Origin of the sequence: Allosphingosinicella deserti (assembly GCF_003012735.1) — a bacterium.
Classification (GTDB): Bacteria; Pseudomonadota; Alphaproteobacteria; order Sphingomonadales; family Sphingomonadaceae; genus Allosphingosinicella; species Allosphingosinicella deserti.
Window position 1 is genome coordinate 57,672 of record NZ_PXYI01000006.1, and the last position, 56,729, is coordinate 114,400.

Sequence of the window (56,729 nt, forward strand, 5' to 3'; positions counted from 1 at the left end):
GGCCAGGTTCGCGGCACCCTGTCGGGCAGCAATTACCGGCAGGCCAAGGCGGCCCTGCTCGAAGACGTCCTCGCCAGCTATGGTCGCCTTCAGGCGCGCTGCGACCTCGTCGTCGTCGAAGGCGCCGGGTCCCCCGCCGAGATCAATCTTCGCTCCAGCGACATCGCGAACATGGGCTTTGCCCGCGCCGCCGACGTGCCGGTGCTGCTGGTCGGCGACATCGACCGCGGCGGGGTGATCGCCGCCATCGTCGGCACGGCGGCCGTGATCCACCCGGAGGATGCGCGCATGATCCGCGGCTTCCTGATCAACAAGTTTCGCGGCGATCCCGCCCTGTTCCAGGACGGCTATGCGGAGATCGAGCGGCGCTCCGGCTGGCGCGGCTTCGGCATCGTCCCCTGGCTCTCCGCCACCGCGCGCCTGCCGAGCGAGGATGCGGTCGCGCTCGAGCACGGGCTTGCCCGGCCGTCCGGCGAGCGTCCGATCGTCGCCTGCCCGGTGCTGCCGCGCATCTCCAATTTCGACGATCTCGATCCGCTGAAGCTCGAGCCCGGGATCGATCTGGTGATGGTGCCGCGCGGCCGGCCGATTCCCGCCGAGGCGCGGCTGATCGTCCTCGCCGGCTCCAAGGCGACGATCGCCGATCTGGCGGTGCTCCGTGAAGAAGGGTGGGACATCGACATCCGCGCCCATCATCGCCGCGGCGGCCACATTCTCGGCCTGTGCGGCGGCTATCAGATGCTCGGGCGCAGCATCGCCGATCCCGCCGGCATCGAAGGCCCGCCGGCCACGGTTCCGGGTCTCGGCCTGCTCGACGTCGACACAATCCTCAGCCCCGGCAAACGCTTGGAGCGGGTTTCAGGCAAGATGCTCGGCGCGCCGTTCGAAGGCTATGAGATGCACATGGGCGAAACCGGCGGGCCCGACGCCACGCGCCCGCTCGGCCGCTTCGCCGGCAGGGTCGACGGCGCCCTCTCGCCCGATGGCCAAGTCGCCGGTTGCTACATTCACGGCCTCTTCGCCCGCGCCGAGCAGCGCGCCGCCTGGTTGCAGCGGATCGGCGTCGCCGCCTCGGGCGGGGACTACGGGGCTTCGGTCGACGCTGCCCTCGACGAGATCGCCGCGATGCTGGAGGCCGAACTCGACGTGGAGGGGATCATCGCGCTTTCACGCGAGGCACACAGCCGCGAGTAGCAAGGCGCTTTCGCACAGCTCGATCCCGGCGCCATGGCCGTCGCCGGAAATGCCGCCGATGCGGCTTTTGAGCCACCAGCCCCACAGCAGCATCGGCACCGGCGCGGTCCAAAGGGCCGGTGCCGCGAGGCCGGCGCCCAAGAGCAAAACCGCCCACAGGCAGAGATCGCGCAGGCGGACGATGCCGGCGAAGCGCAACGCCAGGCCGTTGCCGAGCGGCGGCAGCCCATATTGCCAGGCGAGGATCCCGGTTCGCGCCGCGAGCGGGATGAGCAGGATCGCAGTCCAGGCGCCGGCTTCGACGAGCAGAGCGAGCAGCACGAGCTTGGCGGCAAGCTGCAGGACGAGGGCGACGACGCCGAAGCTGCCGACATGCGGATCGGCGAGGACCCGCAGCAACGTCTCGCGGTCGCGGTGCGCCGCGCCCGCTGCGTCGCTGATGTCGGCAAGGCCGTCGAGGTGCAGCGCGCCGGTCACCGCCGCCCAGGCGATCGTACCGGCGAGCGCGGCAAGCATCGGGCTGTGCTGCGATCCGGTCCACGCGGCTGCCGCGACGATCGCGCCGACGGGCAGGCCTGCGATCGGGAACCAGCGCATCGATGCGGCGAAGTCTTGGGCGCTGACGGTGCCGCGCCACGGCACCGGCAGGCGGGTCATGAACTGGATCGCGAGTACGATCCCCTTCATGTGCGCAGACCGACGATCTGCGCGATGGCCGGCGCGCCCGGATGGATGCGGAGCGACAGCAAGGCGGCGTATGGCAGGTCGAATGCCCAGACCTGGCGGCGATCGAATCCGCACAGGCCCGCAAGCGCCGCGCGCATCGGCCCGCTGTGGGTGACGACGAGCGTCGCGCGTGCGTCCAGCCGCGCGATCGCGCCCGCGACCCGCCGCGCCAGCGCGGTCCAGCGCTCGCCGCCGGGCGGGGGATGGGCGTCCGGATCGTCGTAGAAGGGGCGGAGGTTCGCCTCGTCGATATCGGCGGCGGTGCGGCCCTCCCAGGCACCGAAATCCAGCTCCATCCACGCCGCGTCTTCCTCGACGGCCAGAGCGCGCGCCGCAGCGATGCCGTTCGCCACCTCCGACGCGCGCACCAGCGGCGAGCTGACGATCCGCTCGAATTCGCAATCGGCGACTCGCGCCAGGCAGGCGGCACGCCCGCCTTCGGTACAGGGTTCGTCGGTCCGCCCGAGATAGAGCCCCGGCCGCTCGACCGCGGCATGGCGGAGGAGGTGGAGGATCTGACCGCTCACGAAGCGGTCGCGACCATTGCTTCCTCGAACGTCGCCATTCCCTCATGCGCGGCCAAGGCGGAGCGGACGAGGTTCACCGCCACGGCGGCACCGCTGCCTTCGCCGAGCCGCATGCCGAGATCGAGCAGCGGCGAGAGGCCGAGCGCGCCGAGCAATCGCCGGTGTCCCGGTTCGGCCGAGACATGTCCGGCCAGGCAGTGGGCCGTGATATCCGGCGCGTGCCGTGCGAGCGGTGCGAGCGCCGAGCAGGCGATGAACCCGTCGAGCATCACCGGGATCCGGCGCTGCCGTGCGGCGAGAACGGCTCCGGCGATCGCTGCAATCTCCCGCCCGCCGAGCCTGCGGAGGAGTTCGAACGCGGAGGTCGCGTGCCCTGCGTGCCGAGCGATCCCTTCTGAGACCACCGCGATCTTGCGCTGCAAGGTCGTGTCATCGACGCCGGTGCCGCGACCCGTCCAGTCGCCGGCGGAACCGCCGTAGCTCGCGCCGCTGAGGGCGGCGGCGGCTGTGCTGTTGGCGATCCCCATTTCGCCGACGACGAGGAGATCGATATTGCCGGCCGCGGCCCGGGCTCCGGCCTGCAGCGCGCGAAGGCATTCTTCCGGGGTCATCGCCGGCCCCTGGGTGAAGTCGGCGGTCGGCCGCTCCAGCTCCAGCGCGACGATCTCGAGTTCCAGCCCGGCTGCGGCCGCGAGCGCGTTGATCGCGGCGCCGCCGCGCCGGAAATTCGCGACCATCTGAGCGGTCACCTCGGGCGGGAAGGCGCTGACCCCGCGTGCGGCGACCCCGTGGTTGCCGGCGAAGATGGCGACGCGGCCACGGGCTAGGGCAGGGCGCGCCGTCCGCTGCCAGCCGGCGAAGAACAAGGCGAGGTCCTCGAGCCGGCCGAGCGAACCGGCCGGCTTGGTCAGGCTCGCCTGCCGTGCCGCCGCCTCGGCAATGCTGGCCGCGTCGGCCTTGGGCAAAGAAGACAAAGCGGCCTCGAAATCCGCGACGCTGGCGAACATGGTCATGCGACCACCTGGCCCTCGGGCGGAACGCGAACGATGAAGTGGCCCTTCACGCCGTCCGGCCATAAACGGTATGGCACCTGCCCGTGCTCGCTTTCCGCGTAGAGGCGGGTGAATTCCAGGATCGATGCTGCGCTCGCTTCGTCGGCCGCGAACTTCCCGAGCACATAGCCGACCTTGCCGGGCGCCCGCAGGTAGATCGTGCAGAAGGATGTGCAGGCGAACAGGCACGGCATTTCCTCGACGGCGATCTCCCGGAAGCGATCGTCCGTTGCCGCCACGTCGCGCAGGGCCGCCGCGAGCAGCGCACCGCCGCGGACACCGTCGCCATCCTCCCGCGCGTCGGCGGAATGGCGGCAGGTGTTGCAGGCGATCACAGAGGCCCGCGGCGGTACCGCCCGGAACATCACGCGTGCGCCGGCCGCGCGGCAGGCAGGCCGATCGTACCGAGGCCGCGCTGCAGCACGACGAGTCCGGCGAAGATCAGCCCGTTGCGAACGAACTGCCTGGCCAGCACATCGGCCGCGAATGCGCCGTGGCCGCTGTCCAGCAGCAGGGTGGTGACCAGGACGACCGCCTTGAAGCCGACGAAGGCGCCGGCGAAGGTGGCGCTCGCCCGAACGATCGTGCCGGTCCTGTGAAGGCCCTGCGCGATGGCGTGCGCGGCCAGAACGGAGATCATGCCGCCGGCGAGCAGGGTCGCGCCCCAGATCGCCTTTTCGGCATCCAGGGTCTGACCCTGGATGCAGATCCCGATCGCTTGCGCAGCGACCCAGGCCGCGCCGACCAGCAGCAAGCCGTCGAGCTTGCGCCGCGATCCGGCGGCGAGCGCCGCCAGCGCCGGGAAGGGGGTGGCGCAGGCGAGCACCAGGCTGATGATCGTGCTCGCCGCAGCGATGATCGCGATCCACACACTGCTTCCGGATAGGGAGGATTTCGTCATGTCATTCTCCTTGCTGTCAGAACCGGGCGCGGATGCCGGCATAGGCGCTTCGTCCAAGCGCGCCGTAGCGGCGCGCCGTCTCGTAATGATCGTCGAACAGATTCTCGACCCGGGCGTAGACGCTGACGCGGGCGGAGGCCGGCAGCTCGATCCGCGCATCGACGATCGTGTAGGCATCGTTGCGGAACGGCGTGACGGTGGCGCTGGTCCGCGCCGTGTCCCATGTCCCGCCGGCGTGGCGCACGGCGAGGCTCGCCTCGGCCCCCGGCCGCCATCCATAAGCGATGCTGCCGTTGGCGAGATGCCGCGGCTGGCGCGCCAGCTGGTTGCCGTCGTTGAGCCCGCCCGATCGGTCTTCGGCCGCGATCCAGCTATAGTTCGCGTCGGCACGGAAGCCGCCGAGCCGCAGCGCGCCGCTCAGTTCGACGCCCTCCGCCGCGCTCTTCTGGACATTGGCATAATAGCCCGCCCGCGGCGTGGTCGTGCCGGGGGTGAAGCAGAGCGGCGGGCGGTTGGCGGTCGGGCAGCCGGAATAGACGATCAGATTGCGCGTCGTTCGGTCGAACCAGGTCGCGCTCAGGGTTACAAGCTCGCCGAGAAGGCGCTGTTCGATGCCCGCCTCCCAGCCGCGCGCTTTCTCCGGCTGCAGCGCGTCATTCCCATATTCGCTGTAGAGCTGGTACAGGGTCGGCGCCTTGAATCCCTCGCCGTAATTGGCGCGGATTCGGGTGCCGCGATCGCCGATCGACCAGGCGCCGCCGATGCCGAACACGGTGCTGCCGCCGAACCGGTCATGATCGTCGTGGCGCACGCCGCCGGTGACGGTGAGACCGCGAAGCAGTTCGGCGTTCACCTGCGCATACAGGCTGTCGATCCTCGCTTCGGCACGGATCGTCTTGTAGGCGGCATTGCTGTTCGGCGGGGAGGCGGAGCGCATATTCTGCTCCTCCCGCTCGGCGCCGAACACGGCCCCGATCTGCTCCGAGAGGGTCAGACTACCCTGATATTCGTAGCGCCGGCTGCGCCCTTTGGCATCGAAGCTGGTCGGCCGAACGAGCCGTGTCGGATTGACGTTGGTCCGCGCGATCTCCGCCTGACTGAAGGCGATGCGATTGGCGAGGCGGCCGTCGAGCAGCGCGATGTTGGCTGCGCCGTAGCCGGTCCATTCCTCGCTCTCCGAACGCTCCGGACTGTCCGGAACGGTGCCGGCGCTGTCGATCCCCACCCGGCTGCGCCCGTAGGAGCCGCGCAGATCGAGCGACACCGCATCGCTGACCCGCAGGCCGAGCCGACCCGTTCCGCCGGAATTGCGGTAGGGATCGGACTCGTTCCCGCCGTAGCGCGGGCTGATCGCCGAAATGCCCGCGGTGGTGAAGGTGCGTCCGGCGATCCGCCAGTCGAGCGGACCGGTACGGCCGCCGACCGCCGCGCGCGCCTGTGCGGTCTCGCGCGAGCCCCCGGAGACGTCGATCGTCGCCTCCAGCGGACGTTCCGGCGCCGCGGTGGTGACGTTGATCACGCCGCCGATGGCATTGCTGCCCCACAGGATCGATTGCGGCCCGCGCAGGATCTCGACCCGATCGATATCGCCGGTCAGAAGATTGGCCCAATTGTAGCCGCCGCCGGTCGACGAAGCATCGGCGAGCTTGACCCCGTCGACGACGAGGACGCTCTGATCGCTGTCGGCGCCGCGGATGCGGATCGATGTCGACGTGCCATAGCCGCCGTTGCGGACGATGCTGATGCCGGGCGTGCGAACCAGGATGTCGGAGACGATCGGCGCCTGCGTCCGGTCGATCTCCTCGCGGGTCAGCACGGTGACCGAGGCGGCAACGCGCTCGGCCGCCACCGGCGCGCGCAGGGCAGTGACGACGATTCCGTCTGCTGCCGCCTCGGCTGCAGCGTCGATGTCCGCGCCAAACGCCGGCGCGGAGATGATGGCAATGGTGGAAACGAAAACGTGAAGCTTCATCCTTGGACCCCCGATCGTGACGACGACCGCAGGCACGGCAGCGAGGATGAACTCGGACGAGCGCGACCTCGCCACCATGACGGCGGCTCTCTGTCGTCGCGCGAGAGATCTCGATCGTCCGGAACACCCTGTCCGGTCGAAGGACGACTGCGACGGGCAGGTCTCCTGGCTCGCGGGTCAGTGCCGGTCCGGACCGCCTTCTCGGGATCTTTCGATCCCAATGGCATGTGGCCCAGTGGCTCGCCGCTCACAGTTGCAGGGGCAGCCGGGGTCTTGAACCCCGTTCCCTTTTCATCCCCTCGCGGGGAACCTGTCGCACGCGGGTCTCTACGGGCGGTGGGTCAGGCGATCAAGTGAAAGAAGCTGCCGGTGACCAGGCCGACACGATGGCCGGCCGCGCCGAGCGCGGTGCCGGCCGCGTCGGCAATGTCGGCGAACGGCTCCGCGTCCCCATCGGCCGCCCTCTCGGTCGCATAATGATATTCGTGGCCGAACAAGGTCCGCCCGGCCTCGGCGAAGGTCGTGTCACGCCGCAGGACGGCGCGGCGATAGCCGAGCGAGAGCTTGCGGGTGGCGAAGCTGGTGTCGACCGGAAGCAGGCCGGCCATCTCGTGATGGACGCCGTCTGCATCCTCGAGGCTGCGCCCGAGTACCATGTAGCCGCCGCATTCGCCATGGACCGGGCGGGTTGCGGAGAAGCGTGTCAGCCCGTCGAGGAAGCGCCGATTGGCCGCGAGACGGCCGGCATGAAGCTCGGGATATCCGCCTGGCAGCCAGCAACTGTCGCACTCCGCGTCCGGCGCTTCGTCGGCCAACGGCGAGAAGAACCGGATCTCCGCTCCTCCGTCCCGCCACCACCGCAGCATGTGCGGATAGAAGAAGGCGAACGCCTCGTCACGCGCGACGGCGATGCGCTGGCCGGGCGGACGGAGCCTCGCAGCCGGCAGCGGCGCCGTCGCCGTCGCTCCGGCGGCGGCGAAGATCGCGTCGAGATCGCATTGCGCCGCGATCCGCTCCGCCACGACGTCGATGCGGGCGTCGAGATCGGCTTGTTCGCCCGCCTGCACCAGCCCGAGATGGCGCGAGGGCAGGCTGAACCTTTCGTCCGGCGCCAATGCGCCGAGAAGCGGAAGGCCGATCCGCGCGAGCCCGTCCTCGATCATCGACTTGTGCCTGGCGCTCGCGACGCGGTTGGCGATAATTCCGGCGATGCGCGGCGCGCCGGGGAAGGTCGCGCAGCCATGCGCCACCGCGGCGATGGTCTGGGCGGCGCCCGACGCGTCGATCACCAGCAGTACCGGCCAGCCGAGGGCGTTGGCGACATCGGCCGAGGCGCCGGATCGTCCTTCCGCCCGGGCGCCGTCATACAGGCCCATCGCCCCTTCGCCGATGACCAGATCGGCTCCGGACGCGATCCCGGCACCAAGGCCGCGGAGCAGATCGGGGGTCATGGCAAAGCCGTCGAGATTGATCGACTGGCGCCCGGTCGCGACGGCGTGGAAGGCCGGATCGATATAGTCCGGCCCGCTCTTGGCGCCGTGGACGACCCGTCCGCGATGCGCGAAGGCGCGTTGCAGGCCGATGGTGAGGATCGTTTTGCCCGATCCGGACCGCGGCGCCGCGACGATCAGCCCGCGGCCGAGCGCCGGCGCTACGTTCAAAATTCGATGCCCTTCTGCGCCTTCACGCCCGATCGGAACGGATGCTTCACCTGCACCATCTCGGTGACCAAGTCGGCCGCCTCGATCAGCGCATCCGGCGCGTTGCGGCCGGTGACGATGACGTGCTTCATCGCCGGCCGGTCGACGAGTCCGGCGACAACTTCCTCGACCGGCAGATATTCGTAGCGCAGCACGATGTTGAGCTCGTCGGCGAGCACCATGTCGTAGGCGGGGTCGCGGACCATGCGCAGCACTTCCTCCCAGCCCTGCCGCGCCCATTCGATGTCGCGGGCCCGGTCCTGGGTGTCCCAGGTGAAGCCCTCGCCCATCACCTTGTGCTCCACCTGCCCGGGGAACGCGGCGTAGACCGCCTTCTCGCCGGTTGCCCAGCTGCCCTTGATGAATTGGACGATGCCGATCTTCATCCCGTGCCCGATCGCCCGCGCCACCAGCCCGAAGGCGGCCGTCGACTTGCCCTTGCCCTTGCCGGTGTGGACGATCAGCAGGCCTTTTTCCTGCGTCTTGTCGGCCATGATCTTGGCCTTCGCCGCCTGGCGCTTCTTCGCTTTCTCGTTGTGCCGCGCATTGAGCGCCTCGTCCGAACTCGTCACATGTCGCTTTCTGGCTGGAGCTGGCCGGAGGCCGGGGAGGCGGCGTATAGCGACGCCGCGCGCGGGCTCAAGGTGGGGCGGGGGCGCCGGACTCGCCTGGTTCGATCCCTTCTTCCTGTTCACTCCCCCTCGATCGTGGGCGGCTGGGTGGGGGTGGACTCAAGACCTTGGCGGGACGCCGGGTCGCCCTTAGTGATCGGGACCCGGGATCGAGCCGGTGCGGGAGCCGAGGGAGGGATGGTGTTCGAAGCAGGGAGCGGCGTCCCGGGTCCGCCGGGTCTGAACCGAACCGCAGGGTGATGAAGTCCGTCCCGGCCGCTCGTGCCCGGCCCAGCCGCCTCCTAATCGCCACCTGGGACGGTGCCGGCAATCTGCCGCCCGAACGCACGCTCGTTCGCGAACTCGTCCGCCGCGGGCACGAAGTGCATGTCGTGAGCCACGATTCGGCGGTCGACCGCTTCCGATGCGACGGCGCGATCGTCCATCGCTACGAGAATGCGGACCAGGTGACCGCCGCGCAGCCTTTCCCGCGCGACCGCGAGTTCGCGATGCTGAGCGCGCAGGTTTTCGAATCCGAGGCGCTCGCCGCCGATCTCGTCGCTGTGACGCATGCCATCGAGCCGGATGCGTGCCTCGTCGATTTCATGCTGCTGCGCGGCCTGGCGCGGCTGCTGGAAGAAGACGTTCCGGTCGGCGTCCTGTATCACAGCATGTTCCTGGATGCGCTGCTCGGGCGGCTCGACTCGGCCTGGCGCCGGTCCGGCGGCGCGTTTGCCGGCCGCTCGCTCGCCGAAACCTTCGATCGGCTGCCGCTCGTTCTGGTGTTCAGCTATCGGCAGCTTGCCGATCGCGCGCCGGCGGAGACCGTGCAATTCGTCGGTCCGATCCGCGCGCCCGCGACCGAGCAATCGGGCGCGAGAGGGGACGGCGAGCCCTTCATTCTCACCAGCCTCAGCACCGGGTTCATGGATCAGGCGGATCTGCTGCAGACGATCGTCGACGCGGCGGCGGAACTCCCTGCCCGCATGCTGGTGACGACCGGGCCGAGTCTCGATCCGTCCGCTTTCCGGGTCTCGCCCAATGTCGAGTTGCGGACGTTCGTGGCGCATGACGAGGTCCTGCCGGGCGCCGATCTCGTCATCACCCATGGCGGGCATGGAACGATTGCCGCGGCGGTCGGGGCGGGTGTGCCCCTTCTCTGCATCCCCTGCGGCCGCGATCAGCCTTTGGTCGCCGCACAGCTGGCGCAACTGGGCCTTGCGGTCGTGCTGCCGCGCGAAGCCGGGCCGGCGCAGATCCGTTCGGCAATCGAGCGCCTGCTTGGCGATGCCGATGCGAAGCTCAGGTCCCGATCTTTCGCCGCCGGTCTCGATCCATTCGGCGACGTCGGGCAGGCTGCAGACCTGGTGGAGCGGCTGGCCGTTCGCGGCTGACGACCATCGACGGCCCTTTGCCACCGCTGCCGCCGCTGATCCTGGATGTTGCGCAATCGCGCGTAGGCCTTCTACAAATCGCAGGACAGTCATTCGCTACCACGGGGGGAAACGATGCGGATTTGGTCGATCGCTGGCGCAATCATTCTGGCGATGGCGGGCACGATGCCGGCCCGCGCGCAAAGCGATTTCGAGAGCGAGGTGCTGCGCCGGCTGGAACGGCTGGAGCGCCGGATGGACGATCTCGAGCGCGGCAATCGCCGCGGTTCAGGCGGCGATTATTCGCGCCGGGAGCAAGAAGGCCCACGGAATGAAGTCGTCGCAGCGGTGAGCCTGCTGTGCGGCGCCAATTGCGGGATGGCCGCGCAGAGCTATTGCCGCTCCACCGGCTTCCGCAACGGAGTCGCGGTCACGATCGAGAAGCGCGGCGCGTTCGATCACGTCACCCGGGCTCGCTGCTTCAACTGAGGCGGGAGGGAGGCCGACCCTCGGCCCGATCAGCGCTTCGCGCGCGGGCCGGGACTCGCCAGCGCTTCGCACAGGCGATCGGTCGCAAGCGCTACCCGGGATTCCGTGGTGGTGCGGTTGGCCGGGCTGTTCTGTACCTCGCGCGTTTCCGTGTTGAAGGCGAGCAGGGTTCCTGCGCGCTGGTCCGGACAGAGGCTGAGATAGGCACGGAAACCGTTCTGGTCGCCATTGTGCCCGATGAGCCGAACAGGGCCGGACTGGTCCACGAAGAACGACAGGCCGCTCTGCGTCGTCGTCGCCATCCGGCCCTGCGTAAAGTCCTCGCCGGCTGCGATCTGCGGCCGCCACATCTCGTCCAGCGAGGCCCGTTTCAGCACCAGATCATAGTCGGTGGCGCGGGCCGGGTCGCCGAGCAGGAAGGCGACATATTTCGCCATGTCCGTCATCGGCGCGTTGAGCCCGCCGTTCGACACGGTGATGCCGGTGTCGACGTCGAACGGCGCCGCCATCCGCTTGCCGCCGCGGATGTAATAAGAGTGTGCGCGATGGCGCAGCAGATGCGGCGGGGTCCGGTCGAAATAGCTGGCGTGCATGCCGAGCGGCTTCAAAATGTTCTTGTCGACATAGACTTCGAAATCCTCGCCGGTGAGCCGCTCGATCACCTGCCCGAGATAGACGATGCCGGGATTGGAGTAAGCGAAGCGCGTGCCGGGGCGGAATTTCACTTCGGTATAGGGCAGCATCGCGGCGAGCTGCGCCCAGCTTTGCGGTTCGAACGGCTGCCAGTCCTGGTCACGCCAGCGCCAGGTGGCGCCGCCGAACCCCGCGCTGTGGCTCATCAGCTGCCGCAGGGTGATCTTGTCGGTGTCGCCGAACGGGTTACGCACGGCGGTAAGCTCGGGCACGGTGCGGACGATCGGATCGTCGAGCGTCAGCAGCCCGCGATCGCGCAATTGCAGGATGGCGATCCCCGTCATCGTCTTGGTGATCGAGGCCCAGTGATAGATGGTGTCGGCATCGACCGGGACATGCGCGTCCGCATCCTGCTGGCCGAGATGGTCGGCAACCACGATCCGGCCATCGCGCACGACGTAGAAGCTGCTTCCGGCAATCCCGGACCGGCGCATCTCGGCGCGATGAAGCGCACGGAAGCCGGCAAGCGCCCCTTCGAACGTGACGGGCTCGGCGGCGGCCGCACCGCAGGCGTGGCACAGCGCGAGGACGGCAAGGCCGGCGCGCCTAAGCTTCAGCGCCGTCACTGGTCCCGAGCGCCGGATTGCGATTTCAGATAGGCGATCATGTCGGCGCGATCGAGCGGGTCGTCGAAGCCGGCAAAGGCCATCTTGGTTCCGGGCGCGACCTTCGACGGTGCGGCCAGCCAGGCGTCGAGCCGCTTTGGGTCCCAAATGCCGCCGAGTGATTTGAGGGCGTGGGTATAGCCGTAGGTCGGGTCGGCGGCGATCGGTCGGCCGAACACGGCGTACCGGTTCGGCCCGGCCCCATTCGGCGCGCCTTGCCCGATCGTGTGACACGCCATGCACTGGCGGAACAGGCGGCCGCCGGCCGCGGGGCTCGCCACCGCCATCAATCTCTCGAGCGAGGGTTGCGGGCCGGCGGCGTTGCGCCGGGCCTCGCGATCGTCGTTGGAACAGGCGGCCAGGGCTGCCGACACGGCGAGGAGAGCGGGGTGGTAGCGCAGGCGCTTGCGGCGCCGGTTCCGGATCGTGAGCCCTGAGCTGTCGGCCATGATGATGTGATGAGATCCTCTCCGAACCGTGTCGCAGCAGTCCGCGAAAAGCCGCGTCCGAGTCAAGCATGGCGCCTCTCCGGAGGCCTCTAGAAGTCGACCGCCAACCGGGCGACGACCTGGCGTCCTTGGGTGTAGACGAAGGCGTTGTCCCCGGCCATTTCCCACCCATAAGCATCGAACAGATTGGTGGCCTGGAGGCGCAGGACGGCGGGCGCGCCGGCAAGGCTGATCCGGTGTCGAATTCCGAGATCGAGCGTCGTGTAGGCCGCGACGCGCACGCGATTGCGCGCGTCGCCGACATTGGGGCCGATATGCTCGACGGCCAGATCGATGGAGGTGGGCGACGACGGTAGGCGCCAGTCGGCGCTCGCGATCACTTTGCGCGACGGCACGTCTACCGGGCGATTGCCGATCGCGCCCGACAGGACCTCCTCTCCCGACAAGCGCGCCCGGAGCAAGGTGCCGCCGGCAACCAGCGTCAGGCCCGGGAATGGGGAGCCGGTCAGCGACGCTTCGAGACCGCGGTGCCGCACCACGCCGAGCTGTCGGAACACGCTGAGTCGGTCGACGCCATAATAAGGGCGCCGGATTTCGAAGGCGCCTGCGATCAGGGCGAGAGGCCCCAGGCCGATCTTCACGCCGGCATCGAACTGGCGCGTCCGCAGCGCGGGCGGCGCCTCGTCGCGGTTGACCGCGATCTCGGGGGCGACGTCGCTTTCCTCCAGGCCCCGCGTGGTGCTGGCGAAGACCGAGATCCGGCGGCTGATCGTGCCGCTGGCCGCGAGGTTGAACAGCCATGGTTCGTCGCGCGAGACCGGCCGTGGCCCGGTCGCAGTTGTCACGGCCTTGCGGTACGAGATTTTCTGAAGACCGCCGCTGACCTGCCCGACTCCACGGATCCTCGCCTGGTAGCCGAGCCCCAGCGACCATTGCCGCACCCGGTCGTCGGATTGGGACGCGAATATGAAACCCGGCCGTTCGACGTAGAGCGGGTCGCCGAACGGAGCCGGGGTCAATTCCAGCCGCTGCGCGCCGCCATAACGCCGCGCCTGCCGACGCCCCCGTGCGACGACCTGGATCCGGTGATCGAACCGGCCGGTCGAGAATTCGCGCGCAATGCCGAGCTCTCCGCTGGTCGAGGCGGCGTTCCGGCCGGGATAGGCGCTGACGACTCGGCCGGCCGCCTCGCCTGGCGCTGCCGCCCGGAGGAACACGCTATGTCCTTCCAGGATCGTGTTCACCGATCTGAACACACCGCCGCGGATGCTGAAGCCGCCGATGCTGGTCCGGCCGATGGCTCCATAATTGAAGCGTTCGGTTTCGACATCGGCCCATGGCTGGCCGAGGAATCGGCGCCGGACCAGCCGCGGCGGCGTTGCGCTTCCATCGCCGATGATGATCGGGAAGATGTCCTCGTCGACGATGCGGGTGCGACTCCAGAACATTTTCATGTCGGTCTGCGGCGCTGGTCGCCAGTGCGCGATCGCAGCGATGTTGGTGATGTCGGCATTGTTGCCCGAGGCATATTCGCTGTGGCTCCGGCTGAATCCCCCGCCGATGCCGAGGCTCTCGGCCAGCGGCAGGGCCGCGTCGATCTCGACGAGCGCCCCGCCGAAGCTGTTCATCTGTGCGACCGTGCTGATCCTGGCGGCGTTGCCCGGTGTGCGCAGCCGGTAGTCTACGATCCCCGAGGGCGCCGGGAAGGCATGATCGGCGGCGGACGGACCAACCCTGATGCGGTTTCCCTCCACCAGTCGGTGGGAGAAATCGGCCTGACGATCGATGAAGATGCCTTCCACCCGGACGTTGCCGGCGTCGATGGGAGAGAAGCCGCGCACGTCGAACGGACCGTAGAGGCCGAGGTCCTCGCCACCATCGTTGGAGCCGAACGCGTCTTCGGCGTCCGCGATGGCATTGTCGTCGGCGCGTTGGGCGAGCGCCGGAAGCGGGATCAGGAACAAGGCAAGCGTGCAGGTCGCAGCGAGACGCATCATCGGGACTCCAAATCGGTCGCCGGGGCCCGGCGATAAGCGCGATGGACGATCCAGACTCCGGCGAGCGTCGCTGCGCCGCCGAGGATCGTGGTCGGTGGGGGGACGTGGCCGTTGATCGGAATGGCCAACACGGTCGCCAGCGGCGCCATCAGAAACAAGAAATTGGCGGCTCTCGACGCGCCGAGGCCGGCAAGCGCCACCATCCAGCACGCATAGCCGAGCACGCCCGCGCCGAGCGCCAGAAAGGCGATCGCCGCGATCGCCTGCGGCGCCGCGGCAGCTTGCCTCAGCCCTGTCGGCAGCCACGGCGCCAGAAGCAGGGCGCCAACGATCAGAGGCCAGCCGGCCGCCTTGGCAGCCCCGTAGCGGCAAGCGAGCGGCCGCTGCAGAACGAAGGTCGTGCCCGAACATGCCGCCGCCAGGAGCACGAGCAGTGCTCCCGGGCCGAGGTGCGTTTCACCCGGCATTCCCAGCGAGATGATCCCTGTTCCGACGAGGCCGAGCAAAGTCCCGCTGAGGGTGAACACTCCACCGCGCTCTTGCCGAAGCACCCAGGCAAGGCCCGCCGCGAACACCGTCTGTGTGGCGACGATGAAGCTTGCAGCGCCGGGGGAAATCGCGCTGCCCAAGATTGAGGAGGAGATTGTAGAGCGCGATACCGAGCATTCCGCAGGCGACGACGCGGGCAAGGTCCGCACGCTGCGGCAGCCCTCGGGCGCGGCACGCGAGCCAGCAGGCCGCAACTCCGCCGGCAACGGCGAAGCGCGTCGCGGCAAGGGCAGCCGGATCGACGTACCGCAACCCGACGGCAATCGCCGGGAATGCGCTCGCCCACAGGAGGATCGTGGCCAAAGCGGCTGCATATGCGGCGCGGGAGGGGGCGACATCGGGTGGCACGGGCGCACTCTGCCGCCGCGGGCAGCCTTGACATAGGAAGCTGTTCGGCAGTCAGCTGTGCACATGGATCACAGCTTGCCAAGCATTCCGTCGCTCGAGGCGCTTCGCGCGGTGCTCGCCGCCGGGCGGACCGGCTCGTTCACCGATGCGGCCGAAGCGCTGGGGGTGACGCATGGCGCGGTCAGCCGGCGCGTCGCCGCCGTCGAAGCCTGGCTCGGCTCGGCCGTCTTCGAGCGTCACGGGCGAGGAGTCAGGCTAACTCCCGCGGGCCAGCGGTTCACCCGGCAGGTCGAGCAGGCACTGGAATCGATCGAGCGAACTTCGGAGCGGTGGCGTCCCCGCCATGGCCGGGCGACGCTCCGGCTGAGCGTCGTCCCGTCCTTCGCGAAGCTCTGGCTGCTGCCGCGCTTCCCGGCCCTGCTCCGATCTGTCCCCGACGTCCGGGTCATTCTGTCCGTCGAGCACCGCGCGGTCGATCTCGACGCCCGCGAAGCCGACATCGTCGTGCGCTATGGCCGCGGCGACTGGCCGGGCTTGCACGTTCGGCGGCTGTTCGGGGAGACGCTGCTGCCGGTGGCCTCACCGGCGTTGCTGCAGGAGGCCGGCCCGATCCTCGGCATCGACGATCTCGCGCGTTGTCCGTTGATCCACGATTCCGACAGCAGCCAGTGGCGGGCCTGGCTCGCCGAAGTCTCGGTTCCGTATCGCCCAAGGCCGGACGACCGCCGGTTCGAGGATTACGACATCGTCCTCGCAGCGGCGGAAAGCGGTCTCGGACTGGCGCTCCTCCGGCTGCCGCTCGCGCAGGCGTGGCTGGACAGCGGCAGACTCGTCGCCGTGAGCGACCGCGCCCGCGCCAATCCCCTCTCGCACTTCGTCGCCTGCCGCTCGGATGAGAGGCGCGGTGCGGTGCTCGATTGCGTCGACGCATTGTGCCGGCTGGCGGACGGGCATGATCCCTCGGGCCCGGCGCCGTCTTCGGGCGCCGCGCTGTGACCTCGGCCTGCGCCACTCGGTCCCTCCAGAGCTATCGACCCTGCCAATAATCCTGGACTTTGCGGGCGTCGAAGCGGATGTCGTTGAACGCGGCCTCGTAGCGCTCCCCGAGTGGCGACTGGCTGGCGAATCCGACCGAAACGGGAATGGCCTCGTCGAGCGGGACATCGCGCAGGATCTGCCAGTCCGCGCCGTCGGCCGAGGTGTAGAGCAGGATCGAGCCGCCGGAGCGGGCGACTTTCAGCCACATGGCTGGCATGGCCGGCGCCACCCGGACGTGATAGGCGCCGTCGCTGACCGGCGCCGCGGAGGCGGACGTCACCGCATTGGTGGTCCCGTTGATCCGCTCGAACAACAATTTCACCCAGCGCTCCGCCCCGGCGTACACGACCAGGGCGCCGCCCTCGTAATCCGCGGCATGCGGCCGGTCGACACGCGCCGAGAAGATGAAGTCCCCCTTCGGCGCGAAGGTCACGCGCGGGGCGGTGTCGGCGCGCGGGCCCTTGGCGGGGCTGTAGAGATCGCTACCCTTGAGAGAGGTCAGCAATACTGCGTCGCGCGTAACCTCGGCGCCGCTCGAAGCCTTGGAGAGGGTGAGCGGGTAGGGGATTGCGGCCAGCCGGCCGGACAACGGCTCGGCTGCGGCCGCGCCGCCGAAGGTGGCGGCGAGCGCGAGGGCCGTAAGGATCACGAAGCGCATCTGTGTGTGTCTCCCCCCGAGGATGAGGCCGGCGGTGTAGGCGCCCGCCGCACCGCTCGGCAACCCTCCGGGCCGTAGCTCCGTCCGGGAGACGGGGCACGGCGGTGATCCTGCGAAGCGTTGAAGGGGATGACTGGCCAGCGGCGGGGTCGCCGCGGTATGCGGAAACATGACCATGCCGACCGATGACCAGCTCGCCACCCTCGGCGCGGCGTTCGATGCATTCGCCCGCCGCTACAAGCTCGCCGACGCGCTGGGTTCGGACAAGCCGCTCAACGAACTCGACAAGCAGACCTTGCTCTACGTGGCGGAGCATTCCGAGTGCGGACCGACCGACGTCGCCCGCTTTCTGGGCGTCCCCAACACGACGATCTCCTCGTCCACCGATCGTCTCGTCAAGCGCGGCCTGATCGAACGCCACCGCCCGGAGGCGGATCGCCGCGCGGTCGCGCTGCGCCTCTCCGCGGCCGGCAAGGCGCGGGCGGACGGCTTCGCGGCCGCACATCTGGAGCTGTACCGGAGGATGCTCGCGCCGCTGTCGGCCGAGGAGCGGACACGCTTCATCGCAATGATCACGAAAATCGTATCACACGCGGATTGAATAGTACGAAAATCGCAGTATTTGGGGTGCGAGCGCGGAAGGCGCGTTCCCACCGCAAGGAGCGACGATGGCGATCAGGATCAATGGCCAGGAGGTCGCCGCGCCGCAGGATGCGCGAGTCTCGCTGCTCGATCTGCTGCGCGAGCAGCTTCATCTCACCGGCACCAAGGTCGGCTGCAACCAGGGCGCGTGCGGCGCATGCACCGTGCTCGTCGACGGCGCGCGGGTCCTCTCCTGCCTGACCCTGGCCGCACAGGCCGACGGGCGATCGGTCACGACCATCGAAGGGCTTGGCAGCGCCGAGGCGCCGCATCCGCTGCAAAGCGCGTTCATCGCGCATGACGGCTTCCAGTGCGGCTATTGCACGCCCGGCCAGATCTGCGCGGCGGCGGCGATGCTGCGCGAGATCGCTGCGGGCGTACCGAGCTACGTCACCGCCGACCTGACCGCACCCGCGCTCCCGACGCGCGACGAGATACGCGAGCGGATGAGCGGCAATCTGTGCCGTTGCGGTGCCCATAACGGTATCGTCGACGCGATCCTGCGGGTTGCGGAGGAGCAGGCGGCATGAACCCGGTCACCTATCATCGCGCAGCGTCGGTGGCGCAGGCGCTCGAAAGCAGCGCCGCGCCGGGACACAGGCTGCTCGGCGGCGGGACCAACCTCGTCGATCTGATGCGCAAGGGGATCGAACGGCCGACTGGCCTGATCGACGTCACCCAGCTGTCGGAGACGATCGCGTTGGCGGAGGATGGATCGCTCCTCGTGGGTGCCGCCGCCCGCAACAGCGCAGTCGCGGCCCATCCACTGGTCCGCAGCCGAACGCCGATGCTCGCCCGTGCGATCCTCGCGGGCGCCTCGGCGCAGGTCCGCAACATGGCCACGATCGGCGGCAATCTGATGCAGCGCACCCGCTGCCTCTATTTCCAGGATGAGGCCGGATCCCGCTGCAACAAGCGCGATCCGGGCAGCGGCTGCGACGCCTATGGGGGGTTCAACCGTTATCATGCGGTCATCGGCGGTTCGCCCGCCTGCATCGCCGTCCACCCGTCCGACATGTGCGTCGCGCTTGCCGCCTTCGACGCGCGGGTCCGGGTGGCCGGCGCCTCCGGCACCCGCGCGATTGCCCTCGTCGACTTCCATCGTCTGCCCGGCGACCGTCCCGATCTCGAGACGCTGCTGGAGCCCGGCGAAGTGATCGAGGCGGTCGAGATTCCCGCATTCGCGGGACCCTCCGCTTACCGCAAGGTGCGCGACCGGGCGAGCTATGCGTTCGCCCTGGTCTCGGTCGCGGCGGGCCTGGTGATCGAGGAAGGCCGGGTTGCCGACATCCGCATCGCCTTCGGTGGCATCGCGCCGAAACCCTGGCGTGCGTTCCGGGCCGAGGCCGCCTTGCGCGGCGCGGCCGTCACGCAGGCGGCGATCGACGCCGCCATGGCCGCCGAGTTCGCAGACGCCGCGCCGCTTCCCGGCAACGCCTTCAAGATCGACCTGGCCGGGCGCACCTTAAGCGCCCTTCTTGCCGAATTGAGCGGGAGCGACCGATGAGCAGGATGCAGAATGCCGTCATTGCGTCGGTCAAGACGGCGCTTGGCTGGGTGCCGGCGCAATGGCTGCCCGGCGGCACTCCGGATCCGCTGATCGGGCGCAGCGCCGCGATCGGGCGGCAAGACAATCGTCTCGACGGTCCAGCCAAGGTCGGCGGCCTGGCGCGCTTCTCCGCCGAAGTGCCGCTGCAGCGGCTGTCCTATGCGGCGCTGGTCTACTCCAGCATTGTGCGCGGCCGGATCACGCGCCTCGACACCGCGGCGGCGGAAGCCACGCCGGGCGTGATCCTGGTGATGACCCATCGCAACATGCCCCGCATCGGCCTCGTGCCGCTGATCGGAGTCACCGATCTCTCGGCGGTCGGCAACAGCAGCCTGCCGATCCTCCAGGATGCGACCATTCGCTATAACGGTCAGGTCGTCGCTGCGGTGGTCGCCGAAACGCAGGAGCAGGCCGATCATGCTGCGTCGCTGATCGAGATCGACTATGCGGCAGAACCTGGCAAGACCCGGTTCGAAGAGGCCAAGACCGATGCGCGGACTCCGGCATCGATCCTGATCGAGAAGAACCACGTGTCCGTCGGCAATGCCGAGCGCGAGCTCGCCGCCGCGGCGCACCGCGTCGACAATGTCTACCGGACGCCGGGCCAGAACCACAATGCGATCGAGCTCCACGCCGTCACGGTCGCCTGGGACGGCGACTCGCTGGTCGTCCACGACACCATTCAGATGGTCGCCTCCAGCGCCAAGGCGCTCGCCAAATTGTTCGGTCTCAAGAAGGACAAGGTGCGAGTCCTTTCGCCGTTCGTCGGCGGGGGCTTCGGCGGCAAGGGGCTGTGGGATCACCAGGTGGTCGCCGTAGCGGCGGCGAAGCTGGCCGGACGGCCCCTGCGCCTGGTCCTCAGCCGCGAGGGCGTCTACCGCATCGTCGGCGGTCGCAGTCCGTCCGAGCAGCGCGTCGCGCTCGGCGCCGACGCCGACGGCCGCTTCACGGCGATCGTCCACACCGGCTATTCGATCATGCCGCCGCACGGCGCGTGCCCTGAACAATATAGCCTGTGTACCCGCGCACTCTATCGCTCGAAAAGCTTCGAGATCCTCCAGCGCCACCTCGATCTCGATATCGTGCCCAACACCTATATGCGCGCGCCCGGCGAGGCGATCGGCACCTTTGCGGTCGAATGCGCAGTCGACGAACTCGCGCATGAAATGGGTATCGATCCGATCGAGCTGCGGCGCCGCAACGAGCCGGATCGCCATCCCATCCACGGATCTCCATTCTCGCAGCGCGCGCTTATCCAGGCCTATGAACAGGGCGCGGCGCGGTTCGGCTGGGTTCGGCGGCAGGCGGAGCCCGGCACGCTCCGCGATGGCGAATGGCGCATCGGCCTCGGCTGTGCGAGCGGCAGCTTCCCTTATGCCCGCATGCCCGGCGCCAATGTCCGCCTGACCCTGCGCAGCGACGGATCGGCGACGATCGCCAGCTCGGCGCAGGAAATGGGCATGGGCACCGCGACCGTGCAGGTCCAGCACGCAGCCGACCGGCTCGGCCTGCCGGTCGAGGCGATCGGCTTCGAGCTCGGCGATTCCGCACTCCCGGCGGGGCCGATGGCGGGCGGATCTTCGCAGACGGTGTCGCTGGCCGCGGCGATCATGGCGGCGTCGGAAAAGCTCACCGCCGAGCTGCTTCGCCTCGCCGGCAATGATTCTCCGCTCGCCGGCCTTCGCGCCGGCGACGTCCGCCTCCTCGATGGCGGCATCGGCGCGATCGAGGATCCTTCGCGCCATGAAAGCTACCGCTCGATCCTCGCCCGCGCGGCACGGGACGAGATCGTCGTCGACGCCGCCGGCAGCGCCCCGCTCGAAATGCTGAAATTCGCGATGCACAGCTCGTCGGCGATCTTCTGCGAAGTCCGGGTGAGCGATGTTACCGGCGAAATCCGGGTCGAACGAATGCTCGGCTCCTTCGATTGCGGCACGATCCTCAACCCGAAGACCGCCGCCAGCCAGTTCAGGGGTGGGATGATCATGGGTCTGGGTCTGGCACTGACCGAGGAGACCCTGTTCGACGAGCGCAGCGGCAGGATCATGAACGCGACACTCGCCGACTACCACATCCCGGTGCATCTGGACGTGCCCGAGATCGAGGTGATGTGGACCGGCATCGCCGATCCGCGTTCGCCGCTCGGCGCCCGCGGGATCGGCGAGATCGGCATCACCGGGGTCGGCGCAGCAATCGCCAACGCCGTGTTCAACGCGACGGGCAAGCGGGTCCGGGAGCTTCCGATCACGCTCGACAAGCTGCTCTGACCGTCCGCCGGCGACCGGGCGAATTTAAACCGATTGACCTGGGCCGAATAAGCGCGCTTAGCAGAGGTTGGCACTCTCGGATGGAGAGCGCCAACCGCAGAGGCAGCGCTGGCTACCGGTTGTGAGAACGCGACGCTCCGTCGTGGCCCAGCAAACGGTGAGCCGATCATGACCTTCAGACCATTGCACGACCGCCTCCTCGTCCGCCGCGTCGCGGCCGAAGCGAAATCGGCCGGCGGAATCATGATTCCCGACACGGCCCAGGAAAAGCCGCAGGAAGGCGAGATCGTCGCGGTCGGTACCGGCCTGCGCGCCGAAGACGGATCTCGGATCCCGCTCGATGTCAGCGCCGGCGACCGGATCCTGTTCGGCAAATGGAGCGGATCGGAAGTCCGCTTGGGCGGCGAAGACCTGCTCGTCATGAAGGAAAGCGACGTCCTCGGGATCGTCGGCTGACCAAGATATTCGCCGTGCGGCGCGGCCGCACGGACACTTTCACGAGGATTTGAGCACATGGCAGCCAAGGACGTACGATTCAGGCGCGAGGCGCGCGAAGCCATCACCCGCGGCGTCGATATCCTCGCCAATGCGGTGAGGGTCACGCTCGGCCCCAAGGGGCGCAACGTCGTTCTCGGCAGCAGCTACGGCAGCCCGCGTATCACCAAGGACGGCGTCACCGTCGCCAAGGAGATCGAGCTCCGGGACAAGTTCGAGAATATGGGCGCGCAGATGCTGCGCGTGGTTGCCTCCCGGACCGAGGATCATGCCGGTGACGGCACCACCACCGCCACCGTGCTCGCCCAGGCGATCGTGCGCGAGGGAATGAAAGGTGTTGCCGCGGGCATGAACCCGATGGACCTGAAGCGCGGCATCGATCTTGCCGTCACGGCGGTCGTCGCGGACCTCAAGGTGCGATCGCGGCCGGTCTCCGGCACGCGCGAGATCGCGCAGGTCGGGATCGTGTCGGCGAACGGCGATACCATCGTCGGCGAGAAGATCGCGGAAGCCATGGAGAAGGTCGGCAAGGAGGGTGTGATCACGGTCGAGGAGGCCACCGGCCTCGATTTCGAGCTCGATCTCGTCGAAGGCATGCAGTTCGACCGCGGCTATCTCAGCCCCTATTTCATCACCGATGCGGAGAAGCTGCTCGTCGAGCTCGCCGATCCCTATATTCTCCTCTACGAGAAGAAGCTCTCCAACCTGCAGGCGATCCTGCCGGTGCTGGAGGCGGTCGCCCAATCGGGCCGTCCGCTGCTGATCATCGCCGAAGATATCGAGGGTGAGGCGCTGGCCACGCTCGTCGTCAACAAGCTGCGCGGCGGCCTCAAGGTCGCGGCAGTCAAGGCGCCCGGCTTCGGCGACCGCCGCAAGGCGACGCTCGAGGATATCGCGGTTCTCACCGGCGGCCAGGCGATCAGCGAGGATCTTGGCATCAAGCTAGAGAACGTCACGCTGGACATGCTCGGATCGGCCAAGCGCGTCACCATCGACAAGGAGAGCACAACGATCGTCGATGCTGCCGGTCCGGCCGAGGCGCTCGCCGCGCGGGTCGATGCGATCCGCGGGGAGATCGAACGCTCCGACAGCGAATATGACATGGAGAAACTGCAGGAGCGGCTTGCCCGCCTCGCCGGCGGCGTCGCCGTGATCAAGGTCGGCGGATCGTCGGAGATCGAGGTCAAGGAGCGCAAGGACCGCGTCCAGGATGCGCTGCATGCTACCCGCGCCGCCGTGGAGGAAGGCATCGTGCCCGGCGGCGGCACCGCTTTGCTCTACGCCCGCAGGGCGCTCGATGGGCTGTCGGGGGCGAACGACGATCAGTCGAGCGGGATCGACATCGTCCGCAGGGCCCTGCCCGCGCCGTTGCGCCAGATCGCCGAAAATGCCGGTCACGACGGCGCCGTCGTCGCCGGAAGGCTGATCGACCGCAACGATCCCGATTCCGGGTTCAACGCGCAGACCGGGGACTATGAGGATCTCGTTGCCGCCGGCGTGATCGATCCGACCAAGGTCGTCCGCTCGGCGATTCAGGACGCGGCGTCGGTGGCGTCGCTGCTGATCACCACGGAGGCTGCCGTGGCCGAGCTTGACGAAGATCCGGCCGCGGCCCCGGCACGGGCGGACTATTGAGGCGATCTGCTGTCAGGCATGTCGTCCGACGACCTGAACATGGCCGCTTCCGAACCTCGCTCTATCCCTGAAGGAACGCTCCCCGATGAAGAAGCAAAGTGTCGCCGCCGCGCCGGTCGAGATGAACCGCGATCAGATGCACCTCGGCTACTGCGAGACCCGTCTCAACGGGCTCGGCGTCAACGCGCCGGGATCGACCGAACTTGCCCGCGTGCGGGCTGCGCGCGACGATATCATTGCCCGGATGGACCCTGCCGACCTCGCCGCCTACCGGAAGGCCGCCAACCTGGCGATGACCCCCGAGCAGCGTGCCGAGGACGCCGAACGGCAGGCGGAAACAGAGCCGCGCTGAGCCGCCTGGTCCCGGGCCGGCTGCGCCGGTTCGCTCAGGCGGGGCCGGTGCCCGGGCGCCAACCGCCGACTCAACACTGTACGGTCCGGCGAGATCGCGGCGGATGAGGCGGACGTCCGAGGTAGCGGGGCGGCGGCGCGGCGCGGAGACCAGATGCCGATGCCGGCGACTGCCTGCACGCGATAAATTTGGAACGTCGGAGCGGCCGGGATGTTGGGGCAAGCGAGCGGGGGCTAGTACATCAGGAGAGCGTATATGAGCGACAATATCGTATCGGCCGTGTTCGACAGCCACTCGGAAGCCGAAACCGCAGTCCGCGAACTGCGGCAGGCGGGCGTGCGGGACAGCGCCCTCTCGATAATCGCGAACCGCGACAGCGGCAGCGGCGAATATGGCGACGCCCACACCCATGAGGCGAAGGAAAAGGGTGAAGGCCTGATCAAGGGCGCTCTTGCCGGCGGCGGTGTCGGCGCGCTTCTCGGTATTGCGGCGCTCGCCATTCCGGGCGTCGGCCCGCTGGCCGCGGCCGGCGCGATCGCGGCCTCCGCGGTCCCCGAAGCCGCCGCGATCGGCGCAGGCGCGGGTGCTCTCGCGGGCGGCCTCAGCGGCCTGCTCAAGAAGCACGGCGTGAGCGACGAAGACGCGACCTATTATGAGAGCCGGATCCACGACGGCGGCGTGTTCGTCTCGGTGGATGCCCGGGAGGCCGGAATCAGCGCGGAAACGGCGCGCGAAATCCTCTACCGTTATGGCGGCCACAGCGCGACGCGCTCGCGGACGGCATCGGTCATCTAAGCGAGCTTCTGGCTGGCGGCCCGAACATCGGGGCTGCCGCGGGAACAAGCGAATGCGAGAGGCGCTCCGGCCAAGCCGGAGCGCCTTTTCGTTGCCCGGATGCTCAGGCGATTTGGCCGCGGCCGATCACCGTCGACCCGGCGGAGCGTCGCGCCGTTCCGCAAACAGCTCCGACAGCGCCTGCGACGCGGCGATCGCGCGCGGGAAGCCGGCCGTCACGGTGGTCAGATAGACGATCTCCTTCAGCTCCGCTTCGCTGACGCCGATGTTGAGCGCGTAGCCGGCGTGGACCTTCAGGAAAGCGGGCTCCCCCATCGCTGCGAAGGCTGCGACGGCGGCGAGCTGGCGCGTGCGGCCGTCGAGCCCGGGCCGCGACCAGATTTCGCCGAGCGCATAGCCCTGGGTGGCATCGGCAAGCGCCGGAAAGTCGCGCCGCATGCCCTCCAGGACGGGTTGCGGCGCGCCTTTGTTGAGGCTCCGGATCACCGCCTCGCCGCGCTGCAGCCGCGGGTCGGTCGATTGCGCATGGGCATGTGCCGGGAGGGCCGCCAGCAGAAGCAGGACGGCCCGGTGCGGACGAGAGACTGGCATCGTCACCGCCTCAGCTCGCCGTCGGCCGCACGACGATGTCGCTGACGTCGACATCGTCCGGCTGCTCGATCGCATAGCGCACCGCGCGCGCGATCGCGTCCGGCTTGAGCGCGATGGCGCGATAGGTCTGCATCGCCTCCGCAGCCGCGGGATCGGTGATCGTGTCGGCCAGTTCGCTTTCGACCACGCCCGGATAGATGCAGGTCACCCGGATACGATCATTCTCCTGCCGCAGCCCCTCGGAGATGGCCCGAACGGCAAATTTGGTCCCGCAATAGACGGCCGCCGTCGGCACCACCGACAACGCGCCGATCGACGCCATGTTGATGATGTGGCCGGAGCCGCGTTCCGTCATCTCGGGCAGGACCGCGGCGATGCCGTAGAGCACCCCCTTGATGTTGACGTCGACCATCCGGTCCCATTCGTCGACCTTCAGCGAGGACATCGGCGAGAGCGGCATGATGCCGGCATTGTTGACGATCACGTCGATCCGGCCGAACGCTTCGCGCGCGGCGTCGGCGAAGGCGGCCACATCGGCGCGGTCGACGACGTCGAGGCGCCGGATCAGCACTTCTCCGCCTGCGCTCCGTATCTCTTCGGCCAGCGCTTCGAGGCGATCGACGCGGCGTGCGCCGAGCACGAGCCTGGCGCCGGCACGGCCGAGCTCGCGGGCGATCCCGGCGCCGATCCCGCTCGAGGCTCCGGTGACGAGGACGACTTTGTCGAGGGCCATGATCTGTTCCTTTCCGGATTGTGGGTGTCCGGAATATGGACCCGCAGGACTGTCGTGATAAGCTGAACATTCCTTACCAGGCTGGAAAGCGGAGCTAACCAATGCTTGCCGATCTTAACGCTCTTGCCGTGTTCGCCCGCGTTGCCGAGGCACGCAGCTTTCGCGCCGCCGCGGACCAGCTCGGCGTCACCCGGTCGGCGGTCAGCCAGACGATCCGCCGGCTCGAGGAGATGCTCGGCATCGCGCTCGTCCAGCGGACGACCCGCAGCGTCAGCCTCACCGAAGCCGGCACGCGTCTCTACGAGGAGGTGGCGCCGGCGATCGCCGACATGCGCGCCGCGGTCGAAGCCACCGGCAGCCTGAGCGGGCGCCCGCGCGGCCAGCTGCGGATCGCGGTCTCGTCGATCGCCGAGCGCTTCCTGTCCGGGCCGCTGCTCGCCGGCTTCGCTGAGGCGAACCCCGAGATCCAGATCGACATCAACGTGACCGATCATGAATTCGACATCGTCGCCGAAGGCTATGATGCCGGCGTTCGCCTGGGCGAAGTGATCGAGCAGGACATGATCGCGGTGCCGGTCAGCGGGGCGCAGCGGCAACTCGCTTTCTGCGCGCCGCATTACCGCGACCGCTTCGGCGTCCCGGCCCATCCGCGCGAGCTGTCGGCGCACCGCTGCATCGGTTGGCGTCCGGCGCCCGAAGCCGCGCCCTATCGCTGGGAATTCGCCGAAGCGGGCCGGGAGTTCAGCGTCGCGGTCGCGCCGGAGATCACCACCAATGACATGGCGCTGATGATCAAGCTCGCCGTCGCCGGTGCCGGGATCACCTTCGGAATGGAGGAGAGCTTTCGGCCCTGGGTCGATCGCGGCGAGCTCGTTCCGATCCTCGAAGACTATAGCCCGGCCTTTCCCGGCTTCTACCTCTTCTATCCCAGCCGCCGGAACGCGGCGCCCAAGCTCCGCGCCCTCATCGACCACGTCCGTCACAACAGCCCCAATTCGGCGACCGGCACGCTTTAGGGCGCAGCCCGACCGACAGCCGGCCCTCGTTACCGCCGCTGGCCCAGGCCTGTCGCCGTCCAGTAGATCCCGCCCATCAGATGCGCGAGATAGGTCGGATCGCGGTACATCTCACCATTATGCCCGAGCGTGGTGACGAACACGCGGCCTTTCTCGTGGCGATGGTGCCAGGCGATCGGATGATCCTTGCCCATCGGCCTGGCAACCTGGCCGGGCCAGATCTTGGTGGGGTCGTAGCTCGTCTCGTCGACGTTCAGCACGGGGTTGATGCGAACATTGTAGGGATTGGTGGTGACGTAATATTCGTCGCTCCAGATCCAGCGGGGCGGCACGCCGTAGGTTGCCGGAAAGCCCGCATCCTCAACCGTGACCACCCCGGTCTGCAGCATCGGGTGGACGCCGACACGCCGACCGACCAATTTCTCGTACCATGCCCAATTGTCGGGCGGCGTGATCGCCGCGCGGTGGACGACGATCGCATTGCCGCCGTCGCGCATATAGGCCTCGAACTTGGCGCGCTGGGTGGGGTTCAGCTCCTCGCCCGGCGTGTTGAGGAACATGACCGCCGCATATTGCCCAAGATCGCCTTCAAACGCCGCCGTGTCGTTGGTCCAGGTGAATTCGAAGGCGTGGAGCTTGGCGAGCCGCTCCAGGCTGTCGCGCGCGATCGGAATATATTCGTAATGATATTTGTTCGGGATGGAGAGCACGAGCAGCTTGAACTGGCTTTCCGCCCGGGCGCTCGCCGGGGCGGTCAGAGCGACGAAGGCGCCAAGCGCGAGGGCAATCCGGTTCATCATCTCTCCCATGCAACATGATCGCGTGGCCCATCATGGCCGGCGCGGGAGGATTAGCCGATCGGCGGCTCAGGCGGAATAAGGCGGCCGATCCAGTCCGGCGGGGCTCAAGGTAAAGATCTCGCACCCGGTTTCGGTAATTCCAACTGAATGTTCGAACTGGGCCGACAGGCTGCGGTCGCGGGTCACCGCGGTCCAGCCGTCGTCGAGGACCTTGGTGTCGGCGCGGCCGGCGTTGATCATCGGTTCGATCGTGAAGATCATCCCGGGACGGAGCTCCGGCCCGGTTCCCCGCGATCCGAAATGATAGACGTCCGGCAGATCGTGATAGACGAGCCCCACGCCGTGGCCGACGAAATCGCGGACGACTCCCATCCTGTGCTTCTCCGCGTGCCGCTGAATGGCGTGGCCGATGTCGCCGAGGTGATTGCCGGGCTTGGCCTGTTCGATGCCGAGCATCAGGCATTCGTAGGTGACGTCGACGAGCCTGCGCGCCTTCACCGGCACGTCGCCGACGAAATACATCCGGCTCGTATCGCCGTACCAGCCGTCGATGATCGACGTCAGATCGATGTTGAGGATGTCGCCGGCCTTGAGCTTCTTCTCGCCCGGAATGCCATGGCAGACGACGTGGTTGATCGAGATGCAGGTCGCATGCTGGTAGCCGCTATAGCCGATGTTCGCCGGGATCCCGCCGGCGGCAAGGATCCGCTCCCGCACGAAATCGTCCAGTTCGGCGGTGCTGACGCCGGGAACGACGAGCGGGACGAGCGCATCGAGGATCTCGGCCGAGAGGCGGCCGGCCTTGCGCATGCCGGCGAAGCCCTCGGGGCCGTAAAGCTTGATCGCATGGCCGCGGGCGGCGGGGGTCGCCGGAGTCACCTGAAGATATTGGGTCATGACGATCAGCTAGGCATTCCGCGCCGCTTTTTCGAGGGCGGATGCGTCCCCGGGCGCGTGAAGGGCCCGCGACCCTGGTCGATTTAGCCCTCCGGGGCAGCTACGGTCACGTCGAGAACCTGAGGAGGACCCACTTATGCTCGAAGACCGGCCGCGATTGGCGCTGCTGAGCGGACCGACGCCGATCGAGCGCCTCGCCCGGCTCGAGCGGATCCTCGCCGGGGACACGGCACGGCCCCTGTTCGTCAAGCGCGACGATGTGATGGGCGTGGGCGGCGGCGGCAACAAATTGCGCAAGCTTGAATTCCTGATCGCCGACGCACAGGCGCAAGGCTGCGACACCTTCGTCACCACCGGCGGCCGGCAGTCCAACCATGCCCGCTTGTCCGCCGCCGCCTCGGCGCGTGCCGGCCTTGCCTGCGAGCTGGTGCTTGCCGACATGGTCGACCGCGACGACGAAAGCTATCGGCGCAACGGCAACGTCCTGCTCGACGGTCTATTCGGCGCCCGGCTCCACCATGTCTCCGGCGACACCGACACGCTGGCCTTCGCCCGAGCCCGCGCCGAGCAGCTGCGGGCCGAGGGCCGCAAGGCCTACGTCGTCGGGGCAGGGGGATCGTCGCCGATCGGCTGTCTCGGCTATGCCGCCTGCGCGCACGAGATCCTGGCGCAGGAAGCGGCGCTCGGGCTCCGCTTCGAACGGATCGTGATCCCGAACGGCAGCGCAGGAACCCATGCCGGGCTTGCCGCCGGCTTCGCCGCGGCGGGTGACGATCCTCGGCGGGTTCAATCCTACACCGTGCTCGCGCCGCTTGCGCAGGCGCAAGCGGCGACCCGGGATTTGGCGCGCGAAACCCTGAAGCTGCTCGACCCTGAGGCCGCGCTTGCCGACGACGATATCGTCGTTCTGGGCGGCCAGCGGGGCGAGGGCTACGGCATCCCGACGGCGGCGATGCTGGAGGCGGTGCGCCTCGTCGCCAGGGCCGAGGGACTGCTGCTCGATCCGGTCTACGGCGGGAAGGCCTTTGCCGGCCTGATCGCGGCGATCCGGTCGGCCGAGGCCAGCGGACCTTCCTTGTTCGTGATGACCGGCGGCGTGCCCGGCCTGTTCGCCTACGAACCCGCCTTCCGGGACGAGGACCGGAGCCCCCGGCAGGCCGTCAGCGCGTCCCGGGACGCGGCATCCCAATAGGTGTTGGTAACGATGACGATGCCGGTCCAGCCATCCTGCGGCCGGTCGGCGACCGCGACGGCAAACCGAGCCGCACCGTTGCGGAACGACTGACCCGTGGTGAAGGGCGGCGCCGCCAAGTCTTCGGCTTGCCAGTTGGGGCGCAATTCCCGGCGATAGCCCGGAAGCACATTGGGTGCTTGCTGCACCCGCACGCGCAGGAAGCGCGCCTCCAGGCATTCGCCGCCATCCGCCTTGAGCGCGCGCAGGGTGCGGTCGGCGCTCTGCACCATGTCGGCACGATAGGGATCGCGGAAAGGGATGCGGGAATCCGCCACCGCGCCGGCCGGATCGCGCGGTGAGGCGACCGGCGCGGCCGCGGAACAGGCGACGCCGATCAGGCTCAACGCCGCGAGGAGCCTGTTACGGCGTGGCCTTGACTGAGACGACATCGAGCGTCGGCACATCGGCCGGGCGCGAACTGGACAGGCACGGGTCATTGCCGGCAGCCTCGGTCGAAAGCGCTGCATCGGTCAAGGCGGTTCGGTGGCATCTTGACCTCTCGAACCGCGTTGCGCACCACCTGTCGGCCATTCATTCGGGAGAATGTCGATGCGATCCGGGAAGCGTCTCCGTAGAGCGGCCGCCCTCATCTTTGTCATTGCCTGGTCCGCATCGCCGGCGGCGGCCCAGGTCTATGACGCGATCGACATGACCGGAATGAGCATCTACGCCGAGGAAGAAGCGGTGATGGACGCGGCGCGCGAAACGGTGACTCGCCGGCCGTCGCGGGCGCAGCCGGCGCCGGCGCCGGCGCCGACGGAGCGGCTGACCTATGTCCCATCGGTCGAGCGCCGCCGCGCGAATTTTGCCAGGTTCGTCGACAGGATGCGAGTCCAGGACCCGACCGGCGCCGCGGCGCTGGAGAAGGAACTCGCCTCCGCCGACGTGATCGACAGGATCGGCAAAGAGCTGACGGCCTTCGGCATGCGCACCGACAATGTCGGCGATGCCTATGCGATCTGGTGGCTCAATGCCTGGCTCGCCTCGCGCCAGCGGTCCGACACCCCGCCCGCGCGCCAGATCGCCGCGGTCCGCGCCCAGGCGGCGCGCGCGATGGCCGCGGTGCCGGAGATTGCCGGCGGGAGCGATGCCGTGAAGCAGGAAGTGGCGGAGTCCAATCTGATCCTGGCGATGCTGATCGGCGCCTTCATGGAACGTGCGAAGAACGATCCTGCGCTGTTTCGTCAGGTCGCAGAGTCCGTCGCCAAGGGCGCGCGGGCCTCCGGCCTCGATCTTGCGACGATGGAGCTGACCGACGACGGCTTCCAGGCCAGCGACGGCGCGAAGTCCGAGGCCGGGGAACCCGATGCCCCGAAGCTGGCAGGGGCGCAGCAGGAAGACGGCGATTACGGGATCATCGCTCCAATCGTTGGCGCCGGCGCCGCCGGGCTGATCGGCGGCCTTTTGCTTTCGCGTGGCCGCCGATCGCATCGGGCCGATCGCGGATAGGCCGGTCAGGCCTCGGCGAGCCGGCCGAGCAGGATCTCATCGATGGTGTGGGCGACGCCGTCTTCGTCGTTCGACAGGGTGACCGCGTCGGCGGCGGCGCGCACTTCCTCCGGCGCCTGGCCCATTGCGATCGAGAAGCCGGCGCGGGCGAACATCGGCAGATCGTTGCGCATGTCGCCGATCACCGCGACCTCCGCCAGCGTCACGCCAGCCGCCGCCGCCAGCGCGGCGACGCCGTCGCCCTTGTTCGCGGCCGGCGCGGTGATGTCGAGAAAGTAGGGCTGGGAGCGCGCAACGGTCGCCTGTCCCGCCGAGGTACCGCACAAATCGTCTTCGAGCCGGGCGAGCAGCGCATGATCGTCGGAGACGCCGACGATCTTGTCGACATTGGCGGTCAGCGACCTCAGATCCGGCACGATCACAGGATCGACGTTGCTCGACAATTTCTCGCGCGGCACCCGCCGATTGTTCGCGTCGAGCGCGTACCAATTCCCGTCCGCGAACAGCCAGATGTCGACCTTCGCGCCGGTCAGCGTCTCAAGGCTCTGCGCCGCAACCTGGGGCTCCAGCCGCGCGGCGCTCAGCACGCGCCCGTCCGGTTCCAGGATCGTGCCGCCGTTGAACGCGCCGATCTGGCCGCGCAGGCCGAGCCGCTCGGCGATCCAGACGATGCCGCTCGGCGGCCTTGCGCTGATCAGACTGAAATGCACGCCGGCCGCGCGCAGACGGGCCGCCGCGGCGACGACCGCGTCGGACAGCGTCTTGTCGGACCGCACCAGGGTCCCGTCGACGTCGGAGACGACCAGGCGGATGGGTAGGCTCATTGCGGCATCTCGACATGGCCGCCGAAGCCCAAGCGCATCGCGGACAGCAATTTGTCGCCGAAGGTGGTGTCGCTGCGGCTGCGGTAGCGCGCGAACAAGGCGGCCGAGAGGACGTTGACCGGCACCGCCTCTTCCATCGCGGCGTTGACCGTCCAGTGGCCCTCGCCGCTGTCGGCGACCCGGCCGCTGAACTGCTCGAGCGCCTCATCGCGGGCGAGTGCGCCTGCGCACAGGTCGAGCAGCCAGGACGAGACCACGCTGCCGCGCCGCCACACCTCGGCGACGTCGGGCAGATGGATGTCGAACCGTTCCTCTTCCGGGAGCCGCTCCGACATGCGGCCCTTGAGCACGTCGAAGCCTTCGGCATAGGCCTGCATCAGCCCATATTCGATGCCGTTATGGACCATCTTGACGAAGTGACCGGCCCCGGCCGGTCCGGCATGGATGTAGCCGCGCTCGGCGCGGTCGTCCTGACCCTCGCGGCCGATTGTGCGGGGCACGTTGCCGTAGCCCGGGGCAAGCGAATCGAAGATCGGATCGAGCCGTTCGACCGTCTCCTTGTCGCCGCCGATCATCATGCAATAGCCGCGGTCCAGGCCCCAGACGCCGCCCGACGTGCCGACGTCGACATAATGGATGCCCTTCTCGGCGCAGACCTTGGCGCGACGGATATCGTCCTTGAAGAAGCTGTTGCCGCCGTCGATGACGATGTCGCCGGGCGCGCCCAGGCCGATCAGCGTCTCGATCGTCGCCTCGGTCGGATCGCCGGCCGGCAGCATCACCCAGAAGATCCGCGGACCGGACAGGAGCGCAGCGGCCTCCTGGAGCGATGACGCCGCGGCCGCGCCCTCGGCGCTCAGCGCCTGAACGGCATCGGCCGAATGGTCGTAGGCGACGATCTCGTGACCATGCTTCATCAGTCGGCGGGCGATGTTCGCCCCCATGCGGCCGAGGCCGATCATCGCCAATCGCATTGCGCAAGAGCTCCTTCGAAGACTGAATGCGGCGTTAAAAGCTGTGGATCGAGGCGGCAAACGGAAAGCGCCTGGTTAGCGCACCCCGATCGGGTGAGAACCTCTACGTTCGTATAGTCTGACGCCATCCTCGCCGGCGACGTAGAGCGCGTCGATCTCGTCGAGGAACAGGCCGTGCCCGAGCACGCCCGGTATCTGCCCCAAGGCATGAGCGAGCGCGGCAGGATCCTCGAGCCCGGGAAAACCACAGTCGATCAGCACATTGCCCTGATCGGTGAGGACCGGCGCGCCCCCCGCCGTCCGCAGGATCGGCGTGCCGCCGAGCGCCGCGACCGCGTCGGCGACGAAGCTGCGCGCGAACGGCAGCACTTCCAGCGGCAGCATAGGGCGGCCGAGCCGCGCCACGCACTTGCTTGCGTCGGCGATCGCGATCATGCGGTCGGCGGCGGCCGCGACGATCTTCTCGCGCAGCAGCGCGCCGCCGCCGCCCTTGATCGCGCGGAACGCCGGATCGATCTCGTCGACGCCGTCGATCGCGAGATCGACGCGGCCGAAATCCGCCATGTCGAGAACCCCCATCCCGGCGGCTTCGGCCGCCGCTTCGGTCGCCCTGGAGGTTGCGACGGTGCGGATCGTGAGGCCCGCGCGAACCCGGTCGGCAAGCGCGGCGATGGCGAACGCGGCGGTGCTGCCGGTGCCGAGGCCGACCAGCATGCCAGGTTCGATCTCGTCCACCGCCGCCCTGGCGGCCGCTCGCTTGCGGAAGTCGACGTCGTTCATGCGCGAACCATGGCGTGGTCCGGCATCCGGGCCAAGATCAGGGATGCATCATGCCTGCCTGCGCGACCGGGTTCTTGCCCCACAATGTCTCGTGCGGCCAGCCCGACAGATCCTCGACAACCGCCCGGGTCTCCGGCGAGGTCGGTGCGTCCGGGTTGGTCTTGAAGCGGTCGATCTCGTCCATCAGCACCGCGTGCGTCGCGGGATCGAGCCTGAACCGGTAGGAGACGATCACCCCGAAGATCAGCATCCCGATCGTGCCGACGCCGAGCACGACCGCGAGAGTGGTGATCGCTTCGGGGCTCTGGGTCTTGGCGCCCGAAACGAAGCCGCCGAGGCTCATGATCAGGGTGACGCCCTGAACGGCGGCCGATTGGGTGAGCTTGCGGATGAACGTCATCACGCCGGCAAAGGCGCCTTCGCGTCGGCGGCCGGTGACGATCTCGTCGACGTCGGCCATGTAATTGTAGGTCGCCCAGGGAATGAAATTGAGCGCGCCGCGGCCCAGGCCTGCGAAGGCGATCGGCACCCACAGCAACAGGTCGCCGGAGCGAATCCCGGCGCTCCACATCGCCAGCAGGGTGATCACGCCGATCGCAAAACTCGCCGCCGCCAGCCGATAGGCGAAGGCGGGGCCGATCCGCAGCGCGAGATTGATCGCGATCATGACGGCGACGAACTGGACGATGTACATCGTGCCGAGCAGGGTCGAGGCGACGCTGATCGATCCTGCGAGCGCGAACACCACGAAGAAGGTGAAGGCGGCGTTGAACACGTCCTGGCTGATATAGCCGCCGAGATACATTCCAAGGTGCAGCCGGAATGCGCGGATCCGCAGGGTCGAGAACAGATTCTGGTAGAGCGCTCTGATCGCCGCGCCGACGCTCGGCTTGCCAGCGCCGCTGCGCAGGGCGGAGACTTCCGACGGCGGCCGCTCCCAGCTGAGCAGGAACAGCAGAGCGGCGGTGATCATGAACAGGCCCGAGAACAGGATGCCCATGTAGAGGAAGGTGTCGGGGCTGTCCTCGCCGAGCCACTGGATCAGCATCTTCGGCCCGAATCCGGCAACGATCGCCGATGCCTGGGCGAACAGGATCCGGACCCCGGCGAACTTGGCCTTGGTCTTGTAGTCCTTGCCCATTTCCGCGGCGAGCGTCTCGTAGGGGATGATCACCATCGCGTAGACGAGCTCGAACGCCACGTAGGTGACGAGATAATACCAGAACCCCTGGCCCGCGACCCACATGGTCGCGAAGATCGGCAGCAGCGGGATCGCGGCGAGCAGGAAGAAGCGCCGCCGTCCGAACCTCTGCCCGAGCGCGGTATAGCCCATATTGTCGGAGATGTGCCCGATCACCGGCGAGGCGATCGCGTCCAGCACGCGGGCGACGGTGAAGATCAGCCCGGCCTGCCACGCCTCCAATCCGCAGAAGGTGGTGTAGAAGATCAGCACCCAGCCGCTGATCACCGCCATCGATCCGGCGCCCAATATGTCCATCGATCCGTAGGCGCCGTAATTGTACCAGCGGACGGGACGAGTCCCGGTCGGGGCAAAGGCGCCGGTGATGGCCATGAGCGGATCCTCTCAGAAAGCAGCTGGGCTGCCGCCTGCACCTCTTGCCGGGTGCTCGGCGGCGGTGCGGATCAGATGTAGGTACGCAGGAACTCGGCGAGCGCGAGCACGGCCAGCGACTGGCCGTAAGGCATCGAGGTCAGCTTGATGTCCTTGTAGAATTGCTGGGTGTCGCCCATCGCCGTGCCGAACGAGACCTGCTGGAGCTCGCCGTCCTCGCTGATATTGGCGAGCACGCCCTCGACCGCCTTCAGGCCGACCGCCTCGTAGCGGCGGTCGAGATAGCCTTTGCGCACCGACTTCAGGATTCCGTAGGCGAAGCCGGCAGTCGCCGAGGCTTCGAGGTACGAGCTCGGATCGACGATCAGCGTATGCCACAGGCCGCTTTCGTCCTGGGTCTCGGCCAGGGTCTTCACCTGGGCGGCGAGCGTGTCGATCAGGAAGGTGCGGAAGGCGTCACCGGGCGGGAGATCGAGGATCTCGATGATCTCGGGGATCGCGATCGTCACCCAGCAATTGCCGCGCGCCCAGAGCGCCTCCGCGAAATTGTGCCGGCCGTTGAAATCCCAGCCGTGGAACCAGAGGCCGGTCTTCTTGTCGAACAGATATTTGATGTGGACGAGGAACTGGCGCTTGGCCTCCTCGATGTAATGCGGGCGGTTCAGCAGCAGGCCGATCTTGGCCAGCGGCAGCACCGACATCATCAACGTGTCGTCCCACATCTCGCCGGGATTCACGTCGTTATAAACGATGTGCTGGAAGCCGCCTTCCTCGGTCTTGGGAAGTCCGTCGGGCGCCATCAGCCATTCCGCCCAAGTGTCGAGATAGGGGATGTAGCGCGGGTCCGGCTCGTGCTCGTACAGATAGGCGAGGGTGATGAACGGCGCCATCGTGTTGATGTTCTTGGTCGGCGTGCCTTCAGCGAAGCGATCCTCGAACCATTGCTTGATGATCTGCAGCGCGGCCTTGTCGCCGGTCTGCTCGTAATAGCGCCACATGCCGAACAGGCCGACGCCGTGGGTCCATTCCCAGCCGGCCCAGCCCTTGGTGTCGATGATCCGTCCGTCTTCGAGATGAAGCAGGAACTCGCCGGTCTCGTCCTTGATGTTGACGAGATTGTCCATCAGCCGGCCGATCGCGTCGGTGATCCGGGTGCGGGGAATGTCGTGGTTGGTGGCGGCCATTTCAGGCTCTCCTACGGAAGATGAAACATCGGCACGAGCGGCCATTCGCGCGGTTTGTTGTCGGGCTCGACCTCCATCAGGTCGGCCATGTGATCCCACCAGCGCAGCATCACCGGGTGGGCGGGCAGGGTGTCGCGCCGGTTGTCGGCGGCCAGCTTCAGCGTCGCGAACAGCGCATGGCTCTCGGGATCGAGGAAGATCGAATAATCGCTGATCCCCGCGTCGCGAAGGAGCGCGGCCAGTTCCGGCCAGATCGCGTCGTGGCGGCGGCGATATTCGTCCACCATGCCGGGCTTCAGCTGCATGCGGAAGGCGTGGGTCTCCACGGTCCTCTCCTCTCTTCCTCTCGGCGCCTTATGCCGCGCTGGGGTTCGATTGAATAGCCATATTTTGAGATTATGTCCCGCAATATGGGATATCGTCAACTCCTGCTCCGTTCGGGCTGAGCTTGTCGAAGCTCTTTCCTTTCTTCCTTCCTCAAGAAAATAAAGGGCTTCGACAGGCTCAGCTCGACGGATGGTGGGTGGCGGGGGCTCGGGCGTTAGATCCTTTGCCGCCTGAGCCAGTCCTCGAACAGGGCAGGCCAGAAATGTCCCGGGCCGGTCGCATCGCCGGGCTTGCCGAAGCCGTGGCCGCCAAAATCGAAGATGTGGATCGCGCTCGGCACCTTCTGCCGGCGCAGCGCGGCGAACATCATCAAGCTGTTCTCGACCGGCACCGTCCTGTCGTCGGCGGCGGCGGTGACGAAGGTCGGCGGCATGTCGGCGGGGACGTTTTGCTCGAGCGACCAGCGCCGGATCCGCTCGGCATCGGGCACCTTGCCGATCAGGTTCCGCCGCGACGGGCCGTGGGCATAAGGCTCGGTCATCGTGATCACCGGGAAGAACAGCCCGGCGAAAGCGGGGCGGGCGGGGCGTGCATCGTCCGCATCGACCGCCTCGTAGCTGCGCTGGGCGAAGCGGCTGGCGAGGCTGCCGGCGACGTGGCCGCCGGCCGAGAAGCCGACCACGCCGACCCTGGTGCCGTCGCCGGCCTCGCGGGCGAGCAGGCGGAAGGCGCGCTGGGCGTCCTGGAAGGGCGCGTCGGGTCCGGCCGCCCAGCCGTCATAAGGCAGGCGGTACAGAAGCGCGCCGACCGTGAAACCCTGCCCGGCGAGGAAATGGGCGAGGCCGCCGCCGTCGGGCGAGGTGGCGATCCGCTCGTAGCCGCCGCCGGGCGCCATCAGCAGCGCGAAGCCGTTGGGCCGCTCGGGACGGACGATGGTCAGCGTCGGCTCGGTGATGCCGTAGAAAGCGAGGTCGTCGGGCGGGGAGGTCGGGCTGCGCAAGATCGCCCGTGGGGTGACGGTCACGCCTTCGCCGCCAGGCGGCCGCCCGGGCCACAGGCTGATCGTTCGATACGGGCGTCTGGCGACGCCTGCCTCGGCCAGCGCCGGAGCGGCGATGCCCGCGGCGAGGCCGCCGATCAGGAAATCTCTGCGATCGACCATGTTAGTTCCCGTCGGGCCGGATATCGGAGCGGAGGCCGCTCGCCGGCAGCTGAAACGTCTCGGGCGGCGCCGGCCGTGCCGGGTCGTAGTGCCGCGCCTCCGGCAGCAGCAGAGCGCCAAGCCGCGGATCGGCGTTCGCAAGGCCGGCCGCGACCATGCGGGCGAGTTCGTAGGCGCCGTAAGCATTGTGGTGGGTCTTGTCCTTGCCACCGTCGTTGAAGGCCAGCGGCGCGCGATCCGGCCCGAGCGCTTCGTAGAACGCAATGGTCATCGCGGTGAGATCGATCAGCCCGATCTGCTCCTCGCGGGCGACCTGCCGCACCGCCTCCGGATAGTCGCCATGGCTCGGCATGATCCGCCTCGCCGCATCGAAATTGCGCCGCTCGGGCGAGGTTGCCAGGATCGGCGTCGCCCCGCGCCGCCGCGCCTCGGCGATGAACGCCCTGAGATAGGCTTTGTAGGTGGTGCCCGCTTCGACATAGGTTTGCGGCCACTGCGTCTTCTGATCGTTGTGGCCGAACTGGATGATCAGCCAGTCGCCCGCCTGCATCCGCGACAGCATCTTGTCGAGCCGGAGCTCCGACAGGAAGGATTTCATCGTCTCGCCGCTCTCGGCATGGTTGGCGACGGCGATGTCGGGGCCGACGAAGCGGGTCAGCATCTGCCCCCAGCTCGCCGCCGGCTCCGCCTGCTGATCGGTAACGGTGGAATCGCCGGCGAGATAGAGGGTCGGCACGTCCACTGCCTCGACGTCGATCGCCGTGACGCGCGGCGCGGCGCCGAGGATTTCCAGGGTCAGCCGATCGTCCCAGGTGGCACTGCCGATCTCGCGCGGCTTGAGCCGCACCGCGGTGCCGCCCGGTGCATTTTCCGGCGGCGCAGGGAGGGCGGGGGTGCGGACGTTGACGACGAAGCTGCGCGTTTCGGTCTTGCCCGCGCGGGTGCGGACATCCTCCACCATCAGTCGCCGTGCCTCGGCCTTGATCGTGGTCGCCGACGGGGTGCGACCGCCGCCGAAGGTCACGGTGACCCGGTAATTGCCCTCCGGCACCTTGACCGAGAAGCGCGCCGGATCCTCCCAGCCATGGCCGCTTGCATCCTCATAGCGAGTCGACGCGGCAACCGCAGTGCAGCCGGCTTTCCGTCCTTCGAGGCAGAAACGCCACAGATCGGGAGCGGCGGGAGACGTGATCATCGATGCGGCGATCGCGAGCTCGATCATGCCGCCCCGAGGTCAGGCGTGCCGAGATCGTGGACGATGCTCCGGTCGATGTCGGCGATGCGGATGGTGCCGGTCAGCGCCATCGCGACGTTCATCTCCGCGCGCACGAGATCGAGCATGTGGGTGATCGCTTTCTCGCCGCCGGCGGCGAGCGCATAGGCCCAGGCGCGGCCGAGCAGCACGCCATCGGCGCCGAGCGCGAGCATGCGGACGACGTCGAGGCCGGAGCGGATGCCGCCGTCGGCGAGGATCGTCATCCGTCCGCCGAGCCTGTCGGCGATGGGCGGCAGCGCGCGGGCGCTGGACAGGGTGCCGTCGAGCTGCCGGCCGCCATGGTTGGAGACGACGATGCCGTCGGCGCCGGCCTCCGCCGCCAAATGCGCATCGTCGGCGTCGAGGATGCCCTTGATCACGATGGATCCGCTCCATTGCGAGCGGATCCATTCGATGTCGTGCCAGCCGACATTCGGTTCGAAATTGTTGCGCATCCAGGCGAAGAAGTCTTCGAGCCCGGTGTTGGGGCCGAGCACTGGCGCGACGTTGCCGAGTGCGTGCGGCCGGCCGTGGATGCCGACGTCCCATGCCCAGCGCGGCCGCATCATCGCCTGCAGGGTGCGACGAACCGCACCCCTGAGGCCTGGCGCGCCTGCAAGGCCGGAGCGGTAGTCGCGGTAGCGGGATCCGGGCACCGGCATGTCGACGGTGAACATCAACGTCGGGCACCCGAGCGCAGCGGCTTCGGCAAGCAGATCCTTCATGAAGCCGCGGTCGCGGATCATGTAGAGCTGGAACCAGAAGGGTTTCGCGGCCGCCTCGGCAACTTCGGCGAGGGCGCAGGCGGACACCGTCGAGAGGGTGAACGGAATGCTGGCTTTCTCGGCGGCGCGCACCGCCTGGCGCTCGCCGCGCCGCGCATTCATCCCGGCAAGGCCGATCGGCGCCAGTGCCACCGGCATCGCCAGTTCCTGGCCGAACAGCCGCGTCGACAAGTCTATGGTGGAGACGTCGCGCAGCACCCGCTGACGCAACGCCACCTGTTCCAGGTCGGCGATGTTCCGCCTCAGCGTCACTTCGGCATAGGAGCCGCCGTCGATATATTCGAAGAGGAATCTCGGCAGCCGCGCCCGCGCCAGTTCGCGATAGTCGATGACCGAGGCGGCCTTCATGCGGAGATGTCCTTCATTCCCGGCCTTCCTGCAGCAGCCGCACCGATTCCAGGATGTGGGCGCGGGCATGAAGGCTCGCGGCGGCGGCATCGCCGTTGCGGATGGCGAAATAGACGATGCGGTGGGCCTCGACGTCGGCCTTGGCGACCTGCTTGGCGGCGTTGGTCACCGGGATCGACATCGACAAAGCGTTCTCGACCATCGAGGCTTGCGAGGCGAAGAAGCGATTGCCGCTGGCGCGGAGCAATTCGGCGTGGAAGGCGATATCGGCTGCCAGTGCCTCGACCGGATCGCCTTCCATCGCCTCCAGCGCGGCTGCGATATTGCCGAGCGCCTGCGGATCGCGGCGTAGCGCCGCCGCCGACGCGGCCTCCGGCTCGATGGCGAGGCGAAGCTGGGCGAGATCGAGCAAAAGCGCATGATCGACGGGCGCATCGCGCATCCAGCGCAGCACGTCGGCATCGAGCATCGACCAATGCTGCTTGTCGCGCACGGATGCGCCGAGCCGCGGCCGCGCCGATACCAGGCCCTTGCCGCCGAGCATCTTCAGCGCTTCGCGCACCGCGGTGCGGCTGGCGCTATGATGCCGGCACAAGTCCGCTTCGGTCGGCAGGCTGCTTCCGACCGCGATGTCGCCGGCGACGATCGCGCGACCGAGCGCCTGGGCAAGCTGGGCGCTCAAGAGATCGGGACGAGGCACTGGATTCTCCACCTCGGACTTGTCATACAAAAGCTCCGTCCAACACAAGCCCAAATCGCAGCGCTTGCAAAGGCTTCAAAGAAAAGCCTGTTGCGGTGAAGGCGTAAGGTGCCACGGATCCCGCGCCTCGTCGTTACCCCGGCACCAATCCCTCGCCCACCGCTTCCAGGAATGCACCTTGTCCCCGCGCGACTTCCTCATCTTCTTTCTCGTCTGCCTCGCCTGGGGGCTGAACAATGTCGTCGGCAAGATCGTCGTCACCCAGCTCGGCTGTCCGCCGCTGGCCTTCGTCGCCGCGCGCTTCGGGATCGTCGCTTTGGTGACCTGGCGATGGCTGCTGCCGGCACCGCGGCCCTTGTGGCGGATCGCAATCATCGGCCTGCTGATGGGCGGCGCCGGCTTTGCCTTGCTCGCGTTGGGGCTGCGCACCGCCAGCCCGTCGGCGGCGGCGATCGTCATGCAGATCAACGTTCCGCTCACCACCTTGCTATCGGTGGCGATGCTCGGCGAGCGGATCGACGCCCGCCGGGGGACCGGCATCGCGCTGACCGTCGCCGGCGCCTTGCTGGTGATCTGGCGACCCGGCGGATTTACCTTGTCGCCGGGGCTGCTGCTGGTCGCGGCCGGCGCCGCATCGGGATCGCTCGGGGCCGTGATGATGAAGCAGATGGTCGACGTTCGCCCGCTCCAGTTCCAGGCCTGGGTCTCCTTCTCGTCGCTCTTCCCTCTGCTGGGCGGATCCTTGCTGTTCGAAAGCGGCCAGGCCGGCGCCATGGTCGCCGGCGGCTGGCCGCTGCTGGCGGCGATCCTCTATTCGGCGCTGATCGGCTCGGTCGCCGCGCACACCGCTTATTACGGGTTGATCGCGCGCTACGAGGCCAATCTGATCGCGCCCCTGACGTTGATGACGCCGCTCGCCACGATCGGTCTTGGCATCCTGATCACCGGCGACAGGTTCGACGGGCGGATGGTCGCCGGCGCATTGCTCGCCATGGCAGGCGTACTCGTCGTCGCCTTGCGGCGGCCGGGATCGCGCGCGCAAACTCCCTGAGCCTCGGACCTGGTGTATCGCCTGTCCGCCTGCCGGGCAGATGCCGAATAATCCTTCTCCCGCCACCATTTGCCGCTTCCGGGACGCCACGCTTTGGATTAGCAGGGAGGCGGGGCGTGGTTCACCGTCGTGGACCGGGGGGGATTGAAATGACCGAAATCTTGAATGCGGTCGCGGCCGATCGCCGCAACATGCTTGGCCTCATCGGCATTGGCGGTCTCGGCGCGGTGCTTGCCGGCGCTGCGGCGACCAGGCCGAGCTTGCTCAGTAGTTCCAGCTCCAAGGACAGCGTTGCGCTGCCGCCGCTGTCGCTTGCCGACGGTGCGCTCGACCATTGGCGGCGTGCGGTCGGCATGCGCTTCAGCGTCGGCGGCACCGCCGCGATCCTCACCTTGCGCGCGGTCAAACCGCTGCTTTCGGCCGGCGAGCGCCCCGCGAGCGTGACCCGCAGTCACGCCTTCGCGGCGGTCTTCGAAGCGCCCGCCAACGCACCGATCGAAGGCAACCGCACCTACCGTTTGGCGACTCGCCTGGTCGCCCCGCTCGACGTGCATCTCGGGTCGGCGGTGGCGGCGGGCGCCGCGTCGCAGTACCTCGCGATCTTCAACTGAGCCGGCCCCAGCGGCCACGGTGACCGGGGCACCGCAGCAGCCGGAGTTCCCAGTCGGGCGGCGGATGCTTGCGGAAGCGGGGCCGCTGCTTGCGCTCGCCCAGCAGATCGGGCTGGTCGGCGTATGCGTGTTCTTCGTGATCAGCGGGCTGGTGATGATGCTCGGCCACGGCCATGACTTCGCCGTCCCAGGCGCGACCGAACGATTTTTTGGCGAGGCGGCTCGGCCGGATCGTGCCGCTTTGCCGGCTGACCATCCTGATCGCGGCGCCGCTCTTCCCGGCGCAGCTGAGCCTGGGCACGTTTGCGGCGTCCCTGCTCTTCATTCCCCACCATGCGCCTGGAATGGCCTTCGGCATTCCGCTCAATCCGATCGGCTGGACCCTGCAATATGAGCTGGTCTTCTACCCTCTGTTCGCGCTTGCGCTCGCCTTGCCGCGCCGGATCGGGATTGCGCTGATCGCTGCAATCCTCGGCCTTTGGGTCGTCGCCGTATCGCGCGGCTTGCTCGGCCATGACAATGCCCTTGCTTACCTCGGACGTCCGATCATCCTGTACTTTCTGGCCGCCATGGCGCTCGGCGTGGTTCGGGAGCGGTGGCGGGGCAACGCGGCCGGGCCGCTCGCCTTCGCCGTGTCGCTCGGCATTGCCGCGGCCGCCATGGCCGCAGCGTGCGCGTCGCGTTTCCTTCCCGGACTGGCGCCGTCAAGCACGACCGCGATCCTGGCCGTGGCGACCGTGATCGCCGTCTCCGCCTGCGCCTTCTCGCGCAACGCCGCGTCGGGCGGTCGGGCCCAGAGCGTGTCTCGTGCCGTCGGCGACGCCACGTACTCGATCTACCTCACGCATCTGTTGCCGCTGGCGCTTCTCGCCGTCGCGATGCCGGCCGCAGTGTCGGCTGTCGCTCTCGCCGTGTTCGTCCCGGTTGGGAGCCTCGTCGCCGTCGGATCCGGATTGCTGATCTAGCGTTTCGTGGAGAAGCCGCTCGTGCAGCGCACGGGGCTCCTGTCGGGGCAGATTGCCGGCATCGGCGGGCGCCGCCAGGCGCCGTCCGCTGGCTGACCGGCTCTTCAGCGCTGGGGCCTCCGCTTACTGGGGCTTTGCTGGACAGAAATGCGCGCGCGGCCTATCGCGCGCCCATATTTTACCTCCTGACGCCGCGGGGACCTCATGACCGTTCAACCTTCCGACTCGATCCTCATCGTCGACTTCGGAAGCCAGGTGACCCAGCTCATCGCCCGCAGGGTGCGCGAGGCCGGAGTCTATAGCGAGGTCGCCCCGTTCAACCGCGCGGTGGAAGCGTTCGAGCGGCTGCAGCCCAAGGGCATCATCCTGTCGGGCGGCCCCGCGTCGGTGACCACCGAGCAGAGCCCGCGGGCGCCGCAATTTCTGTTCGAGGCGGGGGTTCCGGTGCTCGGCATCTGCTACGGCCAGCAATTGATGGCCGAGCAATTGGGCGGAAAGGTCGTCACCGGCGATCACAGCGAATTCGGCCGTGCCTTCATCGAGATCAAGGAAGAGTGTGCGCTGTTCGATGGCCTCTGGGCGATCGGCGACAAGCATCAGGTGTGGATGAGCCACGGCGACAAGGTCGATGCGATCCCGCCGGGATTCCGCATCGTCGCCCAGTCCGCCGGTGCGCCGTTCGCCGCCACCGCCGACGAGGCGCGCAAATTCTACGGCGTCCAATTCCACCCGGAAGTGGTTCACACCCCCGACGGCGCCAAACTGCTCGCCAATTTCGTCCACCGCGTCTGCGGCCTCTCCGGCGACTGGACGATGGCCGAGTTCCGCGCGACCAAAATCCAGGAGATTCGCGAGCAGGTCGGCAGCGGTCGCGTCATCTGCGGCCTGTCCGGTGGCGTCGACAGCGCGGTCGCGGCGGTGCTCATCCACGAGGCGATCGGCCACCAGCTCACCTGCGTGTTCGTCGATCACGGCCTGATGCGCCACGGCGAGGCCGAGCAGGTCGTCTCGCTGTTCCGCAACCACTATAACATCCCCCTCGTCCATGTGGACGTCGAGGATCTGTTCCTCGGCGGGCTGGCCGGAGTCACCGATCCCGAGGCCAAGCGCAAGTTCATCGGCAAGACCTTCATTGACGTGTTCGAGACCGAGGCGAAGAAGGTCGGCGGCGCCGATTTCCTCGCCCAGGGCACGCTCTATCCGGACGTGATCGAAAGCGTCAGCTTCACCGGCGGGCCGTCGGTGACGATCAAGAGCCACCACAATGTCGGCGGGCTGCCCGAGCGGATGAACATGAAGCTGGTCGAACCCTTGCGCGAACTGTTCAAGGACGAAGTCCGCGAACTCGGCCGCGAGCTCGGCCTGCCCGAGGCGTTCGTCGGCCGGCATCCGTTCCCAGGTCCCGGCCTCGCCATCCGCATCCCCGGCGAAGTCACCAAGGAACGCTGCGACATCCTGCGCAAGGCCGATCTCATCTACCTCGAGGAGATCCGCAACGCCGGCCTCTACGACGCGATCTGGCAGGCTTTCGCGGTGCTGCTGCCGGTGCGCACCGTCGGCGTGATGGGCGACGGCCGCACCTACGACAATGTCTGCGCGCTGCGCGCGGTGACCTCGACCGACGGCATGACCGCCGATATCTACCCGTTCGACGCCGCCTTCCTCAGCCGCGTCGCCACCCGCATCATCAACGAAGTGCGCGGCATCAACCGGGTGGTCTACGATTACACCTCCAAACCCCCCGGCACGATCGAATGGGAGTGAGCGTAACAAGGCTGCGGGGCAGCCTTGTCACGCTCACTCGGCGAAATAGCAAGGCTGCGGGGCAGCCTCGCCGCCGTCACTCGGCGCCGCAAGGCGCCGGCCCAAGGCGAAATAGCGCGCGTGCGGGGCAGCCTCGCCGCATCAGCGGCGTCGTAGGACCGCTTACGGCCGATCGTAAACGCCTGAAGCACAAGACGATCTTGCGAATGCGGAACGACGAGTTCCCCCGCCCGTGCCTTGTCATACGCCTGACCAAAGGCAATGCTAATGCATGCCTGAAAGGTCGGTCGATCATGCCCGTATCCTTGTTGGTAGATCCTGAACACCGTCTCGCCGCTTGCCAGCGATTCGTATTCCCGACGGGGCCCAGTCCGCTCATCGGCCTGATGCGGACGCTCTTTTCCTTCGTAATCAAAGACTAATCGAGATCGTTTGCACTGTTGTAGCAAATCTATACTTGCGACGAAGTATGCTTAAGAAAGGGTAAATAGTGGCTGGCGTCCAACTCCCCCTCCGTGTCTCGAAATCCTTGCCATCGCTCTTCGCGGCCGAAAGCGGGCTCGCTCTCGCCGCGCCGACGCAGATCAACGGCGGCTCCACCGACGACGTCCTCAAGGGCACCGCCGGCGATGACCTCATCGAGGCGCTCGGCGGGCAGGACCGCGCCGACGGCGGCGGCGGCAACGACGTCATCCGCGGCGGCGCCGGGCATGACCGGCTCTACGGGGAGGCCGGCGCGGACACGCTGGAGGGCGGAGACGGAATCGATCAGCTTCACGGCGGCGCGGACAACGACCTTCTGATCGGCGGCGCCGGCAACGACACGCTTTATGGCGGTGACGGCAACGATCGTCTCGAAGGCGGCAGCGGCGCATCGAACTGGCTGGAAGGCGGTCTCGGCGACGACGTCGTCCTCGGCGGCGATGGCGTCGACATCGTCTGGATCCGGGAGGCTGGCTCCGACACCGTCTCGACCGGCGCCGGCAAGGACCAGGTGAACTACAGCGCCGATGTCGCGGGCGGCGACCGCCAGCTGATCGACACCGGCAACGACGAGGATCGCGTTCAGATCGAGTCCCGCGGCGCGACGACCTTCCAGATCGCAACCGGGGCCGGCAACGACCTTGTCCGGATTACCCGCCTGGCTGCGGCGGCCGACATCGGTCTCGGGACCGGCACTGACGTCGTCGAGATCAAGGCCGGCGGCCTGGCGCCAGGGGCGGTGATCACCTTTGCCGATTTCCAGCCGGGTGCCGATGGTGACCGCATCGACTGGATCGACTTTCTCGGCGGCGCGCTCGCCTCGTGGGATCGGCAGACGAACCCGTTCGGCGCCGGTTTCCTGCGGCTTCGCCAGGCCGGTGCCGATGCGGTGCTCGACATCGACTATGATGGCGCCGGCGCCGCCAGTTCCTATCAGCCGCTCTTTATCTTCAAGAATGCCAATGCCGCCGACTTTCGTTCGCCCAATTTCGGTGGGTTCCGGGCCGACGGATCGGAGCATCCGGCTTTCGCCAAGACCGGCACCGACGCTGCAGAGATTGTTCAGGGCACGGCCGGGCACGATGTGATCGATGGTGCCGGGGGCAACGACACGGTCAACGGCGGCACCGGCAACGATCTGCTGCGCGGCGGCGCGGGCATCGACAGGATCGACGGTGAGATCGGCGACGATGTCGTCGAGGGCGGCGACGGCGATGACAGCCTGCGCGGCGGTCGCGGCAACGATGTCGTCCGCGGCCAGGCCGGCCACGATTTCCTGTATGCGGATTTCGGAGCCGACGAACTCGATGGCGGCGCCGGCAGCGATTGGTTTCTCGTCCAGTCGGGAGATACGCTGACCAAGACGGTCCGTGGCGGTGCCGGCGAGGACCGGATCACGATCGAGGGCGCAAACGGCGGCGACTTCGTCATCGACGGCGGCGGCGAGAATGACTGGATCAGCCTCGCCGGGCTGCGCGGCACGGCCGACGTGACATTGGGCGCCGGGTCGGATGTCCTGGTGCTGGATCCGACCGCGCCGGAGCTGATCGCCGGCAAGGGCCACATCGTCGTCCGCGATTTTCAGGTCGGCGCCGGCGGCGACCGCCTCGAATTCGTCAGCTTCCTCACCGCCGCAGCCCCGACCTGGGATGGCAGCAATCCGTTCGCGTCGGGGTACGCCCGCCTCGTCCAGAGCGGCGCCGAGACGCTGCTGCAGATCGATGCCGACGGCGGGGGCGACAGCTTCCGCACGATCGTCACCTTCCAGGGCCGAAGCGTCTCGTCTTTCTCCAGCACCAACCTCGACGGCTTTTCGCCCAGCGGCGCCGTGCCGGCGGGGGCGACCCTGACCGGTACCGAGGCGGACGACACGCTACAGGGCGGCCGCGGCAACGACCTGATCTACGGGCTCGGCGGCAACGATATCCTGAACGGCGACTTTGGCGACGACGAGATCCATGGCGGCAGCGGATTCAACTGCTTAAGCGGCGGTGCCGGTGCGGACCGACTGCTCGGCGGTGCCGACGTCGACATCATCGATGGAGGTAGCGGCCACGATTTTCTGGATGGCGGCGCGGGTGACGATACCCTCCGCGACGATGCGGGATCGGACAGAATCGTCGGCGGCACCGGCAACGACCGGATCGAGGTACGACGCAGCGGCGGCGCCGGTGACACGATCCGGATCGAGGGCGGCGATGGTAAAGACACCATCACCTTCAACGTAGACGGCAGCCCGGACGTAGTCCTCGATGCCGATGGCGGCGCCGGCGACGATACGTTCGTCATGAGCGGAATGATCGGCAATGCCGTGCTCACTTTGGGTGAGGGGCGCGACCACATCGTAGTCGGCGGCTATCGGCCCTATGGCGAACGCCCGGTAACGACGCTCACCGTCAGGGACTTCAAATATGGCGAGGATAGCTTCGATCTGCTGGGCTACGAGCCGAAGATGAAGGGAGACGAACGGTTTGGAGAAGTTTGGGCTTGGCTGTACGGACCTGCCCGCATCGTCCAGGCCGGAGACGACACCCGGATCGAAGTTCTCCGAGGCCGTGAGGAAGACGCATACGTATGGGATACGGTTCTCGTTCTTGAAGATGTCGATGTTACGCCATTCGTTCGTTACTTCTACGGAGATACCAGCTGGATCTATGGCTCCGCGTTGGATGAGACGATCATCGCTGGAGACGGTCCGAAAAAGTTCGACATGTCCCAAGGTGGGGACGATAGCATCTCTTTCGATGGATCGAGTGGATACGGTGCGCAATTCTACTTTGGTGGATCTTACACCGGAGGAGACACGATTGTAGCGGTAGAGGGCATCGGCTCAGGTCTTCTTATTCTTCAGGGCGACTATGGGTTGGATACGCCATTGGTGCTCGGAGAGTCGAACATTCAGAACATGCACGCTCTGCAGCTGCTCTCAGCATCTGGAGCCGAATATTATCATTTGGCGCCCGCTGGAACAGCTTACCAATATGATCTGAGGTTGCTGGACAATATGGCGGTGCCGAGTGAGGCCAGACCATACTTCTACGAGTTTGTGGTCGACGCGAGCCAGCTGGGGCTGGGTGAAACTGCCAAGATTGACGCCTCCGACGAGGCGAGCATGCGCTATGTCATCCGTGGTGGTGCCGGCGACGATCGCTTTATCGGCGGCGCTGGCAACGATCAACTGGTTGGGGGTGGAGGAGGCGACCGCCTTTTCGGCGGCATCGGCCGCGACACTTTCGAATATCTTTCTGCGGGTGACTCTACGGTCTCCAACCGCGATGTCATTGGAGATTATGCGAAGGGGGACCGGATCGATCTCAGTAAAGTCGATGCCATCGACGGCGGCAGTAGCAACGATATCTTCCACTTCATCGGTGCGGCCGCGTTCAGCGGCACGGCAGGCGAGCTTCGGGCAACCTATGGCCCGGGTCCGGAATATGGCTGGCTGGTCGAAGGCGACACCAATGGCGACGGAGCGGCCGACCTCTCGATCCTGGTCCTGACGAGCCAGGGCTACCAGATGACCACTGCCGACTTCTGGTTTTGAGGACGATCGCTCAACTCTCCCTGTGTGCTTAGGAAAGGAATACACATGTCCGCTGGCCAACAATCTCGTCGTGCATCCAATCTCTTTGCGACCAAGGAAGCCGACACGGCAGCGCTTGTGGCACTCGCAACGCAGATCAACGGCGGCTCCACCGACGACGTGCTCAGAGGTACGACCGGCGATGACCTCATCGAGGCGCTCGGCGGGCAGGACCGCGCCGACGGCGGCGGCGGCAACGACGTCATCCGCGGCGGCGCCGGGCATGACCGGCTCTACGGGGAGGCCGGCGCGGACACGCTGGAGGGCGGAGACGGAATCGATCAGCTTCACGGCGGCGCGGACAACGACCTTCTGATCGGCGGCGCCGGCAACGACACGCTTTATGGCGGTGACGGCAACGATCGTCTCGAAGGCGGCAGCGGCGCATCGAACTGGCTGGAAGGCGGTCTCGGCGACGACGTCGTCCTCGGCGGCGATGGCGTCGACATCGTCTGGATCCGGGAGGCTGGCTCCGACACCGTCTCGACCGGCGCCGGCAAGGACCAGGTGAACTACAGCGCCGATGTCGCGGGCGGCGACCGCCAGCTGATCGACACCGGCAACGACGAGGATCGCGTTCAGATCGACTCCCGCGGCGCGACGACCTTCCAGATCGCAACCGGAGCCGGCAACGACCTTGTCCGGATCACCCGCCTGGCTGCGGCGGCCGACATCGGTCTCGGCACCGGCACCGACGTCGTCGAGATCAAGGCCGGCGGCCTGGCGCCGGGGGCGGTGATCACCTTTACCGATTTCCAGCCGGGTGCCGATGGTGACCGCATCGACTGGATCGACTTCCTCGGCGGCGCGCTCGTCTCGTGGGATCGGCTGACGAACCCGTTCGGCGCCGGTTTCCTGCGGCTTCGCCAGGCCGGTGCCGATGCGGTGCTCGACATCGACTATGATGGCGCCGGCGCCGGCAGTGCCTATCAGCCGCTCTTCATCTTCAAGAATGCCAATGCCGCCGACTTTCGTTCGCCCAATTTCGGTGGGTTCCGGGCCGACGGATCGGAGCATCCGGCTTTCGCCAAGACCGGCACCGACGCTGCAGAGATTGTTCAGGGCACGGCCGGGCACGATGTGATCGATGGTGCCGGGGGCAACGACACGGTCAACGGCGGCACCGGCAACGATCTGCTGCGCGGCGGCGCGGGCATCGACAGGATCGACGGTGAGATCGGCGACGATGTCGTCGAGGGCGGCGACGGCGATGACAGCCTGCGCGGCGGTCGCGGCAACGATGTCGTCCGCGGCCAGGCCGGCCACGATTTCCTGTATGCGGATTTCGGGGCCGACGAACTCGATGGCGGCGCCGGCAGCGATTGGTTTCTCGTCCAGTCGGGAGATACGCTGACGAAGACGGTCCGTGGCGGTGCCGGCGAGGACCGGATCACGATCGAGGGCGCAAATGGCGGCGACTTCGTCATCGACGGCGGCGGCGAGAATGACTGGATCAGCCTCGCCGGGCTGCGCGGCACGGCCGACGTGACATTGGGCGCCGGGTCGGATGTCCTGGTGCTGGATCCGACCGCGCCGGAGCTGATCGCCGGCAAGGGCCACATCGTCGTCCGCGATTTTCAGGTCGGCGCCGGCGGCGACCGCCTCGAATTCGTCAGCTTCCTCACCGCCGCAGCCCCGACCTGGGATGGCAGCAATCCGTTCGCGTCGGGGTACGCCCGCCTCGTCCAGAGCGGCGCCGAGACGCTGCTGCAGATCGATGCCGACGGCGGAGGCGACAGCTTCCGCACGATCGTCACCTTCCAGGGCCGAAGCGCCTCGTCTTTCTCCAGCACCAACCTCGACGGCTTTTCGCCCAGCGGCGCCGTGCCGGCGGGGGCGACCCTGACCGGTACCGAGGCGGACGACACGCTACAGGGCGGTCGCGGCAACGACCTGATCTACGGGCTCGCCGGCAACGATATCCTGAACGGCGACTTTGGCGACGACGAGATCCATGGCGGCAGCGGCTTCAACCGCTTGGGCGGCGGTGCCGGTGCGGATCGACTGCTCGGCGGTGCCGACGTCGACATCATCGATGGAGGTAGCGGCCACGATTTTCTGGATGGCGGCGCGGGTGACGATACCCTCCGCGACGATGCCGGATCGGACAGAATCGTCGGCGGCACCGGCAACGACCGGATCGAGGTACGACGCAGCGGCGGCGCCGGCGACACGATCCGGATCGAGGGCGGCGATGGTAATGACACCATCACCTTCAACGTAGACGGCAGCCCGGACGTAATCCTCGATGCCGACGGCGGCGCCGGCGACGACACGTTCGTCATGAGCGGAATGATCGGCAATGCCGTGCTCACTTTGGGTGAGGGGCGCGACCACATCGTAGTCGGTGGCTATCGGCCTTATGGCGAACGCCCGGTAACGACGCTCACCGTCAGGGACTTCAAATATGGCGAGGATAGCTTCGATCTGATCGGCTACGAGCCGAAGATGAAGGGAGACGAACGGTATGGAGAGGTTTGGGCTTGGCTGTACGGACCTGCCCGCATCGTCCAGGCCGGAGACGACACCCGGATCGAAGTTCTCCGAGGCCGTGAGGAAGACGCATACGTATGGGATACGGTTCTCGTTCTTGAAGATGTCGATGTTACGCCTTTCGTTAGCACGTTTTTTACGGACGCTAGTCCGATTTACGGTTCCGTGTTGAACGAGGTGATCGTCGCTGAGAAAGGCCGGACCGCTATCTTCAACATGTCTCAAGGTGGAGACGATAGCCTCACCGCCAACGGCTTGCACAGCCGCTTCTATTTCGGTGGAGCATATACCGAAGCTGATACGATCGTGGGCGTTAGCGGATCGAGCGAGGATCTCTTCATACTTCAGGGAGATTATGGGCAGGATGCGCCTCTGGTGCTTGGATACGAGAATATAAAATACATCGACGATCTGAGGCTGCTCTCGGCGTCCAAAACCGATTTCTTCCATCTGGCGCCGGCCGGAACATCGTACCACTATAATCTGAAGTTACTGGATAATCTGGCTGTACAAAGCGACGACAATCCGTACTTCTGGGCTTTCGAGGTCGATGCGAGTAGCCTCGGCACGAATGAAAGCGCTGCTGTGGACGCATCCGACGAGGCGAGCATGGACTATGTCATGCGTGGCGGCGCCGGCGATGATCGCCTCCTCACGGGTGGCGGCGACGATCAACTGATTGGTGGGGCGGGGCACGATCAACTGTTCGGCGGAGCCGGCAGCGACACGTTCAAATATTTGGACGTTAGCGAGTCGACAACGGCAAAGCGTGACGTAATCGGAGATTTTGCGAAGGGAGACCTGATCGATCTCAGTAAAGTCGATGCCATCGACGGCGGAGGAAGTAGCAACGATATTTTCCACTTCATCGGTGCGGCCGCGTTCAGCGGCACGGCAGGCGAGCTTCGGGCGACCTACGGCCCGGGTCCGGAATATGGCTGGCTGGTCGAAGGCGACACCAATGGCGACGGAGCGGCCGACCTCTCGATCCTCGTTCTGGCGACCCAGGGCTACCAGATGACCACTGCCGACTTCTGGTTTTGAGGACGATCGCTCAACTCTCCCTGTGTGCTTAGGAAAGGAATACACATGTCCGCTGGCCAACAATCTCGTCGTGCATCCAATCTCTTTGCGACCAAGGAGGCCGACACGGCAGCGCTTGTGGCACTCGCAACGCAGATCAACGGCGGCTCCACCGACGACGTCCTCAAGGGCACCGCCGGCGATGACCTCATCGAGGCGCTCGGCGGGCAGGACCGTGCCGATGGCGGCGGCGGCAACGACGTCGTCCGCGGCGGCGCCGGGCATGACCGGCTCTACGGGGAGGCCGGCGCGGACACGCTGGAGGGCGGCGAGGGCATCGATCAGCTTCACGGCGGCGCCGACAACGACCTTCTGATCGGCGGCACCGGCAACGACACGCTCTACGGCGGGGACGGGAACGATCGCCTGGAGGGCGGCAGCGGCGCATCGAACTGGCTGGAAGGCGGTCTCGGCGACGACGTCGTCCTCGGCGGCGATGGCGTCGACATCGTCTGGATCCGGGAGGCTGGCTCCGACACCGTCTCGACCGGTGCCGGCAAGGACCAGGTGAACTATAGCGCCGATGTCGCGGGCGGCGACCGCCAGGTGATCGACACCGGCAACGACGAGGATCGCGTTCAGATCGAGTCCCGCGGCACGACGACCTTTCAGATCGCGACAGGGGCCGGCAACGACCTTGTCCGGATCACCCGCCTGGCTGCGGCGGCCGACATCGGTCTCGGGACCGGCACTGACGTCGTCGAGATCAAGGCCGGCGGCCTGGCGCCAGGGGCGGTGATCACCTTTGCCGATTTCCAGCCGGGTGCCGATGGTGACCGCATCGACTGGATCGACTTTCTCGGCGGCGCGCTCGCCTCGTGGGATCGGCAGACGAACCCGTTCGGCGCCGGTTTCCTGCGGCTTCGCCAGGCCGGTGCCGATGCGGTGCTCGACATCGACTATGATGGCGCCGGCGCCGCCAGTTCCTATCAGCCGCTCTTTATCTTCAAGAATGCCAATGCCGCGGACTTTCGTTCGCCCAATTTCGGTGGGTTCCGGGCCGACGGATCGGAGCATCCGGCTTTCGCCAAGACCGGCACCGACGCTGCAGAGATTGTTCAGGGCACGGCCGGGCACGATGTGATCGATGGTGCCGGGGGCAACGACACGGTCAACGGCGGCACCGGCAACGATCTGCTGCGCGGCGGCGCGGGCATCGACAGGATCGACGGTGAGATCGGCGACGATGTCGTCGAGGGCGGCGACGGCGATGACAGCCTGCGCGGCGGTCGCGGCAACGATGTCGTCCGCGGCCAGGCCGGCCACGATTTCCTGTATGCGGATTTCGGGGCCGACGAACTCGATGGCGGCGCCGGCAGCGATTGGTTTCTCGTCCAGTCGGGAGATACGCTGACCAAGACGGTCCGTGGCGGTGCCGGCGAGGACCGGATCACGATCGAGGGCGCAAATGGCGGCGACTTCGTCATCGACGGCGGCGGCGAGAATGACTGGATCAGCCTCGCCGGGCTGCGCGGCACGGCCGACGTGACATTGGGCGCCGGGTCGGATGTCCTGGTGCTGGATCCGACCGCGCCGGAGCTGATCGCCGGCAAGGGCCACATCGTCGTCCGCGATTTTCAGGTCGGCGCCGGCGGCGACCGCCTCGAATTCGTCAGCTTCCTCACCGCCGCAGCCCCGACCTGGGATGGCAGCAATCCGTTCGCGTCGGGGTACGCCCGCCTCGTCCAGAGCGGCGCCGAGACGCTGCTGCAGATCGATGCCGACGGCGGAGGCGACAGCTTCCGCACGATCGTCACCTTCCAGGGCCGAAGCGCCTCGTCTTTCTCCAGCACCAACCTCGACGGCTTTTCGCCCAGCGGCGCCGTGCCGGCGGGGGCGACCCTGACCGGTACCGAGGCGGACGACACGCTACAAGGCGGCCGCGGCAACGACCTGATCTACGGGCTCGGCGGCAACGATATCCTGAACGGCGACTTTGGCGACGACGAGATCCATGGCGGCAGCGGATTCAACCGCTTAAGCGGCGGTGCCGGTGCGGACCGACTGCTCGGCGGTGCCGACGTCGACATCATCGATGGAGGTAGCGGCCACGATTTTCTGGATGGCGGCGCGGGTGACGATACCCTCCGCGACGATGCGGGATCGGACAGAATCGTCGGCGGCACCGGCAACGACCGGATCGAGGTACGACGCAGCGGCGGCGCCGGCGACACGATCCGGATCGAGGGCGGCGATGGCAATGACACCATCACCTTCCATATCGATGGGAGCGAAGGCACCGTCCTGACTGCCGACGGCGGCGCAGGCGCCGACATTTTCCGCACGAATGCAATAACCGGCGATGCCGTGCTGACACTCGGTTCGGGCCGCGACCGAATCATCGTGGGGGGCTACGTGCCTTATGGTGAGCGTGCCCCTGTCACGCTCACCGTGAAGGACTTCAACCGTGCAGAGGGAGACTCGTTCGACCTCACGCATTACGATCCAGTTTTCAACGATCCTCGGTTCGGTGACCTTTGGGCATTCATTGGGGGGCGCGCCCGTCTTGTGCAGACCGGCGAAGATACCCGCATTGAGTTTCTTCGTAGCCCGGACGCAGACGTGCTCGTCTGGGATCCGATCCTTATCCTCGAGAATGTCGATGCTTTGGATCTGGTCTACACCTATATGTACGATGCCAGCCCGGTCTGGGGCTCAGCGCTGAACGACACGATCGTCGCGGAGAGCGGACCGACCAACATATTCATCATGTCCTTAGGTGGCGATGACAATGTCAGCGGCCTTGGCTTTTACAACAGATTCTATTTCGGAGCCGCCTACACCGATGCCGATACCATCGTCGGAGGCTCGGAATATGGTGGCGACAGGTTGAGCCTGCAGGGCAATTACGGGAGCGATGCTCCATTGGTTCTCGGAGGCGCGAACATTCAGTCTATCGAAGAACTGCAGCTGCTCTCGGGAAGCAGCAGGGTCTATTACGACCGACCGCCGGCCGGGACGGTGTACACATACAATCTCAAGCTGCTGGACAGCATGGCTGGCCCACCTGACCTGTACGATCAGGATGAGAACTTTATCGTCGACGCAAGCACGCTCGCTGCCGGTGAAGCTGCGATCGTCGATGCTTCCGCGGAGACCAGCGCCCGCTACGTGATGCGCGGCGGTGCTGGCGACGATCGCCTGATCGGCGGCCTCGGCAGCGATGAAATCCGCGGTGGCGGCGGTGCCGACCAGTTGTTCGGGGGCAGTAACTTCGACACGTACGTCTACACCGCAACCAGCGACTCGACGGCAGCCGCGCGCGATCTCATCGGGGGATTCGCCGGGGACCTGATCGATCTTAGCGAAATCGACGCTGACGGCAATGCCGCAAACAGCAACAGCGCGTTTCGCTTCATCGGTGCTGCCGCGTTCAGCGGCAGCGCCGGTGAACTGCGGGTCACGGCGGCTGACGGCACGCCCAACGGTTGGCTGGTAGAGGGCGAT

The 56,729-nt window shown here is 67.4% G+C and carries 52 protein-coding genes and 1 riboswitch (2 of these 53 cut by a window edge); of the genes, 22 read left to right on the plus strand and 30 right to left on the minus strand.

All coding sequences use genetic code 11. The annotated features are described in order from the left end of the window. On the plus strand, nucleotides 1–1,194 hold the 3' portion of the coding sequence (locus C7I55_RS17810; protein WP_106514375.1) for a cobyric acid synthase. Its footprint begins 273 nt before the window's first position; the window shows 1,194 of its 1,467 coding nt (coding positions 274–1,467); the start codon falls outside the window, past its left edge; its stop codon occupies nucleotides 1,192–1,194. Here the strand turns inward: C7I55_RS17810 and C7I55_RS17815 are convergent. The 8 genes from C7I55_RS17815 to cobO all read right to left on the minus strand — a co-directional run bounded on the left by C7I55_RS17815 (nucleotide 1,168) and on the right by cobO (nucleotide 8,644). After that, complete coding sequence (locus tag C7I55_RS17815) at nucleotides 1,168–1,881, minus strand: adenosylcobinamide-GDP ribazoletransferase (RefSeq protein WP_106514376.1); 714 nt, start codon at nucleotides 1,879–1,881, stop codon at nucleotides 1,168–1,170. The genes C7I55_RS17810 and C7I55_RS17815 overlap by 27 nt on opposite strands. Beyond that, the gene (locus tag C7I55_RS17820; protein WP_106514377.1) at nucleotides 1,878–2,447 is read right to left on the minus strand and encodes a histidine phosphatase family protein; all 570 of its coding nucleotides are present in this window, start codon (nucleotides 2,445–2,447) and stop codon (nucleotides 1,878–1,880) included. Before C7I55_RS17820 ends, C7I55_RS17815 begins: the two co-directional genes overlap by 4 nt. Further along, nucleotides 2,444–3,460 (minus strand): nicotinate-nucleotide--dimethylbenzimidazole phosphoribosyltransferase, encoded by a 1,017-nt coding sequence (gene cobT, locus C7I55_RS17825; protein ID WP_106514378.1) that lies wholly within the window; start codon nucleotides 3,458–3,460, stop codon nucleotides 2,444–2,446. Before cobT ends, C7I55_RS17820 begins: the two co-directional genes overlap by 4 nt. Then, nucleotides 3,457–3,864: a DUF1636 domain-containing protein gene (locus tag C7I55_RS17830; RefSeq protein ID WP_106514379.1), complete on the minus strand. Its 408-nt coding sequence runs from the start codon at nucleotides 3,862–3,864 to the stop codon at nucleotides 3,457–3,459. The genes cobT and C7I55_RS17830 overlap by 4 nt, the downstream gene beginning before the upstream one ends. After that, a complete protein-coding gene (locus tag C7I55_RS17835) occupies nucleotides 3,864–4,400 on the minus strand; it encodes a hypothetical protein (protein WP_146151061.1) in 537 nt (178 codons plus the stop codon). The genes C7I55_RS17830 and C7I55_RS17835 overlap by 1 nt, the downstream gene beginning before the upstream one ends. A gap of 16 nt (nucleotides 4,401–4,416) precedes the next feature. After that, entirely contained in the window at nucleotides 4,417–6,450 is a 2,034-nt protein-coding gene (locus C7I55_RS17840; protein ID WP_233222280.1) for a TonB-dependent receptor plug domain-containing protein, read from the minus strand. 60 nt (nucleotides 6,451–6,510) lie between these two features. Next, nucleotides 6,511–6,701: riboswitch (cobalamin riboswitch) on the minus strand. Nucleotides 6,702–6,713: 12 nt separating this feature from the next. Next, a complete protein-coding gene (locus tag C7I55_RS17845) occupies nucleotides 6,714–8,033 on the minus strand; it encodes a cobyrinate a,c-diamide synthase (RefSeq protein ID WP_106514381.1) in 1,320 nt (439 codons plus the stop codon). Beyond that, nucleotides 8,030–8,644, minus strand: a complete 615-nt coding sequence (cobO, locus tag C7I55_RS17850; RefSeq protein ID WP_106514382.1) for a cob(I)yrinic acid a,c-diamide adenosyltransferase — start codon at nucleotides 8,642–8,644, stop codon at nucleotides 8,030–8,032. Before cobO ends, C7I55_RS17845 begins: the two co-directional genes overlap by 4 nt. 299 nt (nucleotides 8,645–8,943) lie before the next feature. Between cobO and C7I55_RS17855 the strand changes: the two genes are divergently transcribed. Both C7I55_RS17855 and C7I55_RS17860 read left to right on the plus strand, forming a co-directional pair. Next, entirely contained in the window at nucleotides 8,944–10,077 is a 1,134-nt protein-coding gene (locus tag C7I55_RS17855; protein ID WP_106514383.1) for a nucleotide disphospho-sugar-binding domain-containing protein, read from the plus strand. A gap of 114 nt (nucleotides 10,078–10,191) precedes the next feature. Continuing rightward, nucleotides 10,192–10,545 (plus strand): hypothetical protein, encoded by a 354-nt coding sequence (locus C7I55_RS17860; RefSeq protein WP_106514384.1) that lies wholly within the window; start codon nucleotides 10,192–10,194, stop codon nucleotides 10,543–10,545. A 29-nt stretch (nucleotides 10,546–10,574) separates the two neighbouring features. On the opposite strand, the gene C7I55_RS17865 is transcribed toward C7I55_RS17860, so the two are convergent. The 5 genes from C7I55_RS17865 to C7I55_RS29495 all read right to left on the minus strand — a co-directional run bounded on the left by C7I55_RS17865 (nucleotide 10,575) and on the right by C7I55_RS29495 (nucleotide 15,186). Next, entirely contained in the window at nucleotides 10,575–11,804 is a 1,230-nt protein-coding gene (locus C7I55_RS17865; protein ID WP_106514385.1) for a serine hydrolase domain-containing protein, read from the minus strand. After that, on the minus strand, nucleotides 11,801–12,292 hold the full coding sequence (locus C7I55_RS17870) for a c-type cytochrome (protein ID WP_106514386.1): 492 nt from the start codon (nucleotides 12,290–12,292) through the stop codon (nucleotides 11,801–11,803). The genes C7I55_RS17865 and C7I55_RS17870 overlap by 4 nt, the downstream gene beginning before the upstream one ends. An 89-nt stretch (nucleotides 12,293–12,381) precedes the next feature. Then, nucleotides 12,382–14,289 (minus strand): TonB-dependent siderophore receptor, encoded by a 1,908-nt coding sequence (locus tag C7I55_RS17875; RefSeq protein WP_106514387.1) that lies wholly within the window; start codon nucleotides 14,287–14,289, stop codon nucleotides 12,382–12,384. Then, nucleotides 14,286–14,816, minus strand: a complete 531-nt coding sequence (locus C7I55_RS17880; protein WP_158266481.1) for a DMT family transporter — start codon at nucleotides 14,814–14,816, stop codon at nucleotides 14,286–14,288. Before C7I55_RS17880 ends, C7I55_RS17875 begins: the two co-directional genes overlap by 4 nt. After that, entirely contained in the window at nucleotides 14,746–15,186 is a 441-nt protein-coding gene (locus C7I55_RS29495; RefSeq protein ID WP_408640615.1) for an EamA family transporter, read from the minus strand. The genes C7I55_RS17880 and C7I55_RS29495 overlap by 71 nt, the downstream gene beginning before the upstream one ends. Nucleotides 15,187–15,261: 75 nt before the next feature. On the opposite strand from C7I55_RS29495, the gene C7I55_RS17890 reads away from it, so the two are divergent. Beyond that, nucleotides 15,262–16,182: a LysR substrate-binding domain-containing protein gene (locus C7I55_RS17890; protein ID WP_158266483.1), complete on the plus strand. Its 921-nt coding sequence runs from the start codon at nucleotides 15,262–15,264 to the stop codon at nucleotides 16,180–16,182. 31 nt (nucleotides 16,183–16,213) lie between these two features. On the opposite strand, the gene C7I55_RS17895 is transcribed toward C7I55_RS17890, so the two are convergent. Then, complete coding sequence (locus tag C7I55_RS17895; protein ID WP_158266484.1) at nucleotides 16,214–16,882, minus strand: DUF1349 domain-containing protein; 669 nt, start codon at nucleotides 16,880–16,882, stop codon at nucleotides 16,214–16,216. A 175-nt stretch (nucleotides 16,883–17,057) separates the two neighbouring features. Between C7I55_RS17895 and C7I55_RS17900 the strand changes: the two genes are divergently transcribed. The 8 genes from C7I55_RS17900 (at nucleotide 17,058) to C7I55_RS17935 (ending at nucleotide 24,617) form a co-directional block, all read left to right on the plus strand. Beyond that, on the plus strand, nucleotides 17,058–17,483 hold the full coding sequence (locus tag C7I55_RS17900) for a MarR family winged helix-turn-helix transcriptional regulator (RefSeq protein WP_233222281.1): 426 nt from the start codon (nucleotides 17,058–17,060) through the stop codon (nucleotides 17,481–17,483). A gap of 67 nt (nucleotides 17,484–17,550) precedes the next feature. Continuing rightward, complete coding sequence (locus C7I55_RS17905) at nucleotides 17,551–18,054, plus strand: (2Fe-2S)-binding protein (RefSeq protein ID WP_106514393.1); 504 nt, start codon at nucleotides 17,551–17,553, stop codon at nucleotides 18,052–18,054. Then, the gene (locus C7I55_RS17910; protein WP_106514394.1) at nucleotides 18,051–19,031 is read left to right on the plus strand and encodes an FAD binding domain-containing protein; all 981 of its coding nucleotides are present in this window, start codon (nucleotides 18,051–18,053) and stop codon (nucleotides 19,029–19,031) included. Before C7I55_RS17905 ends, C7I55_RS17910 begins: the two co-directional genes overlap by 4 nt. After that, a complete protein-coding gene (locus C7I55_RS17915) occupies nucleotides 19,028–21,340 on the plus strand; it encodes a xanthine dehydrogenase family protein molybdopterin-binding subunit (RefSeq protein ID WP_106514395.1) in 2,313 nt (770 codons plus the stop codon). The genes C7I55_RS17910 and C7I55_RS17915 overlap by 4 nt, the downstream gene beginning before the upstream one ends. 168 nt (nucleotides 21,341–21,508) lie before the next feature. Next, a complete protein-coding gene (locus C7I55_RS17920) occupies nucleotides 21,509–21,796 on the plus strand; it encodes a co-chaperone GroES (protein ID WP_106514396.1) in 288 nt (95 codons plus the stop codon). Between the two features lie 57 nt (nucleotides 21,797–21,853). Further along, nucleotides 21,854–23,470, plus strand: coding sequence for a chaperonin GroEL (gene groL, locus C7I55_RS17925; protein WP_106514397.1), 1,617 nt, complete (start codon nucleotides 21,854–21,856; stop codon nucleotides 23,468–23,470). A gap of 85 nt (nucleotides 23,471–23,555) precedes the next feature. Then, nucleotides 23,556–23,822 (plus strand): hypothetical protein, encoded by a 267-nt coding sequence (locus tag C7I55_RS17930; protein WP_106514398.1) that lies wholly within the window; start codon nucleotides 23,556–23,558, stop codon nucleotides 23,820–23,822. A gap of 255 nt (nucleotides 23,823–24,077) precedes the next feature. After that, nucleotides 24,078–24,617: a hypothetical protein gene (locus C7I55_RS17935; protein WP_106514399.1), complete on the plus strand. Its 540-nt coding sequence runs from the start codon at nucleotides 24,078–24,080 to the stop codon at nucleotides 24,615–24,617. A gap of 126 nt (nucleotides 24,618–24,743) precedes the next feature. On the opposite strand, the gene C7I55_RS17940 is transcribed toward C7I55_RS17935, so the two are convergent. Together C7I55_RS17940 and C7I55_RS17945 are read right to left on the minus strand one after the other, a co-directional pair. Further along, complete coding sequence (locus tag C7I55_RS17940; protein ID WP_106514400.1) at nucleotides 24,744–25,208, minus strand: carboxymuconolactone decarboxylase family protein; 465 nt, start codon at nucleotides 25,206–25,208, stop codon at nucleotides 24,744–24,746. A 10-nt stretch (nucleotides 25,209–25,218) separates the two neighbouring features. Beyond that, a complete protein-coding gene (locus tag C7I55_RS17945) occupies nucleotides 25,219–25,941 on the minus strand; it encodes an SDR family oxidoreductase (RefSeq protein WP_106514401.1) in 723 nt (240 codons plus the stop codon). Between the two features lie 101 nt (nucleotides 25,942–26,042). Between C7I55_RS17945 and C7I55_RS17950 the strand changes: the two genes are divergently transcribed. Beyond that, nucleotides 26,043–26,957: a LysR family transcriptional regulator gene (locus C7I55_RS17950; protein ID WP_106514402.1), complete on the plus strand. Its 915-nt coding sequence runs from the start codon at nucleotides 26,043–26,045 to the stop codon at nucleotides 26,955–26,957. Between the two features lie 29 nt (nucleotides 26,958–26,986). On the opposite strand, the gene C7I55_RS17955 is transcribed toward C7I55_RS17950, so the two are convergent. After that, nucleotides 26,987–27,754, minus strand: a complete 768-nt coding sequence (locus C7I55_RS17955) for a ThuA domain-containing protein (RefSeq protein ID WP_233222282.1) — start codon at nucleotides 27,752–27,754, stop codon at nucleotides 26,987–26,989. A 69-nt stretch (nucleotides 27,755–27,823) separates the two neighbouring features. Next, on the minus strand, nucleotides 27,824–28,654 hold the full coding sequence (gene map / locus C7I55_RS17960) for a type I methionyl aminopeptidase (protein ID WP_106514403.1): 831 nt from the start codon (nucleotides 28,652–28,654) through the stop codon (nucleotides 27,824–27,826). Between the two features lie 136 nt (nucleotides 28,655–28,790). On the opposite strand from map, the gene C7I55_RS17965 reads away from it, so the two are divergent. Beyond that, on the plus strand, nucleotides 28,791–29,846 hold the full coding sequence (locus C7I55_RS17965; RefSeq protein ID WP_106514404.1) for a D-cysteine desulfhydrase family protein: 1,056 nt from the start codon (nucleotides 28,791–28,793) through the stop codon (nucleotides 29,844–29,846). Here C7I55_RS17965 and C7I55_RS17970 read toward each other — a convergent pair. After that, nucleotides 29,768–30,232 (minus strand): hypothetical protein, encoded by a 465-nt coding sequence (locus tag C7I55_RS17970; RefSeq protein WP_106514405.1) that lies wholly within the window; start codon nucleotides 30,230–30,232, stop codon nucleotides 29,768–29,770. The two genes, C7I55_RS17965 and C7I55_RS17970, sit on opposite strands and share 79 nt — an antisense overlap. A 205-nt stretch (nucleotides 30,233–30,437) precedes the next feature. Between C7I55_RS17970 and C7I55_RS17975 the strand changes: the two genes are divergently transcribed. Further along, nucleotides 30,438–31,337 carry a DUF6683 family protein gene (locus tag C7I55_RS17975; RefSeq protein ID WP_106514406.1) on the plus strand — a complete coding sequence of 300 codons (900 nt, stop codon included), beginning with the start codon at nucleotides 30,438–30,440 and terminating at the stop codon, nucleotides 31,335–31,337. A 5-nt stretch (nucleotides 31,338–31,342) separates the two neighbouring features. On the opposite strand, the gene C7I55_RS17980 is transcribed toward C7I55_RS17975, so the two are convergent. From C7I55_RS17980 to C7I55_RS18025, 10 genes are all read right to left on the minus strand, one after another. Beyond that, nucleotides 31,343–32,161: an HAD family hydrolase gene (locus C7I55_RS17980; protein ID WP_106514407.1), complete on the minus strand. Its 819-nt coding sequence runs from the start codon at nucleotides 32,159–32,161 to the stop codon at nucleotides 31,343–31,345. Further along, nucleotides 32,158–33,135, minus strand: a complete 978-nt coding sequence (gene gnd, locus C7I55_RS17985; protein WP_106514408.1) for a phosphogluconate dehydrogenase (NAD(+)-dependent, decarboxylating) — start codon at nucleotides 33,133–33,135, stop codon at nucleotides 32,158–32,160. Before gnd ends, C7I55_RS17980 begins: the two co-directional genes overlap by 4 nt. 75 nt (nucleotides 33,136–33,210) lie before the next feature. Then, nucleotides 33,211–33,915, minus strand: coding sequence for a ribose-5-phosphate isomerase RpiA (rpiA, locus tag C7I55_RS17990; protein WP_106514409.1), 705 nt, complete (start codon nucleotides 33,913–33,915; stop codon nucleotides 33,211–33,213). A gap of 37 nt (nucleotides 33,916–33,952) precedes the next feature. Beyond that, entirely contained in the window at nucleotides 33,953–35,488 is a 1,536-nt protein-coding gene (locus tag C7I55_RS17995) for an MFS transporter (protein ID WP_106514410.1), read from the minus strand. Between the two features lie 71 nt (nucleotides 35,489–35,559). Further along, nucleotides 35,560–36,672 carry a beta-galactosidase BglB gene (gene bglB, locus C7I55_RS18000; RefSeq protein ID WP_106514411.1) on the minus strand — a complete coding sequence of 371 codons (1,113 nt, stop codon included), beginning with the start codon at nucleotides 36,670–36,672 and terminating at the stop codon, nucleotides 35,560–35,562. An 11-nt stretch (nucleotides 36,673–36,683) separates the two neighbouring features. After that, nucleotides 36,684–36,998 carry an L-rhamnose mutarotase gene (locus C7I55_RS18005; protein ID WP_106514412.1) on the minus strand — a complete coding sequence of 105 codons (315 nt, stop codon included), beginning with the start codon at nucleotides 36,996–36,998 and terminating at the stop codon, nucleotides 36,684–36,686. A gap of 215 nt (nucleotides 36,999–37,213) precedes the next feature. Continuing rightward, a complete protein-coding gene (locus tag C7I55_RS18010) occupies nucleotides 37,214–38,161 on the minus strand; it encodes an alpha/beta hydrolase (RefSeq protein WP_106514413.1) in 948 nt (315 codons plus the stop codon). A gap of 1 nt (nucleotide 38,162) precedes the next feature. Continuing rightward, nucleotides 38,163–39,383 (minus strand): rhamnogalacturonan acetylesterase, encoded by a 1,221-nt coding sequence (locus tag C7I55_RS18015; protein WP_106514414.1) that lies wholly within the window; start codon nucleotides 39,381–39,383, stop codon nucleotides 38,163–38,165. Then, nucleotides 39,380–40,549, minus strand: a complete 1,170-nt coding sequence (gene lldD / locus C7I55_RS18020; RefSeq protein ID WP_106514415.1) for an FMN-dependent L-lactate dehydrogenase LldD — start codon at nucleotides 40,547–40,549, stop codon at nucleotides 39,380–39,382. Before lldD ends, C7I55_RS18015 begins: the two co-directional genes overlap by 4 nt. 13 nt (nucleotides 40,550–40,562) lie before the next feature. After that, complete coding sequence (locus C7I55_RS18025) at nucleotides 40,563–41,249, minus strand: FadR/GntR family transcriptional regulator (protein ID WP_158266485.1); 687 nt, start codon at nucleotides 41,247–41,249, stop codon at nucleotides 40,563–40,565. A 178-nt stretch (nucleotides 41,250–41,427) separates the two neighbouring features. Between C7I55_RS18025 and C7I55_RS18030 the strand changes: the two genes are divergently transcribed. After that, nucleotides 41,428–42,300, plus strand: coding sequence for a DMT family transporter (locus tag C7I55_RS18030; RefSeq protein WP_106514417.1), 873 nt, complete (start codon nucleotides 41,428–41,430; stop codon nucleotides 42,298–42,300). A gap of 149 nt (nucleotides 42,301–42,449) precedes the next feature. Further along, complete coding sequence (locus tag C7I55_RS18035) at nucleotides 42,450–42,911, plus strand: DUF6916 family protein (RefSeq protein ID WP_106514418.1); 462 nt, start codon at nucleotides 42,450–42,452, stop codon at nucleotides 42,909–42,911. Here the strand turns inward: C7I55_RS18035 and C7I55_RS28960 are convergent. After that, on the minus strand, nucleotides 42,904–43,269 hold the full coding sequence (locus tag C7I55_RS28960; protein ID WP_233222313.1) for a hypothetical protein: 366 nt from the start codon (nucleotides 43,267–43,269) through the stop codon (nucleotides 42,904–42,906). The two genes, C7I55_RS18035 and C7I55_RS28960, sit on opposite strands and share 8 nt — an antisense overlap. Here C7I55_RS28960 and C7I55_RS18045 point away from each other — a divergent pair. From C7I55_RS18045 to C7I55_RS18070, 5 genes are all read left to right on the plus strand, one after another. Then, the gene (locus C7I55_RS18045) at nucleotides 43,172–43,876 is read left to right on the plus strand and encodes an acyltransferase family protein (protein WP_233222308.1); all 705 of its coding nucleotides are present in this window, start codon (nucleotides 43,172–43,174) and stop codon (nucleotides 43,874–43,876) included. The genes C7I55_RS28960 and C7I55_RS18045 overlap by 98 nt on opposite strands. A gap of 204 nt (nucleotides 43,877–44,080) precedes the next feature. Further along, nucleotides 44,081–45,640, plus strand: a complete 1,560-nt coding sequence (gene guaA, locus C7I55_RS18050; RefSeq protein ID WP_106514421.1) for a glutamine-hydrolyzing GMP synthase — start codon at nucleotides 44,081–44,083, stop codon at nucleotides 45,638–45,640. Nucleotides 45,641–46,169: 529 nt separating this feature from the next. Next, nucleotides 46,170–49,667, plus strand: coding sequence for a calcium-binding protein (locus C7I55_RS29280; RefSeq protein WP_106514423.1), 3,498 nt, complete (start codon nucleotides 46,170–46,172; stop codon nucleotides 49,665–49,667). A 45-nt stretch (nucleotides 49,668–49,712) separates the two neighbouring features. Continuing rightward, nucleotides 49,713–53,243 (plus strand): calcium-binding protein, encoded by a 3,531-nt coding sequence (locus tag C7I55_RS18065; RefSeq protein WP_106514424.1) that lies wholly within the window; start codon nucleotides 49,713–49,715, stop codon nucleotides 53,241–53,243. 45 nt (nucleotides 53,244–53,288) lie between these two features. Then, a protein-coding gene (locus tag C7I55_RS18070; protein ID WP_106514425.1) for a calcium-binding protein crosses the window boundary here: on the plus strand, nucleotides 53,289–56,729 show its 5' portion. The gene runs 87 nt beyond the window's last position; only the first 3,441 of its 3,528 coding nucleotides appear in the window; the start codon lies at nucleotides 53,289–53,291; its stop codon lies off the right edge, out of view.

What these genes read in the sequence shown, in the direction of transcription:
- C7I55_RS17815 (WP_106514376.1), bottom strand. Translation starts at nt 1,881, where the DNA reads ATGAAGGGGATCGTACTCGCGATCCAGTTCATGACCCGCCTGCCGGTG.
- cobT (WP_106514378.1), bottom strand. Translation starts at nt 3,460, where the DNA reads ATGACCATGTTCGCCAGCGTCGCGGATTTCGAGGCCGCTTTGTCTTCT.
- C7I55_RS17830 (WP_106514379.1), bottom strand. Translation starts at nt 3,864, where the DNA reads ATGTTCCGGGCGGTACCGCCGCGGGCCTCTGTGATCGCCTGCAACACC.
- C7I55_RS17835 (WP_146151061.1), bottom strand. Translation starts at nt 4,400, where the DNA reads ATGACGAAATCCTCCCTATCCGGAAGCAGTGTGTGGATCGCGATCATC.
- C7I55_RS17840 (WP_233222280.1), bottom strand. Translation starts at nt 6,450, where the DNA reads ATGGTGGCGAGGTCGCGCTCGTCCGAGTTCATCCTCGCTGCCGTGCCT.
- C7I55_RS17855 (WP_106514383.1), top strand. Translation starts at nt 8,944, where the DNA reads ATGAAGTCCGTCCCGGCCGCTCGTGCCCGGCCCAGCCGCCTCCTAATC.
- C7I55_RS17860 (WP_106514384.1), top strand. Translation starts at nt 10,192, where the DNA reads ATGCGGATTTGGTCGATCGCTGGCGCAATCATTCTGGCGATGGCGGGC.
- C7I55_RS17870 (WP_106514386.1), bottom strand. Translation starts at nt 12,292, where the DNA reads ATGGCCGACAGCTCAGGGCTCACGATCCGGAACCGGCGCCGCAAGCGC.
- C7I55_RS17875 (WP_106514387.1), bottom strand. Translation starts at nt 14,289, where the DNA reads ATGATGCGTCTCGCTGCGACCTGCACGCTTGCCTTGTTCCTGATCCCG.
- C7I55_RS17895 (WP_158266484.1), bottom strand. Translation starts at nt 16,882, where the DNA reads ATGCGCTTCGTGATCCTTACGGCCCTCGCGCTCGCCGCCACCTTCGGC.
- C7I55_RS17900 (WP_233222281.1), top strand. Translation starts at nt 17,058, where the DNA reads ATGCCGACCGATGACCAGCTCGCCACCCTCGGCGCGGCGTTCGATGCA.
- C7I55_RS17905 (WP_106514393.1), top strand. Translation starts at nt 17,551, where the DNA reads ATGGCGATCAGGATCAATGGCCAGGAGGTCGCCGCGCCGCAGGATGCG.
- C7I55_RS17910 (WP_106514394.1), top strand. Translation starts at nt 18,051, where the DNA reads ATGAACCCGGTCACCTATCATCGCGCAGCGTCGGTGGCGCAGGCGCTC.
- C7I55_RS17915 (WP_106514395.1), top strand. Translation starts at nt 19,028, where the DNA reads ATGAGCAGGATGCAGAATGCCGTCATTGCGTCGGTCAAGACGGCGCTT.
- C7I55_RS17920 (WP_106514396.1), top strand. Translation starts at nt 21,509, where the DNA reads ATGACCTTCAGACCATTGCACGACCGCCTCCTCGTCCGCCGCGTCGCG.
- groL (WP_106514397.1), top strand. Translation starts at nt 21,854, where the DNA reads ATGGCAGCCAAGGACGTACGATTCAGGCGCGAGGCGCGCGAAGCCATC.
- C7I55_RS17930 (WP_106514398.1), top strand. Translation starts at nt 23,556, where the DNA reads ATGAAGAAGCAAAGTGTCGCCGCCGCGCCGGTCGAGATGAACCGCGAT.
- C7I55_RS17935 (WP_106514399.1), top strand. Translation starts at nt 24,078, where the DNA reads ATGAGCGACAATATCGTATCGGCCGTGTTCGACAGCCACTCGGAAGCC.
- C7I55_RS17940 (WP_106514400.1), bottom strand. Translation starts at nt 25,208, where the DNA reads ATGCCAGTCTCTCGTCCGCACCGGGCCGTCCTGCTTCTGCTGGCGGCC.
- C7I55_RS17945 (WP_106514401.1), bottom strand. Translation starts at nt 25,941, where the DNA reads ATGGCCCTCGACAAAGTCGTCCTCGTCACCGGAGCCTCGAGCGGGATC.
- C7I55_RS17950 (WP_106514402.1), top strand. Translation starts at nt 26,043, where the DNA reads ATGCTTGCCGATCTTAACGCTCTTGCCGTGTTCGCCCGCGTTGCCGAG.
- C7I55_RS17955 (WP_233222282.1), bottom strand. Translation starts at nt 27,754, where the DNA reads ATGAACCGGATTGCCCTCGCGCTTGGCGCCTTCGTCGCTCTGACCGCC.
- map (WP_106514403.1), bottom strand. Translation starts at nt 28,654, where the DNA reads ATGACCCAATATCTTCAGGTGACTCCGGCGACCCCCGCCGCCCGCGGC.
- C7I55_RS17965 (WP_106514404.1), top strand. Translation starts at nt 28,791, where the DNA reads ATGCTCGAAGACCGGCCGCGATTGGCGCTGCTGAGCGGACCGACGCCG.
- C7I55_RS17975 (WP_106514406.1), top strand. Translation starts at nt 30,438, where the DNA reads ATGCGATCCGGGAAGCGTCTCCGTAGAGCGGCCGCCCTCATCTTTGTC.
- C7I55_RS17980 (WP_106514407.1), bottom strand. Translation starts at nt 32,161, where the DNA reads ATGAGCCTACCCATCCGCCTGGTCGTCTCCGACGTCGACGGGACCCTG.
- gnd (WP_106514408.1), bottom strand. Translation starts at nt 33,135, where the DNA reads ATGCGATTGGCGATGATCGGCCTCGGCCGCATGGGGGCGAACATCGCC.
- rpiA (WP_106514409.1), bottom strand. Translation starts at nt 33,915, where the DNA reads ATGAACGACGTCGACTTCCGCAAGCGAGCGGCCGCCAGGGCGGCGGTG.
- C7I55_RS17995 (WP_106514410.1), bottom strand. Translation starts at nt 35,488, where the DNA reads ATGGCCATCACCGGCGCCTTTGCCCCGACCGGGACTCGTCCCGTCCGC.
- bglB (WP_106514411.1), bottom strand. Translation starts at nt 36,672, where the DNA reads ATGGCCGCCACCAACCACGACATTCCCCGCACCCGGATCACCGACGCG.
- C7I55_RS18010 (WP_106514413.1), bottom strand. Translation starts at nt 38,161, where the DNA reads ATGGTCGATCGCAGAGATTTCCTGATCGGCGGCCTCGCCGCGGGCATC.
- C7I55_RS18015 (WP_106514414.1), bottom strand. Translation starts at nt 39,383, where the DNA reads ATGATCGAGCTCGCGATCGCCGCATCGATGATCACGTCTCCCGCCGCT.
- lldD (WP_106514415.1), bottom strand. Translation starts at nt 40,549, where the DNA reads ATGAAGGCCGCCTCGGTCATCGACTATCGCGAACTGGCGCGGGCGCGG.
- C7I55_RS18035 (WP_106514418.1), top strand. Translation starts at nt 42,450, where the DNA reads ATGACCGAAATCTTGAATGCGGTCGCGGCCGATCGCCGCAACATGCTT.
- C7I55_RS28960 (WP_233222313.1), bottom strand. Translation starts at nt 43,269, where the DNA reads ATGCCGAAGGCCATTCCAGGCGCATGGTGGGGAATGAAGAGCAGGGAC.
- guaA (WP_106514421.1), top strand. Translation starts at nt 44,081, where the DNA reads ATGACCGTTCAACCTTCCGACTCGATCCTCATCGTCGACTTCGGAAGC.
- C7I55_RS18065 (WP_106514424.1), top strand. Translation starts at nt 49,713, where the DNA reads ATGTCCGCTGGCCAACAATCTCGTCGTGCATCCAATCTCTTTGCGACC.